At 65.4% G+C, this 57671-nt stretch carries 47 protein-coding genes and 1 tRNA gene (2 of these 48 running past the window's edge); 22 read left to right on the plus strand and 26 right to left on the minus strand.

Going from position 1 to position 57671, the window contains the following annotated elements:
* The 5 genes from ribH to OPU69_RS14590 form a co-directional block, all read right to left on the minus strand.
* Positions 1-115, minus strand: the beginning of a protein-coding gene (gene ribH / locus OPU69_RS14570) for a 6,7-dimethyl-8-ribityllumazine synthase (RefSeq protein ID WP_060978899.1). The gene continues 308 nt to the left of window position 1, outside the view; 115 of the gene's 423 nt are visible here — the first part of the coding sequence; its start codon is at positions 113-115; the stop codon falls past the left edge of the window.
* Positions 116-155: 40 nt separating this feature from the next.
* A complete protein-coding gene (locus OPU69_RS14575; RefSeq protein WP_060978898.1) occupies positions 156-749 on the minus strand; it encodes an ABC-type transport auxiliary lipoprotein family protein in 594 nt (197 codons plus the stop codon).
* Between the two features lie 11 nt (positions 750-760).
* A complete protein-coding gene (locus OPU69_RS14580) occupies positions 761-1708 on the minus strand; it encodes an MlaD family protein (protein WP_060978897.1) in 948 nt (315 codons plus the stop codon).
* 67 nt (positions 1709-1775) lie between these two features.
* A complete protein-coding gene (locus tag OPU69_RS14585; protein WP_498511986.1) occupies positions 1776-2624 on the minus strand; it encodes an ABC transporter ATP-binding protein in 849 nt (282 codons plus the stop codon).
* The gene (locus tag OPU69_RS14590; RefSeq protein WP_066114761.1) at positions 2621-3733 is read right to left on the minus strand and encodes an ABC transporter permease; all 1113 of its coding nucleotides are present in this window, start codon (positions 3731-3733) and stop codon (positions 2621-2623) included. The genes OPU69_RS14585 and OPU69_RS14590 overlap by 4 nt, the downstream gene beginning before the upstream one ends.
* Positions 3734-3863: 130 nt before the next feature.
* Between OPU69_RS14590 and OPU69_RS14595 the strand changes: the two genes are divergently transcribed.
* Both OPU69_RS14595 and OPU69_RS14600 read left to right on the plus strand, forming a co-directional pair.
* On the plus strand, positions 3864-4592 hold the full coding sequence (locus OPU69_RS14595; protein ID WP_286130821.1) for an HAD family hydrolase: 729 nt from the start codon (positions 3864-3866) through the stop codon (positions 4590-4592).
* Positions 4593-4626: 34 nt separating this feature from the next.
* A complete protein-coding gene (locus OPU69_RS14600; RefSeq protein ID WP_498511988.1) occupies positions 4627-6060 on the plus strand; it encodes a M24 family metallopeptidase in 1434 nt (477 codons plus the stop codon).
* A 162-nt stretch (positions 6061-6222) separates the two neighbouring features.
* On the opposite strand, the gene OPU69_RS14605 is transcribed toward OPU69_RS14600, so the two are convergent.
* Both OPU69_RS14605 and hisC read right to left on the minus strand, forming a co-directional pair.
* The gene (locus tag OPU69_RS14605) at positions 6223-7134 is read right to left on the minus strand and encodes a prephenate/arogenate dehydrogenase family protein (protein WP_498511990.1); all 912 of its coding nucleotides are present in this window, start codon (positions 7132-7134) and stop codon (positions 6223-6225) included.
* Positions 7131-8231: a histidinol-phosphate transaminase gene (gene hisC / locus OPU69_RS14610; RefSeq protein WP_498511992.1), complete on the minus strand. Its 1101-nt coding sequence runs from the start codon at positions 8229-8231 to the stop codon at positions 7131-7133. Before hisC ends, OPU69_RS14605 begins: the two co-directional genes overlap by 4 nt.
* Before the next feature lie 363 nt (positions 8232-8594).
* Here hisC and OPU69_RS14615 point away from each other — a divergent pair, with 363 nt between their 5' ends.
* From OPU69_RS14615 to ribB, 7 genes are read left to right on the plus strand one after another with little or no spacing between them, the layout of a single operon-like run.
* On the plus strand, positions 8595-10355 hold the full coding sequence (locus tag OPU69_RS14615) for a ShlB/FhaC/HecB family hemolysin secretion/activation protein (protein WP_156445409.1): 1761 nt from the start codon (positions 8595-8597) through the stop codon (positions 10353-10355).
* Entirely contained in the window at positions 10355-18613 is an 8259-nt protein-coding gene (locus OPU69_RS14620; RefSeq protein ID WP_498511995.1) for a beta strand repeat-containing protein, read from the plus strand. Before OPU69_RS14615 ends, OPU69_RS14620 begins: the two co-directional genes overlap by 1 nt.
* Complete coding sequence (locus OPU69_RS14625; protein ID WP_498511997.1) at positions 18610-21696, plus strand: CHAT domain-containing protein; 3087 nt, start codon at positions 18610-18612, stop codon at positions 21694-21696. The genes OPU69_RS14620 and OPU69_RS14625 overlap by 4 nt, the downstream gene beginning before the upstream one ends.
* Positions 21697-21740: 44 nt before the next feature.
* Positions 21741-22091 carry a hypothetical protein gene (locus OPU69_RS14630; RefSeq protein ID WP_060978890.1) on the plus strand — a complete coding sequence of 117 codons (351 nt, stop codon included), beginning with the start codon at positions 21741-21743 and terminating at the stop codon, positions 22089-22091.
* A gap of 29 nt (positions 22092-22120) precedes the next feature.
* Positions 22121-23071, plus strand: coding sequence for a bifunctional diaminohydroxyphosphoribosylaminopyrimidine deaminase/5-amino-6-(5-phosphoribosylamino)uracil reductase RibD (gene ribD / locus OPU69_RS14635; protein ID WP_498512097.1), 951 nt, complete (start codon positions 22121-22123; stop codon positions 23069-23071).
* A 28-nt stretch (positions 23072-23099) separates the two neighbouring features.
* A complete protein-coding gene (locus tag OPU69_RS14640) occupies positions 23100-23714 on the plus strand; it encodes a riboflavin synthase (protein ID WP_498511999.1) in 615 nt (204 codons plus the stop codon).
* Between the two features lie 58 nt (positions 23715-23772).
* The gene (ribB, locus tag OPU69_RS14645) at positions 23773-25053 is read left to right on the plus strand and encodes a 3,4-dihydroxy-2-butanone-4-phosphate synthase (protein WP_498512001.1); all 1281 of its coding nucleotides are present in this window, start codon (positions 23773-23775) and stop codon (positions 25051-25053) included.
* A gap of 19 nt (positions 25054-25072) precedes the next feature.
* On the opposite strand, the gene OPU69_RS14650 is transcribed toward ribB, so the two are convergent.
* From OPU69_RS14650 to OPU69_RS14705, 12 genes are all read right to left on the minus strand, one after another.
* On the minus strand, positions 25073-25426 hold the full coding sequence (locus tag OPU69_RS14650) for a HesB/IscA family protein (RefSeq protein ID WP_060978887.1): 354 nt from the start codon (positions 25424-25426) through the stop codon (positions 25073-25075).
* Between the two features lie 213 nt (positions 25427-25639).
* Complete coding sequence (locus OPU69_RS14655; protein WP_060978886.1) at positions 25640-26113, minus strand: DUF59 domain-containing protein; 474 nt, start codon at positions 26111-26113, stop codon at positions 25640-25642.
* Between the two features lie 5 nt (positions 26114-26118).
* Positions 26119-27342: a cysteine desulfurase gene (locus OPU69_RS14660; RefSeq protein WP_498512003.1), complete on the minus strand. Its 1224-nt coding sequence runs from the start codon at positions 27340-27342 to the stop codon at positions 26119-26121.
* The gene (locus tag OPU69_RS14665; RefSeq protein WP_498512005.1) at positions 27342-28106 is read right to left on the minus strand and encodes a SufD family Fe-S cluster assembly protein; all 765 of its coding nucleotides are present in this window, start codon (positions 28104-28106) and stop codon (positions 27342-27344) included. Before OPU69_RS14665 ends, OPU69_RS14660 begins: the two co-directional genes overlap by 1 nt.
* 223 nt (positions 28107-28329) lie before the next feature.
* Positions 28330-29070, minus strand: coding sequence for a Fe-S cluster assembly ATPase SufC (gene sufC, locus OPU69_RS14670; RefSeq protein WP_060978884.1), 741 nt, complete (start codon positions 29068-29070; stop codon positions 28330-28332).
* Positions 29071-29216: 146 nt separating this feature from the next.
* On the minus strand, positions 29217-30713 hold the full coding sequence (sufB, locus tag OPU69_RS14675; protein ID WP_498512007.1) for a Fe-S cluster assembly protein SufB: 1497 nt from the start codon (positions 30711-30713) through the stop codon (positions 29217-29219).
* A complete protein-coding gene (locus OPU69_RS14680; protein ID WP_060978882.1) occupies positions 30710-31168 on the minus strand; it encodes an SUF system Fe-S cluster assembly regulator in 459 nt (152 codons plus the stop codon). The genes sufB and OPU69_RS14680 overlap by 4 nt, the downstream gene beginning before the upstream one ends.
* 113 nt (positions 31169-31281) lie before the next feature.
* Positions 31282-32568, minus strand: a complete 1287-nt coding sequence (locus OPU69_RS14685; protein ID WP_060978881.1) for an acyl-CoA dehydrogenase family protein — start codon at positions 32566-32568, stop codon at positions 31282-31284.
* Between the two features lie 43 nt (positions 32569-32611).
* Positions 32612-33967, minus strand: a complete 1356-nt coding sequence (gene creD, locus OPU69_RS14690) for a cell envelope integrity protein CreD (RefSeq protein WP_498512010.1) — start codon at positions 33965-33967, stop codon at positions 32612-32614.
* 634 nt (positions 33968-34601) lie between these two features.
* Complete coding sequence (locus tag OPU69_RS14695; RefSeq protein ID WP_498512012.1) at positions 34602-34991, minus strand: hypothetical protein; 390 nt, start codon at positions 34989-34991, stop codon at positions 34602-34604.
* Between the two features lie 57 nt (positions 34992-35048).
* A complete protein-coding gene (locus OPU69_RS14700; RefSeq protein WP_498512014.1) occupies positions 35049-36362 on the minus strand; it encodes a M20/M25/M40 family metallo-hydrolase in 1314 nt (437 codons plus the stop codon).
* 107 nt (positions 36363-36469) lie between these two features.
* The gene (locus tag OPU69_RS14705) at positions 36470-37045 is read right to left on the minus strand and encodes a PH domain-containing protein (RefSeq protein ID WP_498512016.1); all 576 of its coding nucleotides are present in this window, start codon (positions 37043-37045) and stop codon (positions 36470-36472) included.
* Between the two features lie 218 nt (positions 37046-37263).
* Here OPU69_RS14705 and OPU69_RS14710 point away from each other — a divergent pair, with 218 nt between their 5' ends.
* A complete protein-coding gene (locus OPU69_RS14710; protein ID WP_498512018.1) occupies positions 37264-39327 on the plus strand; it encodes a TonB-dependent receptor plug domain-containing protein in 2064 nt (687 codons plus the stop codon).
* 124 nt (positions 39328-39451) lie between these two features.
* Positions 39452-40234, plus strand: a complete 783-nt coding sequence (locus OPU69_RS14715) for an outer membrane protein assembly factor BamD (protein ID WP_273301390.1) — start codon at positions 39452-39454, stop codon at positions 40232-40234.
* A gap of 56 nt (positions 40235-40290) precedes the next feature.
* Here OPU69_RS14715 and argF read toward each other — a convergent pair whose 3' ends face one another.
* Together argF and OPU69_RS14725 are read right to left on the minus strand one after the other, a co-directional pair.
* Positions 40291-41217 (minus strand): ornithine carbamoyltransferase, encoded by a 927-nt coding sequence (gene argF, locus OPU69_RS14720; RefSeq protein WP_498512021.1) that lies wholly within the window; start codon positions 41215-41217, stop codon positions 40291-40293.
* 151 nt (positions 41218-41368) lie between these two features.
* Entirely contained in the window at positions 41369-42568 is a 1200-nt protein-coding gene (locus OPU69_RS14725) for an aspartate aminotransferase family protein (RefSeq protein ID WP_137775789.1), read from the minus strand.
* 232 nt (positions 42569-42800) lie between these two features.
* Here OPU69_RS14725 and OPU69_RS14730 point away from each other — a divergent pair.
* The 3 genes from OPU69_RS14730 (at position 42801) to OPU69_RS14740 (ending at position 46806) form a co-directional block, all read left to right on the plus strand.
* A tRNA-Arg gene (locus tag OPU69_RS14730) sits at positions 42801-42877 on the plus strand.
* A gap of 77 nt (positions 42878-42954) precedes the next feature.
* Complete coding sequence (locus OPU69_RS14735) at positions 42955-44274, plus strand: MFS transporter (protein WP_060978411.1); 1320 nt, start codon at positions 42955-42957, stop codon at positions 44272-44274.
* Between the two features lie 249 nt (positions 44275-44523).
* Complete coding sequence (locus OPU69_RS14740; RefSeq protein WP_498512023.1) at positions 44524-46806, plus strand: TonB-dependent receptor; 2283 nt, start codon at positions 44524-44526, stop codon at positions 46804-46806.
* 88 nt (positions 46807-46894) lie between these two features.
* Here the strand turns inward: OPU69_RS14740 and OPU69_RS14745 are convergent, their stop codons facing one another.
* A complete protein-coding gene (locus OPU69_RS14745; protein ID WP_060978406.1) occupies positions 46895-47089 on the minus strand; it encodes a hypothetical protein in 195 nt (64 codons plus the stop codon).
* Between the two features lie 16 nt (positions 47090-47105).
* On the minus strand, positions 47106-48428 hold the full coding sequence (locus tag OPU69_RS14750; RefSeq protein ID WP_099046506.1) for an MFS transporter: 1323 nt from the start codon (positions 48426-48428) through the stop codon (positions 47106-47108).
* A gap of 139 nt (positions 48429-48567) precedes the next feature.
* Here OPU69_RS14750 and cyoA point away from each other — a divergent pair, with 139 nt between their 5' ends.
* Genes cyoA through OPU69_RS14785 form a run of 7 tightly spaced genes read left to right on the plus strand, consistent with a single transcriptional unit; the run spans position 48568 to position 55346 of the window.
* Positions 48568-49779, plus strand: coding sequence for a ubiquinol oxidase subunit II (cyoA, locus tag OPU69_RS14755; RefSeq protein ID WP_498512026.1), 1212 nt, complete (start codon positions 48568-48570; stop codon positions 49777-49779).
* Entirely contained in the window at positions 49776-51797 is a 2022-nt protein-coding gene (gene cyoB, locus OPU69_RS14760; RefSeq protein WP_060978404.1) for a cytochrome o ubiquinol oxidase subunit I, read from the plus strand. Before cyoA ends, cyoB begins: the two co-directional genes overlap by 4 nt.
* A gap of 4 nt (positions 51798-51801) precedes the next feature.
* Positions 51802-52428, plus strand: a complete 627-nt coding sequence (cyoC, locus tag OPU69_RS14765) for a cytochrome o ubiquinol oxidase subunit III (RefSeq protein ID WP_498512029.1) — start codon at positions 51802-51804, stop codon at positions 52426-52428.
* Positions 52428-52814, plus strand: a complete 387-nt coding sequence (gene cyoD / locus OPU69_RS14770; protein ID WP_498512031.1) for a cytochrome o ubiquinol oxidase subunit IV — start codon at positions 52428-52430, stop codon at positions 52812-52814. Before cyoC ends, cyoD begins: the two co-directional genes overlap by 1 nt.
* A complete protein-coding gene (locus OPU69_RS14775) occupies positions 52811-53518 on the plus strand; it encodes an SURF1 family protein (RefSeq protein ID WP_498512033.1) in 708 nt (235 codons plus the stop codon). The genes cyoD and OPU69_RS14775 overlap by 4 nt, the downstream gene beginning before the upstream one ends.
* Positions 53515-54810: an ATP-binding protein gene (locus tag OPU69_RS14780; RefSeq protein WP_498512035.1), complete on the plus strand. Its 1296-nt coding sequence runs from the start codon at positions 53515-53517 to the stop codon at positions 54808-54810. Before OPU69_RS14775 ends, OPU69_RS14780 begins: the two co-directional genes overlap by 4 nt.
* Complete coding sequence (locus OPU69_RS14785; protein WP_498512037.1) at positions 54807-55346, plus strand: response regulator transcription factor; 540 nt, start codon at positions 54807-54809, stop codon at positions 55344-55346. The genes OPU69_RS14780 and OPU69_RS14785 overlap by 4 nt, the downstream gene beginning before the upstream one ends.
* A gap of 193 nt (positions 55347-55539) precedes the next feature.
* Here OPU69_RS14785 and mtgA read toward each other — a convergent pair whose 3' ends face one another.
* The 3 genes from mtgA to OPU69_RS14800 are packed head-to-tail and all read right to left on the minus strand — an operon-like array spanning position 55540 to position 57312.
* Complete coding sequence (gene mtgA / locus OPU69_RS14790) at positions 55540-56211, minus strand: monofunctional biosynthetic peptidoglycan transglycosylase (protein WP_498512039.1); 672 nt, start codon at positions 56209-56211, stop codon at positions 55540-55542.
* Between the two features lie 31 nt (positions 56212-56242).
* Positions 56243-56746: a DUF192 domain-containing protein gene (locus tag OPU69_RS14795; protein ID WP_060978398.1), complete on the minus strand. Its 504-nt coding sequence runs from the start codon at positions 56744-56746 to the stop codon at positions 56243-56245.
* Positions 56740-57312 carry a regulatory protein RecX gene (locus OPU69_RS14800; protein WP_060978397.1) on the minus strand — a complete coding sequence of 191 codons (573 nt, stop codon included), beginning with the start codon at positions 57310-57312 and terminating at the stop codon, positions 56740-56742. Before OPU69_RS14800 ends, OPU69_RS14795 begins: the two co-directional genes overlap by 7 nt.
* A 209-nt stretch (positions 57313-57521) precedes the next feature.
* Here OPU69_RS14800 and OPU69_RS14805 point away from each other — a divergent pair, with 209 nt between their 5' ends.
* Positions 57522-57671 carry the 5' portion of a fatty acyl-AMP ligase gene (locus tag OPU69_RS14805; protein ID WP_498512042.1) on the plus strand. The gene runs 1578 nt beyond the window's last position, so only the first 150 of its 1728 coding nucleotides appear in the window; its start codon is at positions 57522-57524; the stop codon falls past the right edge of the window.

Here is a 57671-nt window from a genome sequence, read left to right on the forward strand (position 1 = left end):
CCGTCAGCGTTTCATGGCTGTGCCCCGCCGCCTTGATCGCGGCGCGCGCGCCCTCGAGCAGCAGATCGTTGAGATGGTCGTAGAAGCGTGCCTCTACGATGAGGAAATGCGCCATGGTCCGGATATCCTGTGATGAAACGAAAAAAGGGGGCTGATCAGCCGGTGGTCCAGGTCGCGACCTCGGCCGCGACCGTGTTTGCCGCCTGGTTCAATGCCGCACCGACCGTCACCGCGTCAACCGTCGCAACCGGGACGCTCGCCTCGAAGCGCTGCTTGCGAAGCGGGCTGCCCGGCTTGCGCACCACCGCATCGAAGCGGACGATCGCAGCGCGCCTGTCCTCATCATAGCCGAAGCGCTGGAGCTGGCCCGAGAGCATCGTGCTGCGCTCGGCGCCGGTCTCGACCTGGTCGAGCACCAGCCGCCCGCTCTTCGCCGCCAGCGTCTCGGCGAGCACGGTGCGGAACAGCCGAGCAGGCTTGTCCGCCCAGACCGCGTCCTTCACATAGGCGATGGCACTGTCGCTGACCTGCACCGGCACTCGCACCTGATCGAGCGTGCGCTCGACCGTGGGGGTATCGACGACGATCGCATCGGTCACCGAGGCGGATGCCATCGATCCCGCCCCCGGCGTGGCGCTGGAAGTGAGCGTCAGCAACTGCGGCGGCGCTTCGGAACCGAAGCTGACGCAACCGGCGAGCAAGGCGCAGGCAGCCCCGGCGGCCAGCAATGAACGGAACGTGGCGGTCATGGCGGGGCCTCTCAATTCTTCGGCTTGTAATCGGGCAGCGGCGGCGCGCTGAGCAGTCCGCCTGCGCCTTCCTGATCGATCTTCTCGGTGATCGCCGACAGCGCGCGCGCGGTGACGCGCAGGTCGCGCACCAGCGCCTCGGTCTCGGGCAATGTGGTGGTCGAGAACTGGCGCAGACCGGGCTTTGCCTCTTCCATCGTCTCGGTCAGCTTGACCAGCGCCTTGTCGGTATCGGCCAGCGTCTTGGCGAGCTGCCGCGCCAGCGGGCGGCCTTCGCTGTCGAGCACTTCCTTGGTCGATTGCGCGGTCATGCCGAGTTGCTCGGCGGCGACCCCCGCCTTGGTCAGCGTCACGCGCAGCTCGGCAAGCGCGGCGCGCAATTCGGGCGCGCTGTCGGCCAGCTCCCCGGTCAGCCGGCCCGAATTCTTGAGCAGGATCGAGATCGACTTCTGGTTTTCGTCCGAGAGGACCTGGGTGAAGCGCTCGGTCAATGTCGCCAGCCGCTCGATCAGCAGCGGCGCATTGTTGAGCAGTTCGCCGAGCGCGCCGGGCTTGGTCGGGATGACAGGCACGCCTTCGGGTCCCGGCTCGGTGATCTCGGGCGCGCCCTGCTTGGCACCGTCGAGCTGGATCTGCGACACGCCGGTAAAGCCGACGCCCTGGATGGTTGCGGTGGTGCCTTCGAGGATCGGCACATGCGCATCGACCTCTATCCGCACGCGCACGAACTGCGGGTCCTTGGCCCACAGCGCGATCTCGGTCACCTGGCCCGAGGGCACGCCCGAATAGGCGACCACCGATCCCTTGGCGATGCCGTCGACCGAGGTCTTGAAGAAGATGTCATAGGGCTGGCGATCGGTCTCGCCCAGCCCCGCCAGCCAGATGACAAAGGCGGCAATGCCTGCCAGCAGCACCAGGGTGACGGTCCCCACCCAGACATGATTGGCGCGTGTTTCCATGGCGTTGGTTATGCCCCTGATGTTCTGATGGTGTAAACCGCCAAAGCGGTGGCGGCGTTCCGGATGGTCATCGCAGGAACCCCCGGCTCTTGCTGCTGGCCGGAAGGCGCTTGCGCTTCAGCTCCTCGTCGGCATGGCTGACAGCGGCTGCGCGACCGCGCGGGCCGTTGAAATATTCCTGGATCCACGGATGATCGGTGGCGAGCAGCTCGGGAATGGTGCCGATGGCGATCACCTTCTTGTCCGCGAGCACCGCCACCCGGTCGCAGATCTCGTGCAGCGTATCGAGATCGTGCGTGATCAGGAACACGGTCAGGCCCAGCGTCCGCTGCAGCTCGCGGGTCAGCGCATCGAAGCGCGCCGCACCGATCGGGTCGAGCCCGGCAGTCGGCTCGTCGAGGAACAGCACGTCGGGGTCGAGCGCCAGCGCGCGCGCGAGCCCTGCGCGCTTTTTCATCCCGCCCGAAAGCTCGGACGGATATTTGTCCGCCGCATCTTCGGGCAGGCCCGACAGCGCGATCTTGTACAATGCGATCTCGCGCCGCAGCTTGCGCGAGATATGCGGATAGAATTCGGCGAGCGGTACCATCACGTTCTCGGCGACGGTGAGCGTCGAGAACAGCGCCCCGCCCTGGAACAGCACGCCCCAGCGGCTGCGGATCGAGACATCCTCTTCCTCGCCGTCGAGGATCGATTCACCCAGCACCTCTATGCGCCCGGCATCGGGACGTTGCAGCCCGATGATCGATCGCATCAGCACCGACTTGCCGGTACCCGACCCGCCGACCACGCCCAGAATCTCGCCATGCCGCACGTCGAGCGACAGGTCCTGATGCACCACCTGCTCGCCGAAGCTGTCGGTCAGCCCCGTGATGCGGATCGCGACGTCGCAGTCCTTTTCCCGCGCCGCGCTCATCCCCAGCCCACTTCGGTAAAGAAGACCGCGAAGAACGCGTCGAGCACAATGACCATGAAGATCGCCTGGACCACGGCGGCGGTGGTGCGCATCCCGACTTCCTCGGCATTGCCGCGCACCTGCATGCCCTGATAGCAGCCGGCGAGCGCGATGATCAGGCCGAAGACCGGCGCCTTGATCATGCCGACATAGAAATCGGTAATCGGCACCACTTCCTGGATGCGCACGACAAAAGTGGCAGGCGGGATCTCGAGCACGATCCAGCATAGGAACGCGCCGCCGATCATCGCGACGATCATCGAATAGAAGCCGAGCAGCGGCATCATCAGCACCGCAGCGGTCACGCGCGGCAGCACCAGCGCCTCGACCGGCGAGACGCCGATGGTGCGCATCGCATCGACCTCTTCGGTAAGCTTCATCGTGCCGATCTGCGCGGCAAAGGCGCTGCCCGATCGGCCCGCAACCATAATTGCGGTCATCAGCACGCCGAGCTCGCGGATGGTCAGTCGCCCGACCAGGTTGACCGTGAACACCTCCGCGCCGAACTGGCGCAGCTGCACCGCGCCCTGCTGCGCGATGACGATGCCGATCAGGAAGCTCATCAGCCCGACAATGCCGAGCGCCGACACGCCGACCAGCTCGAAATGGCGCACGGTTGCGGCCCAGCGGATGCGGCGCGGATGCGCGATCAGCGAGATCACCGAGCGCACCAGCGCGCCGAAAAAGCCGAGCATGCCGAGCATCGAGCCCAAGGCGGTCATCGTCGCTTCGCCGACGCTGCCGAGCACGCGGGCAAACACATTGGGCCGATGCGGCGGCTCGATATCGCTGATGTCCGATCGGCCCACCGCCTCGACCAGGCGGCTGCCCGATTCGCTCAGGTTTACGATCTCGCAACGGTGATCGCGCGCCAGGCGATAGACGACCCAGGCGCCGACGGTATCGATATGCCCCGCATCGGCCATATCGATCAGCGAAACCTGCTGGTCGATGGCCTTCAGCCTTCGGTCCAGATCGGCAATGGTGGTGATGTCGAGATTGCCGGAAAAGCGCAGCACCGCGCCGGTTTCACCGCGCTCTTCGATCGCAAAGTCGGCCGGGGCACCCATATACCGCCCTTCTTGTGCGATAAACGGTGCGATCACAAGCACCTTGGCGCACAATTGGTCGCAACGGATTTTGCCATCATGCAGGCCATACGCGGCAAGCACCGGCTTGTTTCCCGCCGCATTGGCGTTAATGCTCGCGGGCGTGGGGGAGAGGCTGGCCTTTTACGATATGGATCGGACGATTACCGTCCATCCGACATATGCGCGCTTCCTGCTGTGGATGGCGTTGCGCCATGCGCCGTGGCGGCTGGTGCTGCTGCCGCTCTCGCTGCTCGCCGCGATCGGCTATGTGCTGCGTCTGGTCAGCCGCGACCAGCTCAAGCAGATCAACCAGAGGCTGCTGCTCGGCGAGCTTCGGGTTGCTTCGGCTGCAGAATCCATGGCGGCCCATGCCGAGCATGTCTTTGCCACCAATATCCGCCCCGGCGCGCTCGAGCGTATCGCCGCCGATCGCGCCGAGGGCTATCGCATCGTCATCGCCACCGCATCCTACCGGCTCTATGTCGAGGCGATCGCGCGGCGCCTGGGGATCGACGACGTGATCGCGACCGACCTTGTCTCCTCGCACGGCACCGTGCAGCCGAAGATTGCTGGGCACAATTGCTACGGCATCCACAAGGCGGAGATGATCGCCGCCTGGATGGCCGAACACGGGCTCGATCCCGCACAGTGCGCTATCCGCTGCTATTCGGACCATGTCTCCGACATTCCGATGCTCGAACTGGCGCACGAGGCATTTGTCACCAATGCGCATATGCCGATGCGCGTCGTCGCGCGCGAACGCGGCTGGCCCGAGATCGACTGGCCCGGCGCGCTCGCCCCGCAGCACGGGGTGGCGCAACCGGGAGCGACCGGCTAGGCAGAAGGCAAGCCTGCAACATCCGGGGAGCCTCATGAAGACCGCCGCATCGATCCTGTCTGCCGCACTGGCATCCTGCCTCTCCCTTTCCGCTCCTGCATTAGCACAGGCGCCTGGCAATACCGCCGAGGCAGAGGCTCCAGACTATCCCGCCATCCTGCCCCTGCGCGACCAGGCGAAGCTGCGCGACGCCTGGCTCGCCCAGCGGCTGGAGACGGTCGTGCCTGCGCTGATGCGCGAACAGGGCGTCGATATGTGGGTGCTGATCGCGCGCGAATATGACGAGGACCCGGTGGTCGCGACCATGCTCGATGCCCGCTCGATGCACGCGCGGCGACGCACGATCCTGGTGTTCTTCGATCCGGGCGAAGGCAAGCCGGTCGAGCGGATGACGGTGAGCCGCTACGGCCTGGCCGGGCTGTTTGCGCCTGCCTGGGTGCCCGAGCAACAGCCCGACCAGTGGAAGCGCCTCGCCGAGATCGTCGCCGAGCGCAACCCGCAGAAGATCGCGCTCAACATCTCGTCGCAGACCGCGCTCGCCGATGGCCTGAGCCACAGCCAGTACGAGGATTTCGTCGGCGCGCTGGCCCCCGAATTTCGCGAGCGCATCGTGCCCGCCGGTCCGCTCGCGATCGGCTGGCTGGAAACGCGTATCCCGGCCGAGATGGAGGTCTATCCCTCGATCGTTCGCCTGGCGCACGCGATCATCGCCGAGGCGCTGTCCGACAAGGTCATCACGCCGGGCAAGACCACGGCCGAGGATGTGCAGTGGTGGATGCGCGAGAAGATCAGCGCGCTGGGCCTCAAGACCTGGTTCCATCCGTCGATCAACATCTTCCGCGCCAGCGAGGCGGGCGAACTGACCGGCGATGCCATCATCCAGCCCGGCGACATGCTGTGGACCGATTTTGGCATCACCTATCTCGGGCTCAACACCGATACCCAGCATCTCGCCTATGTCCTCAAGCCCGGCGAGAGCGACGCGCCCGATGGCCTGAAGGCAGGCCTTGCCGCCGCCAATGCGGTGCAGGACATGCTGACCGGCGAATTCCGCGTCGGCCTGACCGGCAACGACCTGCTCGCCGCAGCGCGCGCCAGGGCGATCTCTTCGGGCTATCAGCCGAGCATCTATTCGCACCCTATCGGTTTCCACGGGCATGGTGCAGGCCCGGCGATCGGCTTCTGGGACAATCAGGACAGCAGCCCGGCAGGCCGCTATCTCGTCCGCGCCAATACCGCCTGGTCGATCGAGCTCGCCGTTACCAACAACGTGCCCGAATGGGGCGACAAGGCGGTCTCGTTCCGCACCGAGGAGGACATGTTCTTCGATGGCGAAAAGGTGGCGTATCTCGACGGGCGGCAGGACCGGTTCCACCTGATCCGGGGGGCTGCGGACGCGGCGGCCGAGTCAACCGAGCCCGCGCCGGAACAGCTCATGACCGAGCCGGTGGCGGATGCGGGGGAGTGAGGCGATCAGCTCTCTCCTCTTCAGGGGAGAGATACGAAGGCTTGCCAGCTTGTCTGGCTAGCCGGAGTTGAGAGGGGCTTGGGCAGCGCATTCCCCTCTCCCTCCGCCGCTACGCGGCTCCTCCCTCTCCCCTCAAGGGGAGAGGGCGTGATTCAAATGCCCCTATTGATGCGTCCGCCCGAAATCGGGCTTGGCATCGTCCTGGCCCTGTTCGATGATCGAGCGGCGGATCGCGCGGGTGCGGGTGAACAGGGCTTCGAGCTCGTCGCCCTTGTCCCAGCGGATCGCGCGCTGCAGTGCCGAGAGGTCCTCCGAGAAGCGCTGGAGCATCTCGAGCACCGCGTCCTTGTTCGACAGGAACACGTCGCGCCACATCACCGGGTCGCTGGCGGCGATGCGGGTGAAATCGCGGAAACCCCCTGCGGAATATTTAATCACCTCGCTCTGCGTCACGCCTTCGAGATCGCTGGCGGTGCCGACGATGGTATAGGCGATGAGGTGCGGCAGATGGCTGGTCACCGCGAGCACGAGGTCATGGTGGGCGGCCTCCATCGTCTCGACATTGGCGCCGAGCGCCTGCCAGAACGCGGCAACTCGCTCGCACGCCGCCGCATCGGCGCCGTCATCGGGGGTCAGGATGCACCAGCGGCCCTTGAACAAGGACGCAAAGCCTGCCTCCGGTCCGCTATTCTCGGTGCCCGCGACCGGGTGCGCGGGCACGATCACGGCCTCGGGCAGCGCCGAGCGCAAAGCAGTGAGCACGCTCGCCTTGCACGAGCCGACATCGCTAATGATCGTCTCGGGCGAGAGATGCGGGGCCATGGCAGCGGCGGCCGCGGCCATCGCGCCGACGGGGACGCACAGGATGACCATCTCGGCGCTCGCCAGTTCGGAGCCGAATGCGGCGAGATAGCCGTCGCACAGCCCGATCGCCTCGGCCCGCGCGCAGACATCGGCGCTGCGGTCATAGCCCAGGATGCGGGTGTCGGGCAGCGCCTGGCGTACCGCGCGCGCGATCGACGAGCCGATCAGGCCGAGCCCGACGATCGCGATGGTCGCAAACGGCGCGCTCATGCGGTCACCAGATCGCGCAGCACGGCGGCGATAGCGCGCATATGCGCTTCCTCGCCGATGGTGATGCGCAGCGCATGGCCCAGCCCCTGGCCCTTGGGCCAGCGCACGATATAGCCCGCCTGCATCAGCGCCGCATACGCCGCTTCCGCGCTCACCGCGCCCTCGAACAGCACGAGCAGGAAATTGGCATGGCTCGGCACCACGGTCACGCCATGATTGCCGAGCTGCGCGAGTTCGCCCGCCAGCCATTGCCGCCAGACACTGTTGTGCTCGCGCGAGCGGGTGACGAAATGGGTGTCCGCCAGCGCTGCCAGCGCCGCGGCCTGGCCGGTGAGCGTTACGTTGAACGGCCCGCGGATCCTGTTCAGCGTGTCGATGATGCCTGGCGCGCCATAGCCCCAGCCGATGCGTTCGCCCGCCAGGCCATAGATCTTGGAGAAGGTGCGCGTGACCAGCACATTGGCATGGTCGCGCGCCAGATCGAGCCCGTGATCATCCTCGTCCGCATCCAGATATTCCGAATAGGCCTGGTCGAGCACCAGCAGCACATCCGACGGCAGACCGGCATGCAGCCGCGCGATCTCCGCACGGGGTGTCAGCGTACCGGTGGGGTTGTTGGGGTTGGCGAGATAGACGACGCGGGTGCGATCGGTGATGCAGGCGAGCAGCGCATCGACATCGGTGGCATAGAAGTTGTCTGGCGCAACTACCGGCGTCGCGCCGCAGCGCCGCGCGGCAATATCGTAGACCGAAAAGCCGTAGCGGACATAGACGACCTCATCGCCCTGCCCGGCATAGCCCTGGGCCGCCAGGTTGAGCAGCTCGTCCGATCCCGTCCCGCACACGATGCGCGCCGGATCGAGCCCGTGCAGCTTGCCGATCGCCTCGCGCAGCGCGGTGCTGTCCGGATCGGGATAGAGCGAGGGGGCGAGCGCCGCACCGTGCGCGCGTGCCTCCAGCGCTGCCGGGCTGGTCCCGAGCGGGTTCTCGTTGGCGGAGAGCTTGACGAGCGGACGGCCGTCATCGCCGACCGACTTGCCGGGAACATAGGCGTGAATGGATGCGATCCACGATTTGGGCTGGGGCTGGCTGGTCATGGGCCGGGCGCATAGCGCGAGTCGAACGAGAGGGAAAGCGGCGAGCCGCCGTCCCGTCACGGAACATTCGCCCGACGCGTGGCCAGACCGGCCTTTCCGGCAAATTGCTTAACAAAATCAATCACCGATACATTTTTACTGGTCCGCTCAGAGCGATGGCAGCAAGCATATGTTAAGTCTGGATAATTTTCTTGGCAAAAGGCATTTGCGGGTTGCCCCCGGAATGAGGCTGCGTTAAGACTTAGCCCAAGGTCGCCCGGGAAAACGCCAGTGGAATAACTGCGGCGTGATCCAGAATTCGGTCCGGGGTGATGGGTAGGGTCCGTTCTCCCCCGGTGTCCGCAAAGGCTACAGGGGGTGATCTTGGCGACCAGCTTTTTCCGCACACGACGGCTGATTCTCGGCACCGCGACCTGTGCCGGGCTGTTGTGGACGACGGCAGCGCACGCCCAGCAGGTCAATGTTCCGTCCCCGCCCACGCGTGAGGAAATCGAGCGTCCGGTGCAGCAGCGCGCCGAGCGTCCGGCGCGGCTGACCGTCGAAGGCGATATCGAGCGCGCGCCCTGCCCGCTGGCCGATCCTGCCTATGCCAATGTCAAGCTGACGCTCAGCGAGGCCCGCTTCAACAATCTGGGCCCGATTGCGCCGATCGAGCTGCGCCCGCTCTACGAACGCTATATCGGCACCGAACAGCCGGTCGCGGTGCTGTGCGAAATCCGCGATGCGGTTGCCACCAAGCTGCGCCGCGACGGCTATATCGCCGCCGTGCAGGTGCCCACCCAGCGCATCGACAATGGCGTGGTGCAGTTCGAGGTGCTCTATGCCAAGCTCACCCAGATCCGCGTGCGCGGCGATGCGGGCAATGGCGAAAAGCTGGTCGCCAGCTATCTCGAGCGGCTGACCGAAGGCACGGTGTTCAACCAGAAGCTGGCCGAACGCTATCTGCTGCTCGCGCGCGACCTGCCGGGCTATGACATCCGGCTGACGCTGGTGCCGGCGGGCACCGGCCCGGGCGAGCTGATCGGCGACGTCACGGTGCGGCGCACCCCGTTCGAGGTTGATCTCAACGTCCAGAACCTGGCCGCGCGCGATGCCGGCCCCTATGGCGCGCAGCTGCGAGCGCAATTCTATGGCCTGACCGGCATGGGCGACCGCACCTATGTCTCGGCCTATTCGACGCTCGATTTCCAGGAACAGCAGATCGTGCAGGCGGGTCACGAATTCCGCGTCGGATCGGAAGGCCTGACCCTGGCCGGGCGCTTCACCTATGCCTGGACCGAGCCCGACATCAACTTGCCTGCCGGGGTCGCCGCCAAGATCACCGCGACCACCCTGCTCGCCAGCGCCGAGGCGCGCTATCCGCTGCTGCGCAGCCAGGCCGGCTCGCTCTACAGCGCGGTGGGCCTGGATTATGTCGATCAGGACATCGATTTCATCGGCCCGCTGTCGCGCGACCGCATCCGCATCGCCTATGCCCAGCTGTCGGGCGAGGCGATCGACATGGCGAATGGCGCCTCGCCGCGCTGGCGCATGGCCGGGCTGCTCGAATTCCGCCAGGGCCTGTCCATCCTTGGTGCGAGCGATCCATGCAATTTCGTCTGCGCGCTGGTGCGTACCCCGACCACGCGCGGCGACGGCGACCCGACATCGACTCTGATCCGCGGCGAACTCTCCGCCGAGGCGGCGCTGGGCGACCAGGGCTCGATCTTCATCCGCGGCCGAGGCCAGCTCGCCTTCGATCCGGTGCTCAGCTTCGAGGAATATTCGGGCGGCAACTTCACCATCGGGCGCGGCTATGATCCGGGCACGATCGTCGGCGACGATGGCGTCGGCTTCCAGGCCGAGCTGCGCGGGCCGCAGATCAGCCCGATCAAGGATGTCGATTTCTCGTTCCAGCCCTTTGCCTTCATGGATGTCGCCTGGACCTGGGACGATGGCCGCCCCGGCGATCCGCAGCGGCTGAGCTCGGTCGGCATCGGTGCACGCGCACGGCTGAGCGACCGGTTCCGGCTCGATGTCACCGTCGCGGTGCCGACCGACGCCGCCGGCCTGCGCACCGACACGCCCGACCCGCGCATCCTGTTCACCCTCACCACCCTGCTTCTGCCCTGGGGAGCCCGATAATGGCCCATGACCGCACCCTGACCGCCCGCCGCATCCTGCTGGCCAAGGCGACTTCCGCGATGGCGCTTGCCACCGGGCTGGCCATCGGCACGGCGGGGCCCGCCTTTGCCCAGGTAGCACCAGGCGGCGGCGCGTTCGAGGGGACGCCCACGGTGGTATCGGGCGGGGTGAACATCACGCGCGGCACGGGCACCGACAATATCCGCGTCGATACCAACCAGGCGGTGATCAACTGGACCACCAACGACACCGCGATCGGCGGCGGCGTCATCAACTTCCTGCCCAACGGCCGGACCGCCTTCTTCCGCAACAACCCCACAGCGCAGAACAATTTCACCGTTCTCAACCGCATCATCCCCACCGATCCCAGTCGCGCGATCGCGATGAACGGCACGATCATCAGCCAGCTGCAGACCGGGGCTGGCCTGGTCCAGGGCGGCAATGTCTGGTTCTACAGCCCCGGCGGGATCGTCATCGGATCGACCGGAGTGATCGATGTCGGCGGGTTGCTGCTGACCAGTCTCGACCCGGTGCGCGACGGCGCAGGCAATTTCATCGATGCAGGCGGCAGCTTCGCCCTCGGCCCGGCGGCATCGGCGACCAGCTATGTGCAGATCGATCCGGGCGCGCTGGTTCAGGCGACACCTCAGAACAGCTATGTTGCGATGGTCTCGCCGATCATCCGTCAGCGAGGTACGGTCGACGTCAACGGATCGGCGCTGATGGTCGGTGCCGAGGCGGCGACGATCACCTTCGGCACGGGCGGACTGTTCGACATTCAGATCACCACCGGGACCAATGGCGACCCGGCGTCGAACGACCCCGTCAACGGCAATGCCGCTATCTTCCACGATGGCACGACCGCCGGACCGGTGAGCAGCGGCGCTGGAGACAATCACCGCATCTACATGGTGGCCGTTCCCAAGAACAACGCCATCTACAATCTGATCGGGGCAGGCAGCACTCTGGGCTTTGATGTGGCCGGTGCTGCCGATATCGTCGGCAACTCGATCGTCTTGTCGGCCGGGTACAACGTCTTCGGCGATACGATCGATACGAATGCCCCGGTGAATCCGGCCCAGCAGGCGCGATTCTTCATCGTCAATTCGAATGTCAACTCGGCCATGCAGGGGGCCGGATCAACCGAGATCATCGCCGACGCCATCGCCGGAAACCTGAATTTCGCCAGCAATCTGTCCCTGTATTCGGCGGGCGCTGCGAGGCTTTATGGGCGGAACGGCGGGATCGCCACCATTGCCGGCGATCTGCTGATCTCTGCAGATCGGGTGGGCACCATCGACGGCCAGTCTGTCACAGGTGGCGTGGCTCAGCTCTACGCGTTTGATGGCGGTACGGTCCGGGCGCTGCGCAATGTGAGCGTTTCGGCCAATGGCGAAGGTGCGGGCAATTTGAGTGGCGGCGCTGTTGGCGCCGGGACGGGCGGCATTGCCGATATCCGTTCCTATGGCAATTCGCTGCTGGATATCGTCGGCACGCTGACTGTCAGTGCGGACGGCCGCGCGGGCAGCAGCGGGAGCACCGGCACCACCGGTAACACGGGCACCGGCGGCACCGTCATCGTGAGTTCCGGCCGCAACGCCTCTGCCGATACCAATTCGACGATGCTGATTGGGGGCAACGTCCAGATCAGCGCCAATGGCTTTGGCAGCAGCAATTTCGGCAACGGCAATGGCGGCATCGGGCGGGGAGGATCGATCCAGATCGATTCCGGCGCGGGCAATGGCATTGCCAGCGCCAACAATGTCCTGACCATCAACGGCTCGATTCTCGGCAATGCGGACGGCTTTGGCGGCTCGGCTTTCAATCTGGGCACGGGCGGCGCTGGCATCGGCGGAAACAGCACGATCAATGCAGGCGTCGGCGGACGGATCAACGTCGCAGGCGATGCCACACTCACCGGATTCGGGTTCGGCGGCAATGCCGATGATGGCACCGGCAATGGTGGCAATGGCACCGGCGGACGCGCCACAGGCCAGATTTTCGGCAATGGTGGCGTGCTGAGCTTCGCTTCCAGGCTGACTTTGCAGGCAACCGGTGTCGGCGGCATCAGCGGCACCAGCGCAACCTCGGTCGGCGGCACGGGGCGCGGCGGCAATGCCACGCTCACGTTGTCGCCTGTCCAGAGCGGCGGCTCCATCACCGTACAAGGTCTGACCCAGATCGACGCGCTCGGCCTCGGCGGCGACGGGACCATCGGTGGCGATGGCCTTGGCGGAGCAAACGCAACCGGCGGAGGCGCGTTTGTCAGCGGACAGGGCGCTGGCACGATGACGCTGAATGGTGGCGTGCAGATCACGGCAGGCGGCGTCGGCGGCAGCGCGCAGCAGGCGGGCCTTGGTCGCAGCGGCAACGGCACCGGCGGCAGCGCGCAGATGATCGCCAACGGCAACAGCATCCTCAACATCACCGGTGATGTCGACATCAATGCCAATGGCGCCGCTTTCAGCTCTTCGCTGACCGGGGTCGATGGCGGCAACGGCACGGGCGGCAATGCGTCCATCTCGCAGAATGGCGGAGGCCAGATCACCATCACCGGCAATGCCTTCGTCGCTGCTACCGGCACGGGTGGTGACAATACGGGCGGCGGCGACGGCATTGCAGGCAACGGCCAAGGCGGCGATGTGCGCATCGCGGTCAACGATCGCTTGATCACCATCACCGGCAACGCATCGACCGATGCGCGAGGCTTTGGCGGTGCGAGCTTTGGCGGTCTTCGCGGCGGCAACGGGACCGGCGGGCTTGCCAATCTGGGTGCCGGCGCGGGCACGCTCTCGATCGGGGGCATCGGTACGACCAATGCCGATGGCACCGGCGGAAGCGCGATCAGCGGCAACGGATCGGGGGGCATCGGCACCGGCGGCCAGGCGATCATCGGATCGATCCTGGGCGGCATCATCCAGATCGGCAGCACCGCCGAACTGAGCGCACAGGGCTTTGGCGGCCAAGGCTCGGGCGTTGGCACCTCGGGCGGCGTTGGCGATGGCGGCGATGCGCAGATCTTCGCGCAGACCAACGGTAGGGTCACCGTGACCGGCGAGACCAACATGAACGCGTCCGCGTTCGGCGGATCGGGCGCTGCAGGCGGCAATAGCGGAGCGGCGACCGGCGGCTTTGCCAATATCCTCTCGCTGGGCAATGGCCAGATCGCGCTCAGCCAGAATGTATTCATGTCGGCGCAGGGCCTGAGCGGCGTCGTACGTGACGGCGCAGGCAATTCGGGCGCCGCGACCGGCGGTTCGGCGATCGTCGAATCGCGCGATAGCGGCGGAAACATCACAATTTCGGCCAATCTCGTCGCTGATGCGATCGGGGATTCGGGCTCTGCATTTACCGGTACCATCGGCGATGCCTTGGGGGGCACCGTAGCGGTTCAGGCGCAATCGGGCTCGATCAGCATCCTGGGCACGACCTCGCTGGATGCCAGCGCCTTTGGCGGCGACAGCCTGCTGACCGGCAATGGCGGCAATGCCACCGGCGGCCGCACCGCAGCGGTGGTGTTCGGCACCGGCGGCGGCCAGATGGTCTTCGGCAACGCGCTGACCCTGGCGGCAAACGGCATCGGCGGATCGGCACAGAGCGGCAATGGCGGCGCGGGCACGGGCGGCCTGAGCGAAACCGGCACGATCGGGGTGATCGGCAGCTTCAATTTCGGCGGCCTTATCTCGATGGTCGCCAATGGCACCGGCGGCAATGCGCTGGTGGCGGGCAATGGTGGTGCCGGTGCCGGCGGTACCTCGCGCATCGGCGCGAACGAGAGCAACATGACCGGCGGCGACATGTTCGTCGCGGCTGTGGCGCGTGGCGGCGACGGCGCGCTGGGCGGACGCGGCGGCGATGCGACGGGGGGCCTCGCTACCCTGATCTCCGGCGGCAGCCAGGCCACCCGGCTGCTCGATTTCGACAATGTGACGCTGCTTGCCGACGCCTTTGGCGGCGCGGGCGGCGCTGGGGCCAATGGCACGGTCGGCGGCGCGGGCGGCGCGGGCGGCAATGCCACGGGCGGGCAGACCCAGGCCATCGGCACGGCCCGCGGCGGCCAGCTCGACATCCTGACTCTGCAGGTGTCGATGAACGGCTTTGGCGGCGCAGGCGGCGCGGGCGGCACGGGATCTGCCGGCCTTGGCGGCAATGGCGGCGCTGGCGGCATCGGCACCGGCGGCAACACGCAGATCGGCACGGTCAGCAGCACGATCACCACCGGCCCCAATCCAACGCCGACCGGCTTCATGGTGATGACCGATGCCTCGCTTCAGGCCAATGGCTTTGGCGGCGCTGGCGGCGATGGCGGCGTCGGCACCACCGGCAACGGCAATGGCGGCAATGGTGGGCTGGGTGATGGCGGCGATATCTTCTTCGCCACGCGCGGATCGCTGACCCGGGTCAATAACCTTACCATGCTGGCCAATGCTGATGGCGGCAATGGTGGCGGGGGGGCGCTTGCCGGCAATGGCGGCAATGCGATCGGCGGCGTGATCGGTCTGGAAAGCACCGAGCAGTTCCAGGCACCCACCAACCGCGGCACCCTGATCGCGAACGACATCATCGCGATTGCCAGGGGCACGGGGGGAACCGGTGCCATCAGCGGCACGACCACCCAGGAGACGGGGTCGTTCGTCCGCGCGGTCAATGGCGACCTGACGGCCAACAGTCTGGTGTTCAACATCGGCAATGCCGGCGATGCGCCAGATCCGACCGGTATCGTCGAGGATTACATCCGGGTGACCGATGCAGCGGTAAACATCGCGAACAGCTTCACCTTCATTACACCGGGCCAGCTATCGGTTCTGGTCAACAATGGATCGGTCACGGCAGGCGGGTTCGGCTTGCAAGCGGGAAGCTTCGTCGCCGACACGGTGGTGACAAGCCCGACCAATATCGGCACGATCACGGCCAGTGCCATGGATCTGCGATCCGATGGCGCGATCATCGTCACCGCCAATCTGGCCACGCCCGGCAGCTTCACGGCCGTAGCGACTGGTACGATCAACCTTGGCAACATCAACGCTGGCGGCGTCATCGGCATGCAGGGCGCGGCGCTGCAGCTCGGCAACCTGACGTCCGGCAACCATGTCAATCTCACATCGACCTCGGGCGCGATCAATGCAGGCGTGATAACCGCCGCCAATTTTGTCGCCATGACGGCAGCAAATGGGCTGACCCTCTCTGCCGTGACCGCCACCAACGGTTATATCGACCTGCTGGTCAATGCCGGCAACATGACCATCGGCAACCTTGCGGCCGGCACGTTCATCGTGCTCGATACCCGGGCTGGCAACATGGTGCTGGGCGACATCAGCTCGGGCGAGGACACCGATATCGAAGCCGTCGGATCGGTTCAGTTCGGCAATGCCGTGACGGGGCTGGAATTCGCGATAGAGGCGCTCGGAAACATCACGGGCGGCAATGTCAACGCCTCCGGTGCGGTGCCGACGACGAGCTACAGCGTCGGCCTGCTGTCGCAGACCGGGAATATCCAGGTCGGCAACCTCACCGGCGCGCGCAATATCGGCTTCATCGCTGCCGGAACGATAACCGCCGGATCGCTGAGCAGCGGCGAGAATATCGTGGTTTTGGGCACCGGCGACATCGCCTTTGGCGGCCCTGTGACCACGGGCAGTGCGGCCAGCCGCTATTTCTATGTCGGCAATGCCTCGATGGTCTCGGCTCTGGGACCGGATTTCGACCCGACGCCGCTATTTGCCCTCGCGCCCGTCCGCACGACGGGCGGCCTCGCCGTCAATGGCGGCGTTTCCTCGGGCAATGTCCGCGCAGGCGTCGGCACGGGGGCCAATTTCGGCGGGACCGTGACGGCGGCGACCGGCGGCATCGCGATCACCGCCAACAGCATCACGGCGCAGGCGATGAACGGGGCGCTCGGCGTCAACCTCACCACCACCAGCGGCGCGCTCGGCACCGGGGCGATCAGCGCCAGCGCGGGCAATATCGTGCTCACTTCTGCAGGCACGATCACCGCAGGCACGCTTGCAACCGGCACCGGCGCCAATCTGGCGGTCACGGTCGATGGCCAGGGCGCGGTCAGCATCGGCGGCGTGACCGCGACCGGCGCGGCGCAGCTGCGTTCGCGCGCGGCGAGCTTCACCTCGACCGGCGCGATCACGGCGGCGGCGGTCAGCATCAGCGGCACCGCAGCCACGCTGGCCAACGTCACCGCCACCACCGCCGGCATCACCATCGGCGCGACCGGCGGCAACCTGGCCTTTGGCGCGCTCAGTTCGGCCACCAATACCCAGTTCAACGTGACGGGATCGGTGACCGGCGGCGACATTACCGCAGGCACCTCGATCGGCACGATCGTCACCGGCAACATGACGCTGGGCAACCTGCGCACCACCGCCGCCGGCACGACCTCGACCGGGTTCAGCATTGGCCTCGGCGCGGGCGGCACGATCACCACCGGCACGATCAACAGCTTCGGCCTGCTCGGCATCGGATCGGATGACGGCCAGGGCAATTTCGGCAACGCCACCAGCATCACCACCGGCGCGATCACCGCAGGCGGAACTGTGCTGGCGCGCGCCAACCAGGGCATCGTGACCGGCGCGATCAGCTCGACCAACGAGATCCGCGTTCGCGGCGCCAGCGTGACCACCGGCGCGCTCCAGGCGACTAATGCGGTGTTCGCCGCGGCGCTGAACGGCAATCTCAACACCGGCAACGTCACCACCGGCACCAACGCGCTGCTGCTCGCCTCGCAGAGCATCAGCACCGGCAGCATCGCCACCGGCACCGGCGGCACGACGCTGCTCGCCAGCAGCGCGGGCCTGGCACCGACCGCCAACCTGTCGCAGATCGATCTCGCCGCCCTGCTCGCCGCCACCCCCACGCGCGTCGGCGGCAGCGTGTCGATCGGCGCGACGACGACCGGAACGCTGCTCGGCGCCTCGACCAGCACATTCTCGGCCAACAGCACGATCACGGCAGGCACGCGGATCAGCCTGGACGTCGGCGGCACGGCGGTGTTCGGCGGGCTAGCGGCCGCTCCCACCATCGCGATCAGCTCGGGCGATATCGCCTTCTCGCAAGGCGGCGGCCTGGGCAATGCCAGCACGGGCACGATCACACTGACCGCCAACCGCAGCGGCGCGGTGGTCATCGGCGGCACGGGCGACGGGCAGTCGCAGCAGAGCGGCTACACGCTCGACGGCAGCGAAATCTCGCGCATCCGCGCGCAGGCCATCGTCATCAATGCGCCCAATGTCTCGTCGACCGGTACCGGCGTCGAGATTCGCGCGCTGACGATGAACGGGTCGAACGCGTCGAGCGGCGTCAACCTCAACGGTTCCGAAGGCAGCCTGACTATCGACACGCCGGGGACCATCCGGGTCAACGGCAATGCCGTGTTCAACGCGATGGCCGCGAACAACCGGGTGTCGCTCAATGCGGGCCGCGTGGAGATCAACGCCGATACCGGCGGGCTCTTCCTCAACGGCAGCTCGCCGGGCGGCATCCTCTCGATCAACGCCAACAACATCCATGTCGCGAGCGCCTCGCTGCTCGAGCGGCTCGCGGAAAACGTCAATTTCGTCGGACGCGACACCGCGCTCGCCCTGCCGATCACCACCGCACGCCCCGATGGCGTGATCCAGGCCTCGAGCCTGAGGTTCACGGTGGGCAGCACGCTGCTGATCCAGAATACCGGTACCTCGCTGCTCAACGCCGGTTTCTTCGGCCGCGTCGGCAGCTTCCAAGTGACCCCGCGCAGTTCGCAGAGCCAGGGCACGCCCAACCTGATCGATCTGGTGATCTATGGCCAGCTGCTCGATACCGGCGATCTGGTGCGCAACGGCACCTCGGTGCGCGACCTGATCTTCCCGCGCTCGACGAGCAGCACCGGACAGGACAGCGGCGGCCCGAGCGGCTTTACCAGCACGTCCAGCGTCAACGGCTGTCTGCTGAGCGCCATCGCGTGCGGCGGGGGCGGCATTACCGAGACCGGTCCGACCGTGATCAGCCATGCAGGTCCGCCGCCACCGACCCCGGCGGCCGAGCGCGAGGCGCAGCAGGAACAGGAAGAAGCCGAAGCCGCCGCCGAAGAGGCCGCGCGTGGCGAGGCCGCTCCGCGCAAGCCGATCATGCCGCCGGTGACCATCGTCAACACCCGCCGCCTGGGCGTCGAGCCGATCATCGACGAGCCCGTGACCAGCGGCGGCAACCCCAATCTGCAGCTCGACGTGCCGCTCGCCGAAACCGTGCCCGATACCGGAGGACAGCCATGATCCGCCCCTCGTCCCTTCAGCCAGGCCTGGCCCGCGCGCTGCGGCATGGCGGCACGGCCCTGGTCGCTCTGGCGGCGGGGCTGAGCTCGCCCGCGCTCGCCCAGACGCAGGAATCGATCGCATTGCGTGACAGCTTCCGCGTCGGTTCGGCAGGCGTGCTGTGCACGGCGCAATACCGTCCGACCGATCCGGCACTGACCAGCATGTTCGATCGCGGTTACCGGGTGGTGTGCCGCGATGCCGCCAGCCCGGTGGCCTCGCTCTATGCGCTGCGCGGCGGCGAGGGCGACCGGTTGGCGCAGTATCTGGATGCAGCAAAGACCCGTCTGTCGTGCGGCGAGAAGCAGGTTACCGAGGTCGAGACTGCGGGCGGGGCGAGCGTGATCGAATGCAGCGATCCCAAGGCCGGGGTCGATTATCGCATCTATGCTGCCGTGCGCGGCGATACGGTCTTCGTTGCCGAAGGGCTTTCGGGTTATGATTCGGCGCTGAAGCTGGCGCTTGCGGCGCTGGTCACCGACCGCGCCGTGCCCGGCACCGTCGATGTCGCCACCACCCAGGTCAGCGATCCCGCCGCATTTGCGCGCATCCAGGCCGGCACGCTCGACGAGGAATCGGCGCGGGTCGAAGCCTATATCCGCAACAATTACGGCGCCTATGCCGAGTCCGCCGAATTTTTCGAAACACTCGCCGCGCGCGAACAGGGCGGCAGCGAGCGCAGCGCCGAGTTTCTGGCCAATCAGGCGCTGCAGCTGTCCAACATGGGCGATTTCGCCACCGCAGGCGCGCTGTTCGCGCGTGCTGATCGGCTGGTCGCCGCCAGCGATGGCGTCACCCAGCGGATGATCCGCAATTTCCGCGCGATCGATGCGATCAACCAGCGCAACCCGGCAGTAGCGCTCAAGGTGCTCGACCGGCAGGTGTCGATCGACACCGAGATGGTCGGCGAGACGCGGCTGTCGCAGGGCGAGATCACCAAGATGCTCGCCGATCAGATCAACCGCGAGAATGCAGGGCTCAAGCGGCTGGGCGGGGTCGATTCGAGCCTGACCGGGGCCGAGCGCGCGCAGATTCTCGACGGCCAGGCGCTGCTGCTGCGCGGCACCGCGCTCCGCCTGTCGGGCCAGAGCGATCAGGCGCTGACCGCGCTGCAACAGGGCATCGACACGATCGTCGCAGTGCGCAACGGCCGGATCAGCTCGACCGGATGGCTGCGCGCGGAGGTGGCGACGCAGCGCGCGCTGATCCAGGAATCGCGCGGCGATTTCGCAGGTGCGCGCACCGGGCTGACCGAGGCGCTCGACATCTACAGGCTCGAATATCCGCAATCGCCCGGCCTGCTCAGCGCCAAGGGACGCCTTGCCGCATTCCTCGCGCGACGCGGCGAGGCCGATGCCTCGATCGCGCTGTATGACGAGATCGTCGCCGAGGGAGAGGCCGTGCCGAGCGCGCGCGCCGCGATGAAGGAGATGCTGGCGCCCTATTTCGCCCAGCTCGCCGCGCGCGCCGACAACGATCCTTCGGTCGCCGCGCGCATGTTCACCGCCAGCCAGCTGCTCCAGCGCCCAGGCGTCGCACAGACCCAGGCAGTGCTCGCGCGCGAGCTGTCCGAAGGCAATGACGAAGCCTCGGCGCTGTTCCGCCTGGCGGTGACGCGCACCCGCGAGATCGCGCGCACCAGCGCCGAGATCCAGCGGCTCGAGGCGCTGCCCTCGCCCACGCCCGACGATGTCGCCGCGCTGGCCCTGGCGCGCGAATCGCTCACCACCCAGCAGAACGAGCAGACCGCGTTGCAATCGCGGCTCGGCCAATATTCGCAATATCGCGTGCTCTCGCCGAGCTCGGTGACGCTCGCCGAACTGCAGAAGCTGCTCGGGCCGCGCGAAGGCTATTACAAGGTCAGCTTTGTTGGGCAGACCGTCTATGGCCAGCTGATCACCGCAGACAGGGTGCGCACCGTCAGCATCGCGCTCACCCGCGCCGACCTTGACAAGGTGGTGGCCAAGCTGCGCGATTCGATCGTCGTCATCGAGAACGGTCAGCCGACCAACTATCCGTTCGACGTGGTCGAGGCGCGCAAGCTCTACGAGGCGCTGTTCCCCGGGCTCAAGCAGGATCTCGCTGCAATCGAGCATCTCGTCTACGAGCCCGATGGCGCGCTGCTGCAGCTGCCGCCCGGCCTGCTGGTCGAGGATCAGAAGGGCGTCGATGCCTATCTCGAGCGTTCGGCCGCGATCGACGCAGACCCGTTCGACTTTACCGGTGTCGCCTGGTTCGGGCGTGACCGCCGCTTCTCGATCGCGGTGTCGCCGCGCTCGTTCGCCGATGTGCGCACCATCGCGCCGGCGCGCGGCAAGCAAACCTATCTGGGCGTCGGCGAGAACGCTCCGCCGCCCGAGCGCATCCAGCTCGCCTCCGCGCAGCGCGATGCAGATTGCGAATGGCCGGTCGCCACCTGGATGGACCCGATTTCGCCCGCCGAGCTCAAGCTGGCGCAGAGCGTGCTGGGCGCAGGCCGGGCGAACGTGATCACGCAGCAAAGCTTCAGCGATACCGCGCTGCTGAACCGCGACGATCTCGATGACTACCGCATCCTGCACTTTGCGACGCACGGCCTGGTCACCGCACCGCGCCCCGAATGCCCGGCGCGCCCGGCGCTGGTGACCTCGTTCGGTGACGCGAGCTCGGACGGGCTGCTCAGCTTCAAGGAAATTTTTGACCTGAAGCTCGATGCCGACCTGGTCATCCTCTCCGCCTGCGACACCGCAGGGCTCGCCACCGTCTCGGCCTCGCGCGAAGCGGGGATCGAGACCGGGGGCAATTTTGCGCTCGACGGTCTGGTCCGCGCCTTTGTCGGCGCCGGCGCGCGCTCGGTGCTGGCGAGCCACTGGCCGGTGCCCGACGACTTCAACGCGACCGAAAATCTGATCTCCTCGCTGTTCAAGGCGAGCCCCGGCACCGCGATGAACGAATCGCTCGCCAGGGCGCAGCGCGCAGCGATGGACGACCCGCTGACATCGCATCCCTATTACTGGGCGGCGTTCATCCTGCTCGGCGATGGCACCAAGCCTCTCGTGAAATAGCCCCGGACTGGTCAAGACGGGCGCAAGCGCCTATCTTGCCCCCTATGGGATTCTTTCGCGACATATCGCCGGTGCGCGCTGCATCGGACCTGAAGGCCTATTGGTTCGACCAGCAGGAGCATAAATGGCGCTTTCTGGCGCTATCGGCGGCGTGCACGATCGCGATCTTCGGCGCGTTCATCAGCGAATCCGGCTTCGAGGTGCAGTGGAAGCGCCCCGAGATCACCTGGGTGACCAGCCTGGAGCCGGGGCGCAGCGACGAGCAGATCCGCAAGGAAATCGAGGCCAACCAGCTGCTCAAGGAAAAGCGCGAGGCCGAGGCGCTTCGCCGTGAGGAAGAGCGCAAGGCGCAATATCGCCGTCTCGCCGAACAGCTGGGCATGGATACCGAGTGATTCCGACCGTCCGGTCCGATGCCGACTGGATGCGCGCGGCCATTGCCCTCGCCGAGCGCGGACGTTCGCTGTCGAGCCCCAATCCCTCGGTCGGCTGCCTATTGGTTCGCGATGGCCGCGTCATTGGCCGCGGCTGGACCGATCGCGGCGGCCGTCCGCATGGCGAGGCGATGGCGCTCGCTCAGGCAGGCGATGCCGCGCGCGGGGCGACCGCCTATGTCACGCTTGAGCCCTGCGCACATGAAAGCGCGCGCGGGCCAGCCTGTGCCGATCTGCTGATCGCAAGCGGCGTGGCACGCGTGGTTGTCGCGGTCCAGGACCCGGACCCGCGCACCAACGGCCAAGGCATCGCCCGGCTGCGCGCGGCGGGAATCGCGGTCGATTGCAGTGTCGCCGAGGCCGAGGCGCGCGCGAGCCTTGCCGGTTTCCTCACCCGCCAGGCGCTGGGTCGTCCGTTCGTGACGCTGAAACTCGCCACCTCGCTCGACGGGCAGATCGCGCTCGCCGATGGCTCCAGCCGCTGGATCACCGGCGACGCCGCCCGCGCGCACGCCCATATCGAGCGTGCGCGGCATGACGCCATCCTGGTTGGCGGCGGCACTTTCCGCGCCGATACGCCGAAGCTCGATGTGCGTCTCGCCGGGCTCGAACACCGCTCGCCGCGCCGCGTGCTGCTGAGCCGCATGGGCGACGCGCCGCCGGGCTGGACCGGCATCGCCGCGCCCGAGGATATTGCGACGCTGGAAGGCACCGACTGGCTGATGGTCGAGGGCGGCGCGGAAGTCGCCGCCGCGTTCTTGGCGCGCGACATGGTCGACCGGTTGCTGCTGTATCGCGCACCGGTGCTGATCGGTCACGGCATGGCAGCCCTGGGCGATATCGGGCTGAGCGAGCTGGCGCACGCGCACGGCCGCTGGCGGCTCGACGACACGCGGCTGCTTGGCAAGGACCGGATGGAAAGCTACCAGCGGCTGCGCTGACCCGCCGCCCGCAACCGAAGGACCCCGCATGTTCACTGGCATCATCACCGATATCGGCACCATCGATTCCGTCGAGCAGCGCGGCGACCTGCACGCGCGCATCCGCTGCGGCTATGACATGGGCAGCGTCGCGATCGGTGCGTCGATCGCCTGTTCGGGCGCGTGCCTGACCGTAACAGCCAAGGGCGACGACTGGTTCACCGTTGATATCTCCGCCGAAACCGTCAGCAAAACCGCGGCCGACCGCTGGGTTCAGGGCAAGCGGCTGAACCTCGAACGCGCGCTGAAGATTGGCGACGAACTCGGCGGGCATATCGTCACCGGCCATGTCGATGGCGTCGGGACCGTTGCCGCGCGCGAAGCCGAGGGCGATTCGATCCGCTTCACCATCGCCGCCCCTGCAGCGCTCGCGCCCTATATCGCCGCCAAGGGATCGATCACCGTCGACGGCGTGTCGCTGACCGTCAACAGCCATGCCGATCAGAGCGACGGCACCGTGCATTTCGGCCTCAACATCATCCCGCACACTTGGGAGATGACCACGCTCGGCGAGTTGCAGCCCGGCGATCCGGTTAATCTCGAGATCGACGTGCTGGCGCGCTATCTGATGCGGATGAACGAGGCAAAATCGCTTTCGATGTGATTTCTCGCTTTCGACTCACATTGCAGTGTGATATTGGAATCTCCGAAAGGATATTCCAATGTCAGCGCAATTGATCGAACGCATCGTTGAAATCATCGAGACCGGCCAGGAGAGCCGCGCCGGGCTCGCGCGTGCCGCCGGGCTTCACGCCAATTCACTGCGCAAGCTCGGCGAGCCCGACTGGAACCCGACCGCCGAGACTTTGGGCAAGCTGGAACGTTATCTCTCGCGCGACCCCGCTGGCGTCATGGCGACGGCCGAAGAGATCATCAACGAGGCGCGCAACGGCCGGATGTACATCCTGGTCGATGACGAGGACCGCGAGAACGAGGGCGATCTCATCATCCCCGCGCAGATGGCGACGCCCGATGCGATCAACTTTATGGCCAAATATGGCCGCGGTCTGATCTGCCTTGCCATGACCCGCGACCGGGTCGAGCAACTGGGCCTCAACCTCATGTCGCGCAACAACGGCACGCGGCACGAGACCGCGTTCACCGTGTCGATCGAGGCGCGCGAGGGCGTCACCACCGGAATCAGCGCGGCAGACCGCTCGCGCACCGTCACCGTCGCCATCGACCCGAGCAAGGGTCCCGAGGAGATCGTCACCCCCGGCCATGTCTTCCCGCTGATGGCGCGCGATGGCGGGGTGCTGGTGCGCGCAGGCCATACCGAGGCGGCGGTGGACGTGTCGCGGCTCGCGGGGCTCAACCCCTCGGGCGTGATCTGCGAGATCATGAACGATGACGGCACCATGGCGCGGCTCGACGACCTGATCGAGTTCGCGCACATCCATGGCATGAAGATCGGCACGATCCGCGACCTGATCGCGTACCGCCGCCGCCACGACCATCTGGTCGAACGGCGCGCCGAGGCCCGCTTCACCAGCCGCCACGGCGGCGAGTGGAAGGCGATCGTATTCTACAACAAGGCCGAGAAGAACGAGCAAATCGTGCTGCAAAAGGGCCATGTCGATCCCGACAAGCCGACCCTGGTGCGCATGCATGTGCTGAGCCCGTTCTCCGACATCTTCGGCGAGACTGGGCCGCGTTCGGGCGTGCTGGGCAAGGCGATGGACCTGATCGGCGAGGAAGGCGCAGGTCTGGTCGTGCTGCTCAACCGGCACGGCATCAACAGCCTGAGCAATGCGGTGCGGATGAAATCGGGCGAGGCGGTGCCCGATATGGAGGAGCTGCGCGATTACGGCATCGGCGCGCAGATCCTCACCGAAATGGGCGTGAACGAGATGGAGTTGCTGACCAACTCGCACCACAGCCTTGTCGCGCTCGACGGCTATGGCCTGTCGATCGTCGGCGAACGCCCGATCCCGACCGAATGACCGCTGGTGCGGCGGGGCTTCAGACGGTGAAGCTCTCGCCGCAACCGCAGCTGCCCTTGGCATTGGGGTTGGCGAACACGAACCCGGCGGTGAAATCGTCCTCGACCCAGTCCATGGTCGATCCGATCAGGTAGAGTACCGATCCGCCATCGACATAGAAGGTGCCGCCGGGGGTCTCGATCTTCTCGTCGAACTTCACCTCTTCGGTGACATAATCGACCGAATAGGCGAGGCCCGAACAGCCCCGGCGCGGGGTCGACAGCTTGACCCCGATCGCCCCTTCGGGCGCGTTCGCCATCAGATGCGCGATGCGCGCCTCGGCCGACGCGGTCAGCGTCAGCGCGGCGGGACGGGCACGAGTGGTGGTGGTCATCATAAGCCTGGTCCTTCAAAACCCCTCTCCCTTGAGGGGAGAGGGCTGCGAAGACTTGGGTCTGGCTTGCCAGGCCCTAGTCGAAGCTGGGTGAGGGTGATGGCGCAGCATTCGCCATAATGCGCCTCGCTGCCCCCTCTCCCAGCTCCGACTAACTCGCTTCGCTCCTAAGTCTCCGCAACCCTCTCCCTCGGAGGGGAGAGGGTGATTCCATTACAACATCCCCATTTCGAGTCGGGCCTCGTCGCTCATCTTGCCCGGATCCCAGGGCGGATCCCAGACCAGATTGACCTCGGCATCGGCGATCCCGGGGACCGAGCAAACCTGCATCTCGACCTCGCCGGGCATGGATTCGGCGACCGGGCAGTGCGGCGTCGTCAGCGTCATCGTGATGATCGCATGCGCGTCATTCACCTCGACGCCATAGATCAGCCCCAGGTCGTAGATGTTCACCGGGATTTCGGGATCGTAAATGCCCTTCAAGCGGTCGATCACCGCCTCGTACACCTCGCCGCCCGGCTCGTTCGGAGCCTGGCCCTGCGGCTTCTCGGCCAGGAAGCCATCCAGATAGTCGCGGCGGCGCGGCTCTGCGGGCGCGGCGTCCTCGACCACGTCCTGCACGCGTGCCTTGGGCGGCTTGGCCACTGCCTCGACCTCGTCGATCACGATCTTGCCCGTCTCTTCCATATCCATCACCCGAAAATCCTGCGGACCCGTTCCAGTCCCCGCACCAGGGCGGCGACATCTTCGCTGTTGCTGTAAATCCCGAAGCTCGCGCGCGCGGTAGCAGCCACGCCGAGATGATCCATCAGCGGCTGGGCGCAATGATGCCCGGCGCGGATCGCGACATGCGCTTCGTCCAATATGGTGCCGATATCGTGCGGATGCACCCCCTGCATCTCGAACGAGAGGATGCCTGCACTGTCCTTCGGCCCGAACAGACGGATCGCGTTGATGCCCGCGAGCGCGTCCTGCGCCTCGGCGACCAGCGCGCTTTCATGCGCATGGATCGCGTCGATGCCGATCACTTGCACATAATCGATCGCTGCCGCCAGACCGATGGCTCCCGTGATATGCGGCGTGCCTGCCTCGAACCGCTGCGGTGGCGGGGCATAGGTGGTGCGTTCGAAGGTCACCCGGTCGATCATCGCGCCGCCGCCCTGCCACGGCGGCATGGCACCCAGCAGCTCGGCCCGGCCCCAGAGCACACCGATGCCGGTCGGCCCGTAAAGCTTGTGCGCGCTGTACACGTAGAAATCGCAGCCCAAAGCCGCGACATCGACGGGGATGCGCGGCACCGCCTGACAGCCATCGAGCAGCAGCAGCGCGCCGACATTGTGCGCCAGCGTCGCCGCGCGCCTGGCATCGAGCACGCTGCCGAGCACGTTCGACACATGCGCGAGCGCCACCATCTTGTGCGCCGGCGTCAGCATCGCCTCGACCGCGTCGAGATCGATCCGCCCATCTTCTGTCAACGGGGCGACATCGATCACCGCGCCGGTGCGTTCGGCGACGAGCTGCCAGGGCACGATATTGCTGTGATGCTCGAGCTGGCTGAGCAGGATGCGGTCGCCGGGCTTCAGGTTGGCCCCGCCCCAGCTCGACGCAACCAGGTTGATCCCTTCGGTCGCGCCGCGCACGAATATGGTCTCGTCCTCGCGCCCGCCGATGAACGCCGCCGCCTTGCGCCGCGCAGCCTCGTAAGCGATCGTCATGTCCGCCGAGCGCGCATAGACGCCGCGGTGCACCGTCGCATAATCGCCGCCATAGCTCTGCGCGATCGCGTCGATCACTTGCCTGGGCTTCTGCGCGGTGGCGGCGGAATCCAGATAATGCCACGGCTCACCCGACGCGGTAATCAGGCCGGGGAAATCGGCGCGATGGTCAAGCAGACGGGGTGCGGTGAGCGTGGTCATCACGCCAGCCCCTCCAGCGCCGCCAGCGCGCGCGTTTCGATCGCCTCGCGCGCGGCGTCGTCGTCGAGCGACACGAACGCATCGGCGATGAACGCCTGCAGCATCAGCTTGCGCGCCACCTGCGGCGGCAGCCCGCGCGCGGCCATGTAGAACAGGGCCTGCTTGTCGAGCTCGCCCACGGTGGCACCATGCGCGCATTTCACATCGTCGGCATAGATTTCCAGCTCGGGCTTGGCGTTGGCGGTCGCGGTGCGGTCGAGCAGCATCGCTTTCACCGACTGCGACGCATCGGTCTTCTGCGCATGCCGCGCCACCGCGACCTTGCCGAGGAACGATCCGGTCGCGCGGCCCGCGAGCACGCTGCGCACCACCTGGTTACTGGTGGCATGGGGGTGCGCGTGGTTCACGCTGGTGACGATCTCGAGCGTCTGGTCAGAATGGCCCAGGATCGCCCCCCCCATCTCGAAATGCGCGCCTTCGTGCAGCAGCACATGGATGCTCATCCGGCCATAATCGGCGTCAGTGCACAGCAGATGCAGCGCGAACGTCGCACCCGCTTCGATCTCCACGTCGAGATCGGTGATCGACACGCCCGACAGCGCCACCGGCAGCACGATCTGCCGCGAGAGCGTCTCGCCTGCAGGCACCACGATCCGCTCAGGTCCCTGCGGCACATCGCCCCAAACGCGCGCCAGCGCATCGAGATCGGCATAGCGCCAGGCCTCGTCCTTGCGGGTGGGGAGGGGGATGACGTTACCGCTCATGATCCCTCTCCCCAAAACCCCTCTCCCTTGAGGGGAGAGGGCTGCGAAGCCTTAATGAGCGAAGCGAATTTAGGCGAAGCTGGGTGAGGGTGGAGCGGTTGCGGGGCAATTGCTGCGGATGACGCACTCACCCTCATCCAACTGCGCCTAGCCGCGCTGCGCTTGGCAAGGCTCCGTATCCTTCTCCCATCAAGGGAGAAGGTTCTGGCAGGCTGCACGCCCATCACGCCACCGCCTCGTAACCCTGTTCTTCCAGCTCCAGCGCCAGCTCGGGACCGCCGCTGCGCACGATGCGGCCACCGGCGAGGACGTGGACGAAATCGGGCTTCACCAGATCGAGCAGCCGCTGATAGTGGGTGATCAGCAGCACCGCCTTGTCGCCCTTGCGCATGATCGCGTTGATGCCTTCGCCGACGATGCGCAGCGCGTCGATATCAAGCCCGCTATCGGTTTCGTCGAGCAGCGCGAGCTTGGGATCGATGATCCCCATCTGCACCATCTCGTTGCGCTTCTTCTCGCCGCCCGAAAAACCGACATTCACCGGGCGCTTGAGCATCTCCATGTCCATGCGCAGCAGCGCCGCCTTTTCCTTGGCAAGCTTGATGAACTCCGCGCCCGACAGCGGTTCTTGCCCACGCGCCTTGCGCTGCGCGTTGAGGCTTTCGCGCAGGAATTGCAGGTTGGAGACGCCGGGAATCTCGACCGGGTACTGGAAGCCCAGGAACAGCCCGGCAGCGGCGCGCTCGTGCGGCTCGAGGGCGAGCAGGTCCTGGCCGTCGAAGGTCGCGGTGCCCTGGGTTACCTCGTATCCAGGCCGTCCGCCCAGCGTATAGGCCAGCGTCGACTTGCCCGCACCGTTGGGCCCCATGATCGCATGGATTTCCCCTGCGTTGATGGTGAGCGACAGCCCCTTGAGGATCGCGGTTTCGCCGACTGTGGCGTGGAGGTTGTTAATCTGGAGCATTGTCATTTATCTCGTTCGGCAAATCGGTTGTCTGTCGTCACCCTGAACTTGTTTCAGGGTCCATTTCGCCCCACGCGGCTTCGGCTGCTGCGGCACGATGGATGCTGAAACAAGTTCAGCATGACGGCGAAAAGAGGATGTGAGGCTCACCCCACGCTCCCCTCAAGCGAAATCCCCAGCAGCTTCTGCGCTTCGACCGCGAATTCCATCGGCAGCTGCTTGAGCACCTCGCGCGCGAAGCCGTTGACGATCAGCGCGACCGCGTCCTCCTGGCTAAGCCCGCGCTGCATCGCGTAGAACAGCTGGTCGTCGCTGATCTTGCTGGTCGTCGCCTCGTGCTCGATCGTGGCGCTGGGATTGCGCACCTCGATATAGGGCACGGTGTGTGCGCCGCACTGGTCGCCGAGCAGCAGGCTGTCGCACTGGGTGAAGTTGCGCACGCCCTCGGCCGAGGGGGCGACGCGGACCAGCCCGCGATAGGTGTTGTTGCTCTTGCCCGCGCTGATCCCCTTGGAGACGATGGTCGAACGAGAGCCCTTGCCGTTGTGGATCATCTTGGTGCCGGTATCGGCCTGCTGGCAATTGTTGGTGACCGCGACCGAATAGAATTCGCCGACGCTGTCCTCGCCGTTGAGCACGCACGAGGGATATTTCCACGTCACCGCAGAGCCGGTTTCGACCTGCGTCCAGCTGATCTTGGAGCGCGCGCCCTGCGCCAGCCCGCGCTTGGTGACGAAATTGTAGATGCCGCCCCGCCCTTCCGCATCGCCGGGGTACCAGTTCTGCACGGTCGAGTATTTGATCTCGGCATCATCGAGCGCGACGAGTTCGACCACGGCGGCGTGAAGCTGGTTCTCGTCACGCTGCGGTGCGGTGCAGCCTTCGAGATAGGACACGTAACTGCCCTTGTCGGCGACGATCAGGGTGCGTTCGAACTGGCCGGTATTTTCCGCGTTGATGCGGAAATAGGTGGAAAGCTCCATCGGGCAGCGCACGCCTTCGGGGATGTAGACGAAGGTACCGTCGGAAAAGACCGCGCAGTTGAGGCAGGCAAAGTAATTGTCGCGCACCGGCACGACCTTGCCGAGCCATTTCTTCACCAGCTCGGGATGCTCGCGGATCGCCTCGCTGATCGACATGAAGATCACGCCAGCGCGCGAAAGCTCCTCGCGGAAGGTGGTGGCGACCGAAACGCTGTCGAACACTGCATCGACCGCGACCTTGCGCGCGCCCTCGACCCCGGCGAGCACCTTCTGCTCCTCGATCGGGATGCCGAGCTTTTCATAGACGCGCAGGATCTCGGGATCGACCTCATCCAAGGAGCCCAGCTTGGGCTTGGCCTTGGGCGCGGCGTAATAATAGGCGTCCTGATAGTCGATCGGCGGATAGTGAAGCTTCGCCCAATCGGGCTCGGGCAGCTCCTGCCAGATGCGGAAGGCCTTCAATCGCCATTCGAGCATCCATTCGGGTTCGTTCTTCTTGGCGCTGATATAGCGGACAGTGTCCTCATTCAGCCCCTTGGGCGCGAGTTCCTGTTCGATATCGGTGGTGAAGCCCCATTCATAGGTGCCCACCTTTTCGGCTGCGGCCCAGGCATCGGCATCGCGCACCTTGCTTTCAGCGGTGTTGCTGTCGTCGGTCACGATACGGTCCTTTTGAAATCAAGAGCATGTTCGGGGCGGCGTGGATCCGGAATGTGCTGGCCGAGGCTGGCCAGCGTCACTGATGCCAGCGCCGCGCGGATGGTGCGGTTGACGATCTGCCAGTGCGGGCGAACATGGCAGCTGCCCTCGATCGCGCAATCGCTGGCATGCTCGCCCGAACAGACGGTGATGGTGATCGGGCCATCGACCGCCTCGACAATATCGGCAAGCGTGATCGCGGCGGGTGGGCGCGACAGGCGGAAGCCGCCGCCCGCGCCGCGCACCGATTCGATCAGCCCGGCGGCGGAAAGCTTGCTCACCAGCTTCTGGGCGGTGGGCAGCGGCAGGCCGGTCTCTTCCGCCAGCGCACGCGCATTGCACCGCATGCCACCGCAATGGCGCGCAGCGGCGCTCATCAGCACCACGGCATAATCTGCAAGACTGGACAGACGCATGCGCCGCTCCCGCTAATCGGCCAACAAATCGGATTGAATCGTTCCGATTAGCAGATGGCTGTTTTGCATGCGGAAATCAAGGTTTTGTTGGATGGTGGCTCGCGGCCCCGACGCTATTCGAACAGCGCGCGCCTGGGGCCCAGAAAGCCGAACAGATAGGCCGCCACCTTGCGCATCTGGATTTCCTCCGACCCTTCGGTGATGCGGTAGCGGCGGTGGTGGCGATAGATATGTTCGAACGGGGTGTGGCGCGAATAGCCGATGCCGCCATGCACCTGCATCGCGCGATCGGCCGCCTCGCAGCACAGCCGGTTCGCCCAATAGTTGCACATGCTGACCTTGTCCGAGAGTTCGCGCTCGATCGCCTTGTGCGGCATGTTGTCCATGTCCCAGGCGGTCTTGCGGATCAGCAGCCGCAGCATCTCGGCCTGGGTCGCGAGCTCGACCAGCGGAAACTGGATCGCCTGGTTCTCGGCCAGCGCCTTGCCGAACGGCCGCCGCTCGCGCGCATATCTGACGCTTTCCTCGATGCAGAACACCGCAGCGCCTAGTGACGATGCCGCCTGGCGGATGCGGTTCTGGTGGACGAAGCTCTGCGCGAGCGAAAGCCCCCTGCCCTCCTCGCCCAGCATCGCGCTTTCGGGCACCCAGACATTGGTGAACGACAGGCGCGGATGATCGGTGGGCATGTTGAAGGTCCACAGATACTCCTCGATCTTCAGGCCCGGCGTGTCGGTCGGCACGAGCAGGCAGGTGATGCCGCGCGCATCGCCATCCTGGCCGCTGGTCCGGGCAAACAGCGCGCAGTGCGTCGCGACATGCATGCCGGTGATCCACATCTTCTCGCCATCGATGCGCCAGCCGGGCACGCCGTCGCGCGTCTCGCGCACCGCGCGCGTTTCCATATGCGTCGCGTCCGATCCGTGGTTGGGCTCGGTGAGGCCGAAAGCGGTGATCCGCGTGCGCTCGAAGCCGCCCAGGATGAACTCCTGCTTCTGCTCTTCGGTGCCGAATTCCTCGAACATCGCGACGAAGGGGAAATTGCCGACAATCGAATGCTCGTTCTGCAGGTCGTTGTGCAGGCCCAGCCCCATGGCCGCAAAATGCTCGCGGATCACCGCCATCCACAGGTTGGAGCCATCTTGGCCGCCATATTTCTTCGGCGCGGAAAAGCGCCAGTGCCCGGCGGCATCGGCGCGGTGTTGCGCCTCGCGCAGCAGCTCTTCCCAATCGTGGCGCGGCAGGCCCCCGTTATCGAAATCGGTGCGCGCCCATTCGCGGCGATGATCGAAAAAGCGGATATTGTCGTCCGCCTGTTCGAGCGGCTTGATCTCCTTCGCGATGAACGCGTCGAGCTCGGCCAGATAGGCGGTCAGCTCCGCCGGAAGCGTGAAATCCATGGGTGCATCCTCATATTATCGTTTGGATGCACTATGGACGGCTTTACGCTTCCGGCAAGCCCTTGGCTGCGTCCCGCTGGCCCAGGCCCGACCAGTCGACGCGGCGGGTGACGTACATCACCGCCGCCAGCGCCACGAACAGCAGCACCGATCCGATCAGCAGCGAATAGGCCTCGAGGTTGAGCAGCACATAGAGCAGCGCATAAAGCCCGAGCAGCAGCCCGCCGATGAACCCGGCGCGCTTGGCGCTGCCGAGCACCGCGGCGCTATAGGCGCTGATCAGCCCGATGATCGCGCCCGAGGCGAGCAGATAGGCGAGCGTGAACCCGATGATCTCGGCAAAGGCGAGCAGCAGCACGAAGAACAGGATCAGCCCTGCACCGGTGAGCAGATATTCGGCGGCGGCGACGCGCGCGCCTGCGATGATGTCGAACATAAGGAAGGCGAGGAAGGTGAAGCCGATGAACAGGAAGCCGTATTTCACCGCGCGATCGACCTGGCTGTAGAGATTGACCGGCTCGATCAGGTCGATCTGCGCCATCTGCGCGCCCGCGCCGATCTGTTCGCCGGGCTGGGGCAGTTGCACGATCGCGCGGCCGAGAGCGAGATTGCTGATCTTGTAGCGCGCGGTGAAGCCCTTGTCCGACACCTGGCGCGTATTGGGCAGGAACTGCCCGGCAAAGCTCGGATGCGGCCAGTGCGAACGCACGGTCCAGTCGGTCGCCTCGCCATCGGGGATCAGCATCAGCTGGCCATTGCCGCGCACGCCGAAGCGATAGGCGACATCGACTGGCGCTCCGGCGGTTTCCGACCAGTCGGCAAAGGCAAAGAAGCCGGAGCCATTGGTGGAGCCCAGCCCCTTGCCGGGGCGCAGCGGCAGCGGCTTGCCCGCCATGGCAAGCGCATTGTCGGCGAGCAGCCCGCGCGCATCGGAAATGCCGACGCGGATTTCGGCGCGGTCGAGCATCAGCTCCTTCGGGTTCACCCCGAAGCGCGCGAGATCCTCAGGGAGAGCGAACCGCGCCGTGCCCTTGACCCGCGCCTCATAGACCACGGTTTCGTAGATCGACTTGGTCCGCCGCTCGGGCTCGACATCGACCGCTGCGGTGTTGCTGACGGGGGCCAGGAACAGCTCGCGCTCGATCGTCACCGCGCGCGACGTCTCCCGGCCGTTTTCGGTGACGGTCTCGACCGATTGCTGGCGATAGGGAATGACCATCACCGGCCCTGCGAGCATCTGCGGCCCGCCCCAGCCCTCGGCGACGCTGGCGCGCGCGGTTTCCGACTGGCTCTGCCGGTCCCAGACGAGCGCATAGACCATGAACAGCGGGATCGCGAGCAGCGCGCCGATCAGCACGGTCATGCCCAGCTTGAAGCCGGGGCTGCGTTCCTTGGCCATGCGATCTAGGTCCCTTCACGGTTCATCGATGAAAATGCACGGGTGAGCTATGCCCGCGAAGCTGAATCGGGTGTGAACTGCGTCACAGCGAATCGGTGAGGCGAGCGTTAACCCTGTCACGGAAGCCGGATGCCTCACCCGTTCGTTGCCCGCTAGCAATCGGGGCATCCGGCTTCCACTAGCCCTAAATCGCCACCCCCGTCATTCCCGCGCACGCGGGAATCCCGCTTCCGCGCCATGGTCGCGCCAACAGCGGGACCCCCGCCTTCGCGGGGGTGACGATAAAAATGAGGTGGAAAGAACTGGCACAGCCCCCTTTATCCCTTCGCGTCTTCGCGTGAGAAAAATGGGTTCACACGAAGCCGCGAAGAGTTTCCGCTCTGCGGCACCCCTCCCCGCCACCTCCCCGGTCCCCTGCGAAGGCAAGGGCCCATCTTCTGGCGGTCGGATCCGGACGCAAGGACAGGAGATGGATACCTGCCTTCGCAGGCAACCGGCAGATTGGAATCCCCAAACAACCCGCGGACCCCTGAAACAAGCTCAGGCTGAGCGGAATGAGGTGCGGCTTCGAGGCAGCAAGAGAAAAACTCTGCCTCGTCCACAACTACCATATTACGGACATTGAATCTTCAGTTCAAATCCAGCGCTTTCTGGGTTCCTGCGCCGCAATGGCGATGGTTTTATCATCTCTCTCAGCAATGTTGATGATATGCTGCGGCTCAAACGGAAGTTCTATACCGCTCCAAAAGTCGTTATTTTCGGCAACGGAATATGGATCGTTGTCCAAGATGCCGAGATAACCGTTGTCGATGCGCTCACGGACCAGCACCCACATGCGCTCGAAGGCAAAAGGCTCTTCCTCGTCATCAATAGCAATGCGAAAAATCAGTTTCGCTAGATCACCCGGATGAAGACCTTCCCTTGCCTCGCGGGACGGTATCCAGAAAGTTTCTGGGGTAGCGCGATGATATTCCTCGCCATCGTCGAGACACCATCCATCGGTAAAAAGATCAGGTTCTCGCATTGTTCAATATTATAAGGTGGTCGAAGTCTGCACAACGTCCAAAACCACCCCCCCCCCTCACCTTTTCTCCATTGCCAAGCGGCTCATCAGGATCGCCGCGCGTTTCGCCTGGCGCTTGATGCTCGGCAGGTCGACCGTCTCGCCCGGTGCGTGCGCGCCGTCGCCGGCGGGGCCCATGCCGACCAGTCCGTCGACATAGCGCGCGACGAACGAGATATCGCCCGCGCCGCGCTTCAGCGGATCGAGTTCGGCCATCTGCTCGAGGCCCAGGTCCGCGTTGATGACGTTCAGCCGCTTGAGCAGCGCGCGGTTGCCTTCGGTCGGGGCCATCGGGGGATAGCCCTGTTCGAAGATGATCTCGGCGCTGGTGCCCGGCAGGTGCTGCGCGACGATCGCCTGCATCTTGGCTTTGACCCGCTCGGACTGTTCGTCGCTCAGCGTGCGGAAGTCGCCGCGCGCGATGGCCTGGGCGGGGATGATGTTGGTCTTGCCCGCCGCCTGCGCGCGGACGAGGTCGGCATCGAGCTGCGCCACCGATCCGCCCGCGATCAGCCCGACATTGAAGGTCAGCTTGTCCTCGGGCAGCTCGTCATGGAACTGGTCGATGATCCGCGCAAGCTCGTAGATCGCGCCATGGCCCGCGCTGGCCGAGAAGATGCCCGAGCTGTGGCCTTCCTTGCCGGTGGCGTTGACCTGCCAGCTATAGGAGGAGCGCCGCGCGATCGAGCCCATGTCCTTGCCATCGACCTGGGACAATCCCTCGAAATCGAGCGCGACATCGGCCCATTGGCCCCATTTGACAAGGTCCGCGCGCGCAATGTCGATCGGGTCGCCTGCATCCTCCTCGTCGCCGGTCAGCACGATGGTGATAGTCGCGGCAGAGAGCGTGCCCGCCTTCTGCATAGCGTCCAGGGCGGCGAACATGGTGATCACGCCGCCCTTGTTGTCCTCGATCCCCGGCCCTTCGAGCGTGTCGGCATCGATGCGCCGGACATTCTGGAACGGCGAATCGGGTTCGAACACGGTATCGAGATGGCCGATCAGCAGCATCCTGGTGCTGCCCGGCCGCCCGGTGCGCGTCGCGATCAGGTGCCCGGCGCGCCCCGCCGCCTTCTGGTCGACCCATTCGACCTTGAAGCCCAGCTTCTCGAGCTCGGGCGTCACCATCTCGGCGACTTTCTTGACGCCGGGAATATTGCGGCTGCCGCTGTTCTGCCGGGTGATCGCCTCGAGCACGCCGATCCAGCGATCATGATCCTTGTCCACCGCCGCGACCATCTTTGCCTCCTGGGGCGAAAGCTTGGCAAGGGCGGGCGTGGCGACGACCGCCAGCGCGGTGGCGGCGGCGAGTGCGAATGTCCGGAACGTCATACTGTACCCCTTCGAGTGATTTCGAGTGAAATGGAACATTTCACGGCTCGGAAATCACGGAAAACCAGAAAGCTAGACCCAGCTTTTGATCCCATCAAAATCTGGATCTAGCCGATATCGAATTCGCGCACGCCGCGCCGCTGGCGGATCGCCTCGACCCGGTCGCGCAGTTCCGCGCGGATCGCGCGAGCATCGCGCACATTGGTCACCTCGATCATCGTGCGCGGATGCGGCGCGGCAGACGCGGTGCGCCCGGTTGAATCCGACGAGCTGATGCAGATGGTGCCATTGTCGAACATCTGCTGGATAATCGAGAATTCGACCTTCACGTCCTTGATCCGGTAGAGCTCGATCTCTTCCTCGCTGCGCATCAAAATGCCGCGCCGCATGAACAGCCTTTGGTCGTCGATCCAGAACAGGCTCGCGCGGTTCTCGATCGCGTTCCAGCCGATCCATGCGCCCAGCACGACGGCGAGCACCGCACCGGTCTGCCAGCCATAGCCCGCATAAATGCCGCCCGCGAGCACCGCGAGCGCGACGGCCAGGATCATCCAGCCGGTGCCCGACTGGAACAGCCAGGCAAAGGTCGACGAGCGGAACTCGATGCGCGGCACGCCCTCCATCCGGCGCACGCCGGTGCGCGGTTCGATCGGGCGGTGTTCGATAATGTCATGCGGGTCCATGGCGCGTCCTTCCCCTGAACGCCAAGGTCTTAACCGGCCAATCGGCGGCGGTAAACGGGATTGCACATCAGCGACACAAAAGCCGCTCGTCGAAGCCGAATGTGCATCGGTCGAAGCTGCAGAGCTTTGCAGACAGGATCGGACGCAGGGAACGACTACGGATGTAGTTGAAGAGCTGTGACAATCGGGCGGCATCCGCAAAAGGCAGGGGAAATTTCGTGAAAATCCGGTATCTTGCATCGGTGGCGGCAATCGCCCTGGCGGGCCTGCCCACCATCGCCTGGGCGCAGGACGCCGCGCCCGCGGCGCCCGCTCCGGCAGGGCAGACAACGACGCCACTGCGCAGTTTCGATCCCGCCTATTTCGCGCAGTTCGCGCCGCGCACCGCGCTCGACATGGTGCGCCAGATCCCGGGCTTCTCGATCGCCGAGGGCGAGGACCGGCGCGGGCTCGGCCAGGTGTCGAGCAACGTGCTGATCAATGGCGAGCGCTTTTCGGGCAAGAGCAACGATGTCGTCTCCGAACTCGGCCGCATCGGCGCGGCCAATGTGATCCGGATCGAGCTGATCGACGGCGCGACGCTGAACCTGCCCGGGCTGACCGGCCAGGTGGTCAATATCGTCAGCAAGGTCGACAGCCTTACCGGCCAGTTCCGCTGGAGCCCGCGCGTGCGCTTCCGCCGCACCGATCCGCAGGTGCTCAACGGCGAGGTTTCGGCGAGCGGCAAGGCGGGGAAGATCGCCTATACGCTGAGCCTCGCCAATAACAGCTTCCGCAACGGCAATGCCGGGATCGAACGCGTGCTCGATGCGGCAGGCAATGTCACCGACCGGCGCTATGAGGAGCTGTACGTCAATGGCGACGAACCCCGGATCGCGGCGGGTATCAAATATACTGGAGACACCGGCCAGATCGGCAATCTCAACCTCGCCTATCAGCGGCGCTGGGTGCGGATTACCGAGGATTCGGACGGCGAGGTGGTCCGCGACCGCGACTATCTCGAGACCGAGAAGGAATATAATTACGAGATCGGCGGGGATTACCTGTTCCCGCTCTGGGGTGGCAATCTGAAGCTCATCGGTCTGCGCCGGTTCGAGCACAGCCCGTTTTTCACGCGCATCTTTCTCGATTTCGAGGACCGCCGCCCGCGCGAGGGCAACAGCCTGGCGACCCGGATCGACGAGACCGAAACCATCGCGCGCGCCGAATATGGCTGGAAGGCGGGGAAGGCCGACTGGCAGTTCAGCCTGGAAGGCGCAATCAACAAGCTCGACACCGATGCCGAACTGAAGCTGCTCGACACGGCCGGCCGGTTCAACCCGGTGCCGCTGCCGGGCTCCGACGCAACGGTCGAGGAAAAGCGCGCGGAAGCGGGACTCAGCTATGGCCGCCCGCTCGCCTCCAACCTGACGCTGCAGACCTCGATCGGCGGCGAATATTCGCAGATCATGCAGAGCGGGCCCAATGGCCTTACGCGCAGCTTCATCCGCCCCAAGGGTTTCGTCTCGCTGGCCTGGAAGCCGGTCCAGTCGCTCGACCTGAGCTTGCGCCTGCAGCGCGATGTCGGGCAGCTCAATTTCTTCGATTTCGTCGCCTCGGCGGACCTTGGCGCGGAGAACCAGAACAGCGGCAATCCCGATCTCGTGCCGCAGCAGAGCTGGAACATCGATTTCCAGGCGACCAAGAATCTGGGCGCGCTAGGATCGATCAACGCCAAGGCCTTCGTCAATTTCGTCGAGGATATCGTCGACCAGGTACCGATCGGCGCGACCGGCGAGGCGCCGGGCAATATCGACAGCGCGACCATCTGGGGCTTTTCGATCGATTCCACCTTCAAGATGGACGTGATCGGCTGGACCGGGGTGCGCTTCGACATCGACTATACCTGGCGCAAATCGAGCCTGCCCGATCCGCTGACCGGCATCAATCGCCGCATCTCGGCCGATCTGATCCACGAATTCAGCGCCGAGTTCCGCTATGACATTCCCGGCGGCAACTGGGCGGTAGGCGCGAACTATTTCGACTTTTCCCAAGCCGACGAGGTGCGCCTCAGCCAGCTCGCCGAATTCCCCATCGATGGCGGGGACCTGGGCTTCTATGTCGAGAACAAGGACGTGCGCGGGCTGACCGTGCGGCTCGGCCTGTCCAACCTGATCGGCACCAACGAGGCGTTCCGCCGCACCTTCTATGTCGCGCGCCGCGACGGGCCGGTGGCGTTTGTCGAGGACCGCGAGCGTTACTTCGGCCCTGTCGTCAGGCTCGACATCAACGGCAGCTTCTGACCGCTTTGTGGTTCATGCAGGATACAGCCGGCCAAAACTACGCGAAAACCGGTGCGGCGAATCCTTCCCGCCCCCCAGGATTTGCGCTTGGCGCACGGGTGCTTAGCCGATAAGGGTTGCGGCCATGAACAAGGCGATCAAACTGGCTCTGGCAAGCGCGGCTGCGCTGACCGTGCTGTCCGGCTGCGCGGGCGGCAAGAACAAGGTCAACACCAACTATATCGCGCGCGATGTCAGCACGCTGTACATGGCGGCCAAGGACCGGCTCGACCGCGGCCAGAACAAGATCGCTGCCGAGCTGTTCGACGAGGTCGAGCGCCAGCACCCCTATTCGCCCTGGGCGCGCCGCGCGCAGCTGATGAGCGCGTTCAGCTATTATCTCGCCAAGGATCACAACAAGTCGATCCAGTCGGCGCAGCGCTTCCTGGCCATCCATCCGGGCAACAAGGACGCGCCCTATGCCTATTATCTGATCTCGCTCAACTATTACGAGCAGATCAGCGACGTGACGCGCGACCAGAAGATCACCCAGCAGGCGCTTGCCGCGCTGGGCGAGGTGATGCGCCGCTATCCCAACACCCGCTATGCCTCCGACGCGCGGCTCAAGGTCGATCTGGTCAACGATCACCTCGCGGGCAAGGAAATGGAGATCGGCCGCTATTACCAGCGCAGCTCCAACTGGCTGGCGGCGACGCTGCGCTTCCGCGAGGTGGTCGACAAGTACCAGACCACCAGCCACACCGCAGAGGCGCTCTATCGCCTGACCGAATGCTATCTGGCGCTCGGCATCCCGGCCGAAGCGAAGAAATCCGCTGCCGTGCTCGGCGCGAACTATCCCGGTTCGGACTGGTACGAGCGCGCCTACAAGCTGACCGAAAAGCACGGCGACCTGATCACCGCGAGCTGATCGCGCCGGTTTTGCGGAAAAAGGCCCCGAAGCGCTGAGCTCCGGGGCCTTATTTCTTACAACTGGCCGAACACCCAGCGCAGCACCGATTTCTGCGCGTGCAGCCGGTTCTCCGCCTCGTCCCAGACCACCGATTGCGGCCCGTCGATGACGCTGGCCGTCACTTCCTCCTCGCGATGCGCGGGCAGGCAGTGCAGGAACAACGCGTCCTTCTTGGCCTTCGCCATCAGCGCATCGTTGACCTGGAACGGCATCATCGCCTTCAGTTTCTCTTCCGCATGCGCCTGGCCCATCGAGATCCAGGTATCGGTGACGATCACGTCCGCGCCGGTGGCGGCCTCGCCCGCATCGCGGTGGAAGCTGATCGTCCCGCCCGCCGCGCGCGCTGCGGCGACGAACGCCGGGTCCGGATCATAGCCGTCGGGGCAGCCGATGCGCACGGTGAACTTCATCAGCCCCGCCGCCTCGACGATCGAGTTGAGCACATTGTTGCCATCGCCCAGCCAGGCCACGACCAGCCCGGGCAGCGCCTTGCGATGCTCGATAATGGTGAGCAGATCCGCGACGATCTGGCACGGATGCGACAGGTCGGTCAGGCCGTTGATGACAGGAACGGTCGCGAAATGGGCCATTTCCTCGATCTTGGCATGGTCGTCGGTGCGGATCATGATGGCATCGCACATGCGCGAGAGCACGCGCGCAGTATCGGCGACGGTCTCGCCGCGGCCCAGCTGGGTGCTGCCCGCATCGAGGATCAGGCTGGTGCCGCCCAGCTGGCGGATCGCCATGTCGAACGACACGCGCGTGCGGGTCGAATTCTTCTCGAACACCATGGCGAGGGTATGGCCTTCGAGCGGGGCATCGGCATCGGCCTTGCCAAGCGGCCAGCCGTGGCGCGCGTCCTTGCGGTCGATCGCATCGTTGAGCATGGCGGCGATGGCATCGTGTCCGGCATCGGACAGGTTCAGGAAATGACGGGTCATGAAATGTCTCCCCCTCCTCTCTCCTTCAGGGGAGAGGATACGGAGCCTTTGCAGCAAAGCTGCTTAGGCGAAGTTGGAGAGGGGAATGCGATATGGCACCCTTGCCCCTCTCCCAACCCTCTCCCCTGAAGGGGAGAGGGCCAGCTTAGCGTCAAGCCGCTTCGGGCAGCGCGAAGTCTCGTGCCCCTGCCGACAGGCGCTCGATGAACTCGTCGACATGCGCCTGTTCGATCACCAGCGGCGGCAGGATGCGCACGACATTCTCGCCCGCTGCGACGGTGAGCAGCCCGTGATGATCGCGCAGATGCGCCACGAACGCGCGGTTCTCGGCGCGGTCCTTGAGTTTCAGGCCGAGCATCAGCCCCATGCCCCGCACCGAATCGAAGATTTCGTCGTGATTGGGGATGAGCTGCTCGAGCGCACCGCGCAGCCGCTCGCTCATCGTGCGGACATGCGCGAGGAACTCGGGATTGTCGACGACGTCGAGCACCGCTTCGCCCGCCGCCATGGCCAGCGGGTTGCCGCCATAGGTCGAACCGTGCGTGCCGACGACCATGCCGCGCGCCGCCTTCTCGGTGGCGAGACATGCACCCATCGGGAAGCCGCCGCCAATGCCCTTGGCGGTCGCCATGATGTCGGGCTCGATACCGTATTGCTCATAGGCATAGAGCGTGCCGGTGCGCGCGACGCCGCACTGCACCTCGTCGAGCACCAGCATCAGGTCGTGCTCGTCGCACAGCGCGCGCAGGCCCTGCATGAACTCCGGCGATGCCGGGCGCACCCCGCCCTCGCCCTGGACCGGCTCGACCAGAAAGCCCGCGACATCGGGGCCGATCGCGGCCTTGGCGCCTTCCAGATCGTCGAAATCGACATAGCGGAAGCCGGGCAGCAGCGGCGCGAAGCCCTTGTGCATCTTCTCCTGGTTCGACGCGCTGATCGTCGCCATGGTGCGGCCGTGGAACGCATTCTTGAACGTCACCAGCACCGTGCGGTTGGCATCGCCGCCTTCGGACTGGTGATAGGCGCGCGCGGTCTTGATCGCGCATTCGACCGCCTCGGCCCCCGAATTGGTGAAGAACACGGTATCGGCAAAGGTCGAATCGACCAGCCGCTGCGCCAGATGCTCGCCCTGCGGGCTGCCGTACAGGTTCGACACGTGAATCAGCGTCTCGGCCTGTTTCTGGATCGCCTGCGTGAGGTGCGGATGGCCATGGCCGAGCAGGTTGACCGCGATGCCGCTGGCAAAGTCCAGATATCGCTCGCCACGCTCTCCGATCAGGTAACAGCCTTCGCCGCGCACCGGGCGCACGGCGCACCGGGGGTAAACGGGCATCAGCGGCGTGATCGTCATGGCAGCCTTGTCCTTCCTTCTTCGCGGGTCCCTAAAAAACAGCACGCGCCTTGCGCATTCCACCGGTGCACGGGGACCACGGCACCAAAAGTAAAAAGGCGACCCCATGAACCAGGGCCGCCAGCGTGCGGGCCCAAGCTATAGCGCCGCAGGGGCCACAGGGTCAATGATCGCTGCACAAAGGGACTGGCGGCGGCGCAATCGGCTTGCTAAGGGCTTGCCCCTTGGCGATGCACCCGTAGCTCAGCTGGATAGAGCGCTGCCCTCCGAAGGCAGAGGTCACAGGTTCGAATCCTGTCGGGTGCGCCAGTTTCTTGCACGCTGCGTTGCCGTATGCGCATATGGTCCTCCGCCGTTTCAACCCCTGGCAGGACCCGCCGACACCGATGACCCCTTCCTCACCACCGGGCGTTCTGCCGTTCAGTCACAGACCGACCACGCGCGAGCGCACCTGGGCGATTGTCGGCGGATCCACCGGCAATCTGGTCGAATGGTACGACTGGTACGCCTATGCGGCGTTCACGCTCTATTTCGCGCCGCATTTCTTTCCCTCGGGCGATGGCACTGCGCAGCTGCTCGGCGCGGCGGCGGTGTTTGCGGTAGGCTTTTTCATGCGCCCCATCGGAGCCTGGGCGATGGGCATCTATGCCGATCGCAAGGGACGCAAGAGCGGGCTGGCGCTGTCGGTCTCGCTGATGTGCGCAGGCTCGCTGCTGATCGCGGTCGCGCCGACCTATGAGACGGCAGGTCTGCTCGCCCCGGCGCTGCTGGTGCTGGCGCGGCTGATGCAGGGGCTGTCGGTCGGCGGCGAATATGGTGCGAGCGCGACCTATCTGTCCGAAATGGCGGGCAAGGGGCGGCGCGGCTTCTTCTCGTCCTTCCAATATGTCACGCTGATCGGCGGGCAGCTGCTGGCGATCGGCGTGCTGCTGGTGCTGCAATCGGTGCTGAGCGAAGCCGCGCTCGATGCCTGGGGCTGGCGCATTCCCTTTGCCATCGGCGCGGCGCTGGCCGTGGTGGTGTTCTGGATCCGGCGCGGGTTGGCCGAGACCGAGAGCTTTGCCAATGCGCAAGGCACCGATGCGCCCAAATCGGGCATGCTCGCATTGTTCCGCCATCACCCGCGCGAGGCGCTGACGGTGATGCTGATGACCGCAGGCGGCACGCTCGCCTTCTATGCCTTCTCGATCTACATGCAGAAATTCCTGGTCAACACCTCGGGCTTCGACCGCGAGACGGCCTCGCGGATCAACGGCGCGAGCCTGTTCGTGTTCATGCTGCTGCAGCCGGTGGCGGGCGCGCTCAGCGACCGGCTGGGGCGCAAGCCGCTGCTGGTCGGCTTCGGCGTGCTGGGCGTGATCTGCACCTATCCGCTGTTCGCCACGCTGGAGACCACGCGCGATCCGCTGACCGCCTTTGCGCTCGTGCTCGGCGGGCTGGTGATCGTCACCGGCTATACCTCGATCAACGCGGTGGTGAAGGCAGAGCTGTTCCCCGCGCATATCCGCGCGCTGGGCGTGGCACTGCCCTATGCGCTCGCCAACACGATCTTCGGCGGCACGGCCGAATATGTCGCCTTGAGCTTCAAGCAGGCCGGCTGGGAGCGCGGCTTCTACTGGTATGTCACCGGCATGATCGCGCTGTCGCTAATCGTGTATATCCGCATGCGCGACACCCGCACCGCCAGCGCGATCCTCGAGGATTGACCGGCAGCGCGGTCGTTGCGCAGAGCAAGCTCCTGAAAAACCATTGCAAAGCTGAGCGCCGCACCAGCTACCGGTTGAGTCGCCAACGTCACATCGCTGTCTCAAATAGGCAACACCACTGAAAAATCTGGCGCCGGCGCATGGCGAGTGTTGTCCTCGCCGCCCGTCTCAGCGAAGGGACGGAGGGACCCGGCGCGATTCCGCCGGTGTTACCCTATCGCCACATCCGTCACTTCGAGGATATTTCCGATGCGTGTCCTGTCCCGCCGCCTGGTTTCGTCGATCGCCCTGTCTGCTGCCGCATTCGGTTGCGCCCTCGCCTCCCCCGCTGTGGCACAGACGGCAGAGGGCGACCAGACCGAGGAAGCCGAGCGCGGCGTCGGCGTCATCGTCGTCACCGCGCAGAAGCGCGAGCAGGACCAGCGCGACGTGCCGCTGTCGATCTCGACGCTGAGCAACGATGCGCTGGCGGCGGTCCAGGCGGGCGGCGGCGACATTCGCGGCCTCGCCGGACGCGTGCCCAATCTCAATATCGAAAGCTCGTTCGGTCGCAGCTTCCCGCGCTTCTACATTCGGGGTCTCGGCAATACCGATTTCGATCTCAACGCCTCGCAGCCGGTCAGCCTGGTCTATGACGATGTCGTGCTGGAAAACCCGATCCTCAAGGGCTTCCCGATCTTCGATCTCGACCGGATCGAGGTGCTGCGCGGGCCGCAGGGCACGCTGTTCGGCCGCAACACGCCCGCGGGCATCGTCAAGTTCGACACCGTCAAACCCGGCACCGATGGTGGCTATGCCAAGGCGAGCTGGGCGCGGTTCAACACCATCCAGCTCGAGGGCGCGGTCGGCGCGAACCTGGGCAATGGTTTCTCATTCCGCGCCTCGGGCTTTTATCAGCACCGCGACCACTGGGTCGACAATATCGACAATGGCGCAGGCGATGACCTGGGCGGCTATGACGATTTTGCCGGTCGCCTGCAGCTGCAGTACGAGGACGGCCCGCTCACCGCGCGGCTGACCGGCCAGATCCGCGTGCTCGATGGCTCTGCCATCCTGTTCCGCGCCAACGTGTTCCAGCGCGGCAGCAACGAGCTGATCGGCCTGGGCGGGCCCGGCACCGAGTTCCGACGCGACCAGATCCGTTCGGACGGGATCAACTTCCAGGAGCTCAACACCTATAATGTCGGCCTGACCGTCGATTATGATTTCGGACCGGCGACGCTGACCTCGGTCACCTCCTACTGGAACGGCAATCTCAAGAGCCGCGGCGATATCGACGGCGGCTTCGGCAATGCCTTCGCGCCCAGCCAGGGCCCCGGCTTCATCCCGTTCTCGGCCCAGACCCGTGACGACGTGCCCAGCCTCGACCAGTATACGCAGGAGGTCCGCCTCGCCTCGAACAACCAGACCGGCCTTGGCTATCAGATCGGCGGCTTCTTCTTCAACGAGCGGCTCAACATCACCACGCTCGATTATGGCGCGCCGGCCGATACCGTCGCAGCTGCTGTCGCGGTGCAGCGCCAGGTGACCAATGCGTTCGGCCTTTTCGGGACCTTGAGCTACACGTTCGACAATGGCCTGATCCTGCAGGCGGGCGCACGCTATAATGACGACGACCGCGACTTTGCCGCCGCGCGCCCGATCGACACGCGCCCCGGTTTCCTGGGCTTTGGCGGGCCGGTTGGCACGTTGCGCACCGAGGCCAAGGCGAACCTGCTGACCTGGGATCTGAGCGCGGTCTATCCGGTGAGCGACGCGGTCAACATCTTCGCTCGCGCCGCGCGCGGCTATCGCGCGCCGTCGATCCAGGGCCGCCTGGCCTTCGGTCGCGCGCTCTCGGTCGCCGATGCCGAACGCACCATGTCGTACGAGACCGGCATCAAGACCGTGCTGTTCGATGGCGCAGCGCGCTTCAACCTGACCGGCTATTATTTCAACACCGAGGACCTGCAGCTGACGGCGGTCGGCGGCGGCGGCAATGTCACCGCGCTGCTCAATGCCGATGATGTCGAAGGCTATGGTTTCGAGGCCGAGCTGGCCGCTCGCCCGACCGATGGCCTCGATCTCAGCATCGGTATCGGCTTCAACGAGAACGAGATCAAGTCACCGGGTCTGGGCGTTGCCGGATGCGGCGCGCCGTGCACCGTGCTCAACGCTCCGATCACAGGCCGTCCGGGCATCTTCTCGATCGACGGCAACCGCCTGCCGCAATCGCCGAAATGGTCGGTCAACTGGACCGCCGGTTACGCGCACCCGGTCGGCAATGGCGAGCTCTATGTCTTCACCGACTGGTATTATCGCTCGCGCATCCAGTTCTTCCTCTACAATTCGGTCGAGTTCAGCGACGACAGCCTGATCGAGGGCGGCCTGCGCTTCGGCTATCGCACCGGCGACGGCAAGTTCGATGTCGCGGCCTTTGCGCGCAACATCACCAACAATGTCTCGGCCACCGGCGGCATCGATTTCAACAACCTGACCGCCTATGTGAACGAGCCGCGCATCTTCGGCATCGAGGTCGGCACGCGCTTCTGATCGGCGGCCAAGGCACGACAGCAACAAAAGGGGGAGCAGCGCGCTGCTCCCCCTTTTTCGTTCTCGTGAACGTCAAGGCGCTGCGCCGCTAGCCCCACCAGCCGAGCAGCGCGCCGATCACCGTCGCGCCGCCAATGGGGGCGATCACTGCTAGCAAAAGGTTGAGGCCGATCGCCTGCATAAGCCGCTTTTCCTGTGCGGCGCTGATGCGGCGCGGTGGCCTTGGCGGTTCCCGCCGTGGCGGATCGAAGGGCGGCCAATCGGGATCGAACGGAACGAACATGGCTGCCCCCTGCCGCTTATTGCTGCTGGCCGAGTTCGCGGTTGAACCACAAGGCGGTCAGCGTCGCCAGCGCGCCCGAGAGCAGATAGCCCCCGGCGGCGAGCAGCCCGTAATTGGCCGAGAGCCACAATGCGACCATCGGCGCGAAGCCCGCGCCGAACAGCCAGGCGAGGTCTGCGGTGAGCGCCGAGCCGGTATAGCGGTGCTTCAGGGGGAAGAACGAGGAGAGCGCCCCCGAGGACTGGCCGAAGGCGAGGCCGAGCAGGATGAACCCGCCGAACATGAACGCCGCCTCGCCCGCGCCGCCGGCATCGAGCAGCTGCGGGGCAAAGCCGCTGAACGCCGCGATCGCGACGGCTGTGGCGGCGAGCAGGGTGCGGCGGCCATAGGCATCGGCGAGCCTGCCCGAAGCGAGGATCGCGAGTACGCCCAGCGCGGCGGCAAAGGCCTCGATCAGCAGGAAGCGCACCGGCGATTCCTCGGTGAACAGGAACACCCAGCTCAAGGGATAGACCGTCACCATATGGAACATGGCAAAGCTGGCGAGCGGAGCGAACGCGCCCAGCACGATGATCTTCCACTCGCTGCGCACGGTGGACAGCACAGGTTCGGGCTGCAGCGTCTGGCTTTCGAAAAGCTCGGTATATTCGGGTGTCACCACGATGCGCAGCCGCGCGAACAGCGCGACGACGTTGATCGCGAACGCCACGAAGAACGGATAGCGCCAGCCCCAGGCGAGGAAATCTTCCGCCGGCAGCGCGGCGATGAGGAACGCGAACAGCAGGCTGGCGACGATCAGCCCGAAAGGCGCGCCCAGCTGCGGGATCATCGCATACCAGCCGCGCTTGTCCCTGGGTGCATTGAGCGCAAGCAGCGAGGCGAGGCCATCCCACGAGCCGCCCAGCGCCACGCCCTGGCCCATGCGGAACAGCGCGAGCAGCAGCGCCGATCCTATGCCGATCGTGGCATGGCCGGGGAGGAAGGCGATGGCAGCGGTCGATCCGCCGAGCAGGAACAGCGCGATCGTCAGCTTGGCCCCGCGGCCATAGGCGCGGTCGACCGCAGTGAAGATCAGCGTTCCCGCAGGCCGCGCGACAAAGGCGAGCGCGAAGATCGCGAACGACCACAATGTGCCTTCGAGCGGATCGAGATAGGGGAAGACCAGCTTGGGGAAGACCAGCACCGAGGCGATGGCGTAGACGAAAAAGTCGAAAAACTCCGACGTGCGGCCGATGACCACGCCAATGGCGATCTCGCCCGGCCCGACCGTATGGCCGTCGTCATTGACCGCGCGCGCATCGCGTTCGGCCTCGGTCGTGGGGACGGTGTTGGCCACCATGGGCAGTTCCTTGGATTCGGGGGCGGATAAATTTCTACACGGGCCTTATGCATCTTTGATCCAGATCAATGCACTTGGACAAAATGTCCTATGTGCGCGCGTGGATCATGGGTCTAATTGGGCGGTCATGCTTGGGACCATGACACGACTCCGACTCCCGGCGGCGCTCGCCGCTTTCTGCCTCCTGCCGCTGCTGGGCGGTTGCAACATGGTCGTGCTCGATCCGGCGGGCGATGTCGCGCAGCAGCAGGGCGATCTCGTCGTCATCTCGACCCTGCTGATGCTGATCATCATCGTACCCGTCATGGCGCTGACCGGATATTTCGCCTGGAAATACCGCGCCGCGAACGAAACCGCGACCTACAAGCCCGATTGGGACCATTCGACTCAGCTCGAGCTCGCCATCTGGGCGATTCCGCTGCTGATCATCATCTGCCTGGGCGCGGTGACCTGGGTCGGCACGCATCTGCTCGACCCCTATCGCCCGCTCGCCCGCACCGCGCCCGGACAGGCGGTGACCGAAAAGGACAAGCCGCTCGAGGTGCAGGCGGTCGCGCTCAACTGGAAGTGGCTGTTCATCTATCCCGAACAGGGCATCGCCACGGTGAACGAGCTCGCGGTGCCCGAAGGCCGTCCGCTCAAGTTCCGCATCTCCTCGTCGTCGGTGATGAACAGCTTCTATGTCCCCGCCATGGCCGGACAGATCTATGCGATGCCCGGCATGGAAACCAAGCTGCACGCGGTGTTCAACGAGACCGGCAATTACGAGGGCTTCTCCGCCAATTATTCGGGCGCAGGCTTTTCAAACATGCGCTTCGCCGCGCGCAGCATGACGCAAAAGGGCTTTGACCAATGGGTGGTCAAGGCGCGTGCCGAAGGCCAGACGCTCGACCGTGCCACCTATCTCAAGCTCGAACGCCCGAGCGAGAAGGAACCGGTGCGCCATTATGCCAGCGTCGAGCGCGACCTGTTCGACCGCATCGTCAACATGTGCGCCGAGCCGGGCAAGATGTGCATGCACGACATGATGGCGATCGATGCGCGCGGCGGCATGGGCCTGGCCGGCCTGCACAATGTGCGCCAGTTGTCCTATGACAAGCATGCCGCGCGCGGCACCGGCGACACCGCAAGCGACCGCTATATTGCCGAGAACTGCACCAATCCCGAACTGCTGAGCGCCAGCCTGACGCGGATGGAAGATCGCGTGATCGATCTTTCCACGCTGACCGGCGCAGGCCTCAAGCGCCCCGGCGGACCGCTGTTCCGCAAGCGCGAAACCTCTTCCCAGTCGCCTGAACTCACCAAGTCGCCTGAGCTGACTCAGGCAGGCACCACGGACCCCGTATCATGAGCACCGACGCCGTTCCCTCCACCTCTGCCGCCGAACCGACGTTCCTGCTGGGCAAGCTCGGCTGGAACTCGCTGCCGCACGACCCGATCGTGCTCAGCACCATGGTCGTCGTCATCATCGGCGGCGTGAGCCTGCTCGCGCTGGTGACGCGCTACAAATTGTGGGGCTATCTGTGGAAGGAGTGGTTCACCACCGTCGACCACAAGAAGATCGGGATCATGTACATGATCCTCGGCCTCGTCATGTTCCTGCGCGGCTTTGCCGATGCGATCATGATGCGCTTGCAGCAGGTGATGGCGTTCGGCGGGTCCGAGGGTTACCTCAACTCGCACCATTACGACCAGATCTTCACCGCGCATGGCGTGATCATGATCTTCTTCGTCGCGATGCCGTTCATCACCGGCCTGATGAACTATGTCGTGCCGCTGCAGATCGGCGCGCGCGACGTGTCCTTCCCCTTCCTCAACAATTTCAGCTTCTGGATGACCACATCGGGCGCGGTGCTGACCATGGCATCGCTGTTCATCGGTGAGTTCGCTGCGACCGGATGGCTCGCCTATCCACCGCTTTCGGGCATCGCCTACAGCCCCAGCGTCGGGGTGGATTATTATATCTGGGCGCTGCAGATCGCCGGGGTCGGCACGACATTGTCGGGCATCAACCTGATCGTCACCATCCTCAAGATGCGCGCGCCAGGCATGGGCCTGATGAAGATGCCGGTATTCACCTGGACCTCGCTGTGCGCCAACATCCTGATCGTCGCATCCTTCCCAGTGCTCACCGCGGTGCTCGCGCTGCTGACGCTCGACCGCTATGTCGGCACCAATTTCTTCACCAACGACTTTGGCGGGTCGTCGATGATGTACGTCAACCTCATCTGGATCTGGGGCCATCCGGAGGTGTACATCCTTATCCTGCCGCTGTTCGGCGTGTTCAGCGAGGTCACCTCGACCTTCTCGGGCAAGAAGCTCTTCGGCTATACCTCGATGGTCTATGCAACGGTGGTGATCACCATCCTGTCCTACGTCGTGTGGCTGCACCATTTCTTCACCATGGGATCGGGCGCGAGCGTCAACAGCTTCTTCGGCATCACCACGATGGTGATCTCGATCCCCACCGGGGCCAAGCTGTTCAACTGGCTGTTCACCATGTATCGCGGGCGCATCCGCTACGAATTGCCGATGATGTGGACGGTGGCGTTCATGCTCACCTTCACCATCGGCGGGATGACCGGCGTGCTGCTCGCGGTGCCGCCTGCCGACTTCGTGCTGCACAACTCGCTGTTCCTGATCGCGCATTTCCATAACGTGATCATCGGCGGCGTGCTGTTCGGCATCTTCGCGGCGATCAACTACTGGTGGCCCAAGGCGTTCGGCTTCAAGCTCGACAAGTTCTGGGGCAAGGTCAGCTTCTGGTGCTGGGTCCCCGGCTTCTGGGTTGCGTTCGCGCCGCTCTACGTGCTCGGCCTGATGGGCGTGACGCGCCGGATGCGGGTGTTCGACGATCCGAGCTTGCAGATCTGGTTCGCCATCGCCGCTGTGGGCGCGTTCATGATCGCCGCTGGCATCGCCGCGATGCTCATCCAGTTCGCAGTCAGCATCTGGAAGCGCGAGGCGCTGGCCGAAACGACGGGCGATCCGTGGAACGGCCGCACGCTCGAATGGGCGACCAGCTCGCCGCCGCCCGATTACAATTTCGCCTTCACCCCGCGCATCCACGCGCTCGATGCCTGGTACGACATGAAGGCAGCGGGCGTCGAGCATCCGGCCGAGGGCTACAAGGACATCCACATGCCGTCGAACACGGGCGCCGGCGTCATCCTCGCAGGCATCAGCACCGTCGCGGGCTTTGCTCTGGTCTGGCATATCTGGTGGTTGGCAGGCCTTGGCATGGTTGCCCTGATCGGAGCGGCGATCGCGCACACGTTCAACTACAAGCGCGACTTCCACATCCCGGCGTCGCAGGTGGCGGCGACCGAAAAGGCGCGCCTCACCCAGTTGCAAGCGGCAGGAGCCTGAGGCCATGAGCAGCATCACCCTTCCGGCTGGTGAGGACAAGCCGGTCTATTACGAGATCGACGAGCATCCGCATCCCGAGGGCCACAGCACCCTGCTGGGCTTCTGGATCTATCTGATGAGCGACTGTCTCATCTTCGCGATCCTGTTTGCCTGTTATGCGGTGCTCGGCGGCAATTTCGCCGCCGGTCCCGGCCCGAAGGACCTGTTCGACCTCAACCTCATCGCGCTCAACACCGCGATGCTGCTGTTCTCGTCGCTGACCTATGGCCTGGTGATGATCGCGATGCAGAACAGGAACCTGCGCCATGTGCAGATGTGGCTCGCGGTCACCGGACTGTTCGGCGCGGCGTTCCTCGCGATCGAGCTGTACGAATTCTCGCACCTCATCCATATCGGCGCGACGCCGCAGCGCAGCGCGTTCCTCTCGGCCTTCTTCACCCTGGTCGGCACGCACGGGCTGCACGTCACCTTCGGGCTGGTCTGGCTGGTGACGCTGATCGTCCAGCTCGGCCGCCATGGTCTCAACCCCGCCAACCAGCGCCGCGTTGCGTGCCTCAGCCTGTTCTGGCACTTTCTCGACGTGATCTGGATCGGCGTGTTCACCTTTGTCTATCTGATGGGAATGCTGTGATGAGCGCCGCCACGACGCACGCCGAACAGGTCGAGCACGACAGCCACGGCATCGAGATCCCGCATGCCTCGTACCGCGACTACACGATCGGCTTCTTGGCTTCGGTCATCCTGACTGCGATCCCGTTCGCTCTGGTAATGACCGGCGCATTGTCGCCTGCGGTGACGGCGGTGACGATCCTCGGTTTTGCCGTCGTCCAGATCGTCGTCCATATGGTCTATTTCCTGCACATGAGCCCCAAGGCCGAGGGCGGCTGGTCGATCACCTCGCTGATCTTCACCATCATCGTCGTCGGCATCATGCTGTCGGGATCGCTCTGGGTGATGAGCAATCTCAACACCAACATGATGCCGCAGGCGCATGAAGAGATGAGCCAGATCCCGTGACCCAGTCCCGGCCAGCCGCGCGGGTCGTGCTGGTCGTCTCGCTGCTTGCCCTGGCGCTGGCGGGCTTCGGCCTTGCCGCCTGGCAGGTGCAGCGCCGCGCCTGGAAGCATGCGCTGATCGAGGCGGTCGACAGCCGCAGCACCGCCGCGCCGGTCGCCGCGCCGGGACCGGACCAATGGCCGCGTATCCGCCAAGAGCGCGACGCCTATCGGCGGGTCACCTTTGCGGGGCGCTTTGCGCATGATCGCGAGACGCTGGTCCAGGCGGTGACCGCGCGCGGCGGCGGATACTGGGTGCTGACGCCGCTGGTGGGGAAACGCTTCACCGTGCTGGTCAATCGCGGCTTCTTACCCCCCGACCGGCGCGACCCGGCCACGCGCGCGGCGGGCAATCCGGCAGGCATGGTGCGCGTCACCGGGCTGCTGCGCATTACCGAACCGGGCGGCGGTTTCCTGCGCTCGAACGAGGCGCAGGCCGATCGCTGGTATTCGCGCGATGTCGCCGCGATCGCCGCCGCACGTGGGCTGACCCGCACCGCACCCTATTTCATCGATGCCGATGCCGCGCCCAATCCGGGCGGCTATCCGGTCGGCGGCCTCACCGTCATCCGCTTCAGCGACAACCATGCCGTGTATGCCTTCACCTGGCTCGCGCTCGCGCTCGGGTGCCTGTTCGGCGCAAAGCTGGTATGGCAGCGGCGATGATCGCCACGCCCGCCCCCCAGATTACCGATGCCGTGCGGCGCAACATGGCGCTGCTCATTCAGCTGCGCTGGCTCGCGGTCGGGGGCCAGCTGCTGACCATCCTCATCGTGCACGGGCCGATGGGCATCGGGCTGCCGCTCGCCCCGCTGCTCGCCGCGATCAGCCTGCTCGTGTTCATCAACATCGTCACGCTGTACATGCTGCACCGGTTCGATGCGGGGCTCGAATATGCGCTGTTCACTGCGCTGATGTTCGATATCGCGGCGCTCACCTGGCAGCTGCATTTCACCGGCGGGCTCGCCAATCCATTCGCGGCCCTGTTTCTGCTGCAGGTGGTTATCGGCGCGATGGTGCTGCGCCCCGCAGCATCCTGGGCGATGGTCGCGGCATCCTTAGGCGCACTGGCGGTGCTGGCGATTGATCCCGTCCCGCTCGCCCTGCCGCCCGAGCTGCAGGACGAGGAATTCAGCCTGTATCTGCAGGGCAGCTTCGTCTGTTTCGGGCTGATCGCGGTGCTGCTGGTCGCCTTCGTCACCCGCATCGCGCGCAACCTGCGCGAACGCGACGCCGCGCTCGCCGCGATCCGCCAGCGCGCGGCGGAAGAGGACCATATCGTGCGCATGGGCCTGCTCGCCTCGGGCGCGGCGCATGAGCTGGGCACCCCGCTTGCGACGCTCTCGGTGCTCGTCAACGACTTTCGCGCGATGCCCGAACTGAACGCGGTCGCGGACCTGTCCGCCGATCTCGACGACATGGAAAATGCGGTGCAGCGCTGCAAGACGATCGTCAGCGGCATCCTGATGTCCGCAGGCGAGGCGCGCGGCGAGGCGACCGAGCGCACCACGGTGCGCGCCTTCCTGCGCGATATCGTCGACGAATGGCGCGTGACGCGCGGGCTCGATGCGCTCGAATATCACGACCGGTTCGGCACCGATGTCGCCATCGTCTCGGACCCTGCGCTGCGTCAGGTCATCGGCAATGTCATCGACAATGCGGTCGAGGTCTCGCCGCAATGGGTCGGCATCCGCGCCGTGCGCCAGGGCGAGGCGCTCGAACTGACCGTGACCGACAAGGGCCCGGGCTTTGCGCAGGAGATTCTCGATGGCCTGGGCAAGCCGTACCGATCGACCAAGGGCAAGCCCGGCGGCGGCCTGGGGCTGTTCCTGCTCGTCAACGTGATGCGCAAGCTGGGCGGAGAGGTGCGTGCGGGCAATCGCGAGCAGGGCGGCGCCGAAGTTACCATATGGTTGCCACTGGAAGCCATCGCCTATCCGGCAGGAGCGCGGACATGACCGAGACCCGTCAGTTGCTGATCGTCGAAGATGACGAAACCTTTGCGCGCACCCTCAGGCGATCGTTCGAGCGGCGCGGCTATGCGGTCGAAAGCGCCTCGGGCCATGACGGGCTGGTCGCGCTGCTCGACAGCGGCCTGGTGCCGTCTCATGCGGTGATCGACCTGAAGCTCGCAGGCTCGGTCTCCGGCCTCACCTGCGTCCAGGCCGTCCGCGCCGCCGCTCCGGACGCGAAGATCGTCGTGCTCACCGGCTTTGCCAGCATCGCCACCGCCGTCGAGGCGATCAAGCTCGGCGCGGACCATTATCTTGCCAAGCCGGCGAACACCGACGATATCGAGGCCGCCTTCGCCCGCACCGAGGGCGATGCCGACACCGCGCTCGACACGCGCCAGTCCTCGATCAAGACGGTGGAATGGGAGCATATCCACCAGACTCTGGTCGATACCGGCTTCAACGTGTCGGAAACCGCCCGTCGGCTGGGGATGCACCGGCGGACATTGGCGCGAAAGCTGGAGAAACGGCAGGTGCGGTGAGGGGTGGCTTGCGGGATCATGGGAATTGGTTTGCCTCACGTACCCACCTCCGCTCAGCCTGAGCTTGTCGAAGGCCCCGCGATACGGCCAGCGTGGGCGCGGGTCCTTCGACGACGCGGGCTGAAGCCCGCTGCTCAGGATGAGCGGAGGTGGGAGCAGGGTAAAGCCCCTGCAGCGCTAACCGCAAATCTCCTCAAGGCCGCGCGCAGCTATCCAGGCCGTCGCGCTGGACGATGCGGATGCGGCGCGCGATATTGTTGCCATAGCGGCGCACGAAGCCGCTGGGGTTCTTGACCGAACGCTTCTTGGGCAAGGGCAGCGCGGCGGCCATGCGCGCGGCCTGGTCGCGGGTGAGCGAGGCTGCGCCCTTGCCGAAATAGCGCTGCGATCCTGCCTCGACGCCATAGGTGCCGATGCCGGTCTCGGCGACGTTCAAGTACACTTCCATGATCCGGCGCTTGCCCCAGATGCCCTCGATCAGCACGGTGAACCAGGCTTCCAGACCTTTTCGGAAGAAGCCGCCATTCTGCCAGAGGAACACGTTCTTCGCGGTCTGCTGGCTGATCGTCGATCCGCCGCGGATGCGCCCTCCTTCCATGTTGCGCCGCATCGCCTGCTCGATCGCCTCGGTATCGAAGCCGTTATGCGTGCAGAACTTGCCGTCCTCCGCGGCTATGGCGGCGGAGACCATGTTGCGGTCGATCCGGTCGAGCGGTGTCCAGTCGCGCGTCGCGCCATTGGCATCGCTCAGCATCGTGATCGTCGTCGGCGGTGGCACGAAGCGATAGATGACGACCATCAGCAGCGATAGCGCCACAAAGCCGAAGACCAGCTTGAAAACCAGTGCGATCAGGCGAGCGATCATGCCGCGTTTGCGCGCTGCTGCCACCAGTGCCTCAACGCTTGTCGCGCCAGGTGACGGTGTCGCCCGGCTTGATTCCGAGTTCGGCCGCACGGCCAGCAGCGATCTCGAGCACTGCAGCGACCGGTTCGCCCGAACTGATCGGGTCGAGCGAATAGGGCACCGCATTGGCGGCGATGCTCTCGACGGTGCCATCGGTGCGGATGAACAGCAGGTCGAGCGAGATGACCGTGTTCTTCATCCAGAAGCTCGCGGGCTTCGGCGTCGGGAAGGGAAAGAGCATGCCCGCATCGGGGGCCAGCTCGGTGCGGAACATCAGCCCCTGCGCCTGTTCCTGCGAGCTGCGCGCCATCTCGACGGTGAACTTGTGCGTCTTGGCGCCGCTCCTGATCGTCAGCGGCACCAGATCGAGCCCAGCGGGCGAAACGGCAGGGGTTGCCGCTGCCGGACGCTGCGCCACGGCATCGCTGGGGGCAGAGGCATTGCACGCCACCAAGGCCAGCGTCGCCAGCATCGCCCCGCAGAATCTCTTCACCATTGGTCTCTCCCGAATTGCTCGTCCAGCCCCGCTATCTCCTCCATGCTATCGGCGAAAACAAGAGCCCGGGCGAGAGCAAAATCATGGCCTGCGCGGATAAAGGCCTGCAATTGCTTGCGCCTGCGGTCGGGATCGGCGGGGGCGGGCGCGAACGGGCCGATGCGCTTGCGCCGGGCAAAGGCCATCGCGGCGTTCAGCGCCTGATCGCTCGCGGTCTCGCGGACCTCGCCGCGCTCGGCCTCGCCGACGCCCGCTGCGACCAGCGCCTGCTCGACCCGGCGGGCGCCATAGCCTCGCCTGAGCAGCGCGCCGCCCTTCATCGCGGCGAACGCGGCATCATCGACATAGCCCAGCTCCACGCAGCGATCGGCGAGCTGGTCGTAATCGGGCGCGCGCTCTTCCGCCCAGCCGCGTTCGCGCACCTTGCGCTGCATGTACTGGATCAGGCGCGCGCGCGTCGTCGCAAACCGTCCGAGATAATGCAGCGCCAGATCCTTCAGCGCGCGCTCGTCGAGCGGCTTTGGCGGGCGCTTTTCACGCTTGCGTCGATCATCGGGAGCGGTCATGCGCCATTTTTGTGCCACAGTCGGGTCGAATTTAGAACGCTTGTCATCGGCTAGAGGCGAGATGGGGCATTCTGGGATGAAGCGGGCGCTGCCCGAACCATTCATCTCTGGGCCATGACGGCATGGGCAGACGCTAGCGGGTCTTGTCCATGTGGGCGTGACAGACCGGGCCACCGGCGCGCGCAAAGGAAAGCAACGGGTTAATACGCATGACGCAATTGCAGCCGACTCCCACCGCCGATGCGCTGCCGCGCCGGTTCGCCGATTTCGCGACGCTGGGCGATGCACTCGACTACGCGGCACAGGGCGTGCGCGGGTTCAACTTCCACGATCCGCGCGGCACATTGGTGCGCCCTTAT

Source organism: Blastomonas sp. 34TW (genome assembly GCF_059803595.1).

Bases quoted from the DNA above. Each gene is read 5' to 3' on its own strand.
- cyoC (WP_498512029.1), top strand. From the start codon at position 51,802: ATGAGCAGCATCACCCTTCCGGCTGGTGAGGACAAGCCGGTCTATTAC.
- OPU69_RS14600 (WP_498511988.1), top strand. From the start codon at position 4,627: ATGAAGACCGCCGCATCGATCCTGTCTGCCGCACTGGCATCCTGCCTC.
- hisC (WP_498511992.1), bottom strand. From the start codon at position 8,231: ATGACCAGCCAGCCCCAGCCCAAATCGTGGATCGCATCCATTCACGCC.
- OPU69_RS14650 (WP_060978887.1), bottom strand. From the start codon at position 25,426: ATGACCACCACCACTCGTGCCCGTCCCGCCGCGCTGACGCTGACCGCG.
- ribB (WP_498512001.1), top strand. From the start codon at position 23,773: ATGTCAGCGCAATTGATCGAACGCATCGTTGAAATCATCGAGACCGGC.
- OPU69_RS14725 (WP_137775789.1), bottom strand. From the start codon at position 42,568: ATGACGATCACGCCGCTGATGCCCGTTTACCCCCGGTGCGCCGTGCGC.
- OPU69_RS14595 (WP_286130821.1), top strand. From the start codon at position 3,864: ATGCTCGCGGGCGTGGGGGAGAGGCTGGCCTTTTACGATATGGATCGG.
- OPU69_RS14750 (WP_099046506.1), bottom strand. From the start codon at position 48,428: ATGGTGGCCAACACCGTCCCCACGACCGAGGCCGAACGCGATGCGCGC.
- OPU69_RS14780 (WP_498512035.1), top strand. From the start codon at position 53,515: ATGATCGCCACGCCCGCCCCCCAGATTACCGATGCCGTGCGGCGCAAC.
- OPU69_RS14590 (WP_066114761.1), bottom strand. From the start codon at position 3,733: ATGGGTGCCCCGGCCGACTTTGCGATCGAAGAGCGCGGTGAAACCGGC.
- OPU69_RS14705 (WP_498512016.1), bottom strand. From the start codon at position 37,045: ATGGACCCGCATGACATTATCGAACACCGCCCGATCGAACCGCGCACC.
- cyoD (WP_498512031.1), top strand. From the start codon at position 52,428: ATGAGCGCCGCCACGACGCACGCCGAACAGGTCGAGCACGACAGCCAC.
- OPU69_RS14795 (WP_060978398.1), bottom strand. From the start codon at position 56,746: ATGGTGAAGAGATTCTGCGGGGCGATGCTGGCGACGCTGGCCTTGGTG.
- OPU69_RS14745 (WP_060978406.1), bottom strand. From the start codon at position 47,089: ATGTTCGTTCCGTTCGATCCCGATTGGCCGCCCTTCGATCCGCCACGG.
- OPU69_RS14685 (WP_060978881.1), bottom strand. From the start codon at position 32,568: ATGGATTTCACGCTTCCGGCGGAGCTGACCGCCTATCTGGCCGAGCTC.
- OPU69_RS14785 (WP_498512037.1), top strand. From the start codon at position 54,807: ATGACCGAGACCCGTCAGTTGCTGATCGTCGAAGATGACGAAACCTTT.
- OPU69_RS14700 (WP_498512014.1), bottom strand. From the start codon at position 36,362: ATGACGTTCCGGACATTCGCACTCGCCGCCGCCACCGCGCTGGCGGTC.
- OPU69_RS14735 (WP_060978411.1), top strand. From the start codon at position 42,955: ATGACCCCTTCCTCACCACCGGGCGTTCTGCCGTTCAGTCACAGACCG.
- OPU69_RS14620 (WP_498511995.1), top strand. From the start codon at position 10,355: ATGGCCCATGACCGCACCCTGACCGCCCGCCGCATCCTGCTGGCCAAG.
- cyoA (WP_498512026.1), top strand. From the start codon at position 48,568: ATGACACGACTCCGACTCCCGGCGGCGCTCGCCGCTTTCTGCCTCCTG.
- OPU69_RS14580 (WP_060978897.1), bottom strand. From the start codon at position 1,708: ATGGAAACACGCGCCAATCATGTCTGGGTGGGGACCGTCACCCTGGTG.
- OPU69_RS14800 (WP_060978397.1), bottom strand. From the start codon at position 57,312: ATGACCGCTCCCGATGATCGACGCAAGCGTGAAAAGCGCCCGCCAAAG.
- OPU69_RS14655 (WP_060978886.1), bottom strand. From the start codon at position 26,113: ATGGAAGAGACGGGCAAGATCGTGATCGACGAGGTCGAGGCAGTGGCC.
- OPU69_RS14680 (WP_060978882.1), bottom strand. From the start codon at position 31,168: ATGCGTCTGTCCAGTCTTGCAGATTATGCCGTGGTGCTGATGAGCGCC.
- sufC (WP_060978884.1), bottom strand. From the start codon at position 29,070: ATGCTCCAGATTAACAACCTCCACGCCACAGTCGGCGAAACCGCGATC.
- OPU69_RS14695 (WP_498512012.1), bottom strand. From the start codon at position 34,991: ATGCGAGAACCTGATCTTTTTACCGATGGATGGTGTCTCGACGATGGC.
- ribD (WP_498512097.1), top strand. From the start codon at position 22,121: ATGCGCGCGGCCATTGCCCTCGCCGAGCGCGGACGTTCGCTGTCGAGC.
- mtgA (WP_498512039.1), bottom strand. From the start codon at position 56,211: ATGATCGCTCGCCTGATCGCACTGGTTTTCAAGCTGGTCTTCGGCTTT.
- OPU69_RS14625 (WP_498511997.1), top strand. From the start codon at position 18,610: ATGATCCGCCCCTCGTCCCTTCAGCCAGGCCTGGCCCGCGCGCTGCGG.
- creD (WP_498512010.1), bottom strand. From the start codon at position 33,967: ATGGCCAAGGAACGCAGCCCCGGCTTCAAGCTGGGCATGACCGTGCTG.
- cyoB (WP_060978404.1), top strand. From the start codon at position 49,776: ATGAGCACCGACGCCGTTCCCTCCACCTCTGCCGCCGAACCGACGTTC.
- OPU69_RS14740 (WP_498512023.1), top strand. From the start codon at position 44,524: ATGCGTGTCCTGTCCCGCCGCCTGGTTTCGTCGATCGCCCTGTCTGCT.
- OPU69_RS14660 (WP_498512003.1), bottom strand. From the start codon at position 27,342: ATGACCACGCTCACCGCACCCCGTCTGCTTGACCATCGCGCCGATTTC.
- OPU69_RS14585 (WP_498511986.1), bottom strand. From the start codon at position 2,624: ATGAGCGCGGCGCGGGAAAAGGACTGCGACGTCGCGATCCGCATCACG.
- argF (WP_498512021.1), bottom strand. From the start codon at position 41,217: ATGACCCGTCATTTCCTGAACCTGTCCGATGCCGGACACGATGCCATC.
- OPU69_RS14575 (WP_060978898.1), bottom strand. From the start codon at position 749: ATGACCGCCACGTTCCGTTCATTGCTGGCCGCCGGGGCTGCCTGCGCC.
- OPU69_RS14665 (WP_498512005.1), bottom strand. From the start codon at position 28,106: ATGAGCGGTAACGTCATCCCCCTCCCCACCCGCAAGGACGAGGCCTGG.
- OPU69_RS14605 (WP_498511990.1), bottom strand. From the start codon at position 7,134: ATGAGCGCGCCGTTTGCGACCATCGCGATCGTCGGGCTCGGCCTGATC.
- OPU69_RS14715 (WP_273301390.1), top strand. From the start codon at position 39,452: ATGAACAAGGCGATCAAACTGGCTCTGGCAAGCGCGGCTGCGCTGACC.
- OPU69_RS14640 (WP_498511999.1), top strand. From the start codon at position 23,100: ATGTTCACTGGCATCATCACCGATATCGGCACCATCGATTCCGTCGAG.
- OPU69_RS14630 (WP_060978890.1), top strand. From the start codon at position 21,741: ATGGGATTCTTTCGCGACATATCGCCGGTGCGCGCTGCATCGGACCTG.